The sequence below is a fragment of the Thermosynechococcus sp. M3746_W2019_013 genome (assembly GCF_015296045.1).
Classification (GTDB): Bacteria; Cyanobacteriota; Cyanobacteriia; order Thermosynechococcales; family Thermosynechococcaceae; genus Thermosynechococcus.
Genome location: NZ_DVDW01000048.1, coordinates 1 through 57,671, shown reverse-complemented (window position 1 = coordinate 57,671; position 57,671 = coordinate 1). Strand labels below are relative to the sequence as shown.

General features: G+C 53.7%; 53 protein-coding genes and 2 tRNA genes (1 of these 55 running past the window's edge). 32 read left to right on the top strand and 23 right to left on the bottom strand.

The features are described from left to right. On the bottom strand, positions 1-1,155 hold the 5' portion of the coding sequence (locus tag IGQ16_RS08890; protein ID WP_024124382.1) for an aspartate aminotransferase family protein. 84 nt of this gene lie to the left of the window's left edge; the window shows 1,155 of its 1,239 coding nt (coding positions 1-1,155); its start codon is at positions 1,153-1,155; its stop codon lies beyond the left edge, outside the window. A 155-nt stretch (positions 1,156-1,310) separates the two neighbouring features. Between IGQ16_RS08890 and nrdJ the strand changes: the two genes are divergently transcribed. Then, the gene (nrdJ, locus tag IGQ16_RS08885) at positions 1,311-3,584 is read left to right on the top strand and encodes a ribonucleoside-triphosphate reductase, adenosylcobalamin-dependent (protein ID WP_024124383.1); all 2,274 of its coding nucleotides are present in this window, start codon (positions 1,311-1,313) and stop codon (positions 3,582-3,584) included. A 24-nt stretch (positions 3,585-3,608) separates the two neighbouring features. Here nrdJ and IGQ16_RS08880 read toward each other — a convergent pair whose 3' ends face one another. Then, the gene (locus tag IGQ16_RS08880) at positions 3,609-5,183 is read right to left on the bottom strand and encodes a serine/threonine-protein kinase (RefSeq protein WP_297040872.1); all 1,575 of its coding nucleotides are present in this window, start codon (positions 5,181-5,183) and stop codon (positions 3,609-3,611) included. A gap of 360 nt (positions 5,184-5,543) precedes the next feature. On the opposite strand from IGQ16_RS08880, the gene yqeK reads away from it, so the two are divergent. Further along, a complete protein-coding gene (gene yqeK, locus IGQ16_RS08875; protein ID WP_297040873.1) occupies positions 5,544-6,194 on the top strand; it encodes a bis(5'-nucleosyl)-tetraphosphatase (symmetrical) YqeK in 651 nt (216 codons plus the stop codon). Between the two features lie 45 nt (positions 6,195-6,239). Next, entirely contained in the window at positions 6,240-7,085 is an 846-nt protein-coding gene (locus IGQ16_RS08870; protein ID WP_024124386.1) for an ABC transporter permease, read from the top strand. Here the strand turns inward: IGQ16_RS08870 and IGQ16_RS08865 are convergent. Both IGQ16_RS08865 and phoU read right to left on the bottom strand, forming a co-directional pair. Continuing rightward, entirely contained in the window at positions 7,082-8,959 is a 1,878-nt protein-coding gene (locus IGQ16_RS08865) for a caspase family protein (RefSeq protein WP_297061115.1), read from the bottom strand. The genes IGQ16_RS08870 and IGQ16_RS08865 overlap by 4 nt on opposite strands. A 132-nt stretch (positions 8,960-9,091) precedes the next feature. Next, on the bottom strand, positions 9,092-9,742 hold the full coding sequence (phoU, locus tag IGQ16_RS08860) for a phosphate signaling complex protein PhoU (protein WP_024124387.1): 651 nt from the start codon (positions 9,740-9,742) through the stop codon (positions 9,092-9,094). Between the two features lie 170 nt (positions 9,743-9,912). On the opposite strand from phoU, the gene IGQ16_RS08855 reads away from it, so the two are divergent. Together IGQ16_RS08855 and IGQ16_RS08850 are read left to right on the top strand one after the other, a co-directional pair. Continuing rightward, positions 9,913-11,163, top strand: a complete 1,251-nt coding sequence (locus tag IGQ16_RS08855) for a branched-chain amino acid ABC transporter permease (protein WP_297061113.1) — start codon at positions 9,913-9,915, stop codon at positions 11,161-11,163. Between the two features lie 40 nt (positions 11,164-11,203). Then, positions 11,204-11,965: an ABC transporter ATP-binding protein gene (locus tag IGQ16_RS08850; RefSeq protein ID WP_051372879.1), complete on the top strand. Its 762-nt coding sequence runs from the start codon at positions 11,204-11,206 to the stop codon at positions 11,963-11,965. Between the two features lie 133 nt (positions 11,966-12,098). Here the strand turns inward: IGQ16_RS08850 and dnaG are convergent, their stop codons facing one another. Further along, entirely contained in the window at positions 12,099-14,183 is a 2,085-nt protein-coding gene (dnaG, locus tag IGQ16_RS08845; RefSeq protein WP_297061112.1) for a DNA primase, read from the bottom strand. 192 nt (positions 14,184-14,375) lie between these two features. Here dnaG and IGQ16_RS08840 point away from each other — a divergent pair, with 192 nt between their 5' ends. Then, positions 14,376-15,485, top strand: coding sequence for an ATP-dependent 6-phosphofructokinase (locus IGQ16_RS08840; protein ID WP_024124391.1), 1,110 nt, complete (start codon positions 14,376-14,378; stop codon positions 15,483-15,485). Between the two features lie 11 nt (positions 15,486-15,496). On the opposite strand, the gene miaB is transcribed toward IGQ16_RS08840, so the two are convergent. Both miaB and grpE read right to left on the bottom strand, forming a co-directional pair. Beyond that, positions 15,497-16,849 carry a tRNA (N6-isopentenyl adenosine(37)-C2)-methylthiotransferase MiaB gene (miaB, locus tag IGQ16_RS08835; protein WP_024124392.1) on the bottom strand — a complete coding sequence of 451 codons (1,353 nt, stop codon included), beginning with the start codon at positions 16,847-16,849 and terminating at the stop codon, positions 15,497-15,499. Between the two features lie 15 nt (positions 16,850-16,864). Then, positions 16,865-17,602 (bottom strand): nucleotide exchange factor GrpE, encoded by a 738-nt coding sequence (gene grpE / locus IGQ16_RS08830; protein WP_041429036.1) that lies wholly within the window; start codon positions 17,600-17,602, stop codon positions 16,865-16,867. Between the two features lie 300 nt (positions 17,603-17,902). On the opposite strand from grpE, the gene IGQ16_RS08825 reads away from it, so the two are divergent. The 8 genes from IGQ16_RS08825 to cobJ all read left to right on the top strand — a co-directional run bounded on the left by IGQ16_RS08825 (position 17,903) and on the right by cobJ (position 25,129). Continuing rightward, positions 17,903-18,346 carry a hypothetical protein gene (locus IGQ16_RS08825; protein ID WP_024124394.1) on the top strand — a complete coding sequence of 148 codons (444 nt, stop codon included), beginning with the start codon at positions 17,903-17,905 and terminating at the stop codon, positions 18,344-18,346. Between the two features lie 147 nt (positions 18,347-18,493). Beyond that, entirely contained in the window at positions 18,494-19,189 is a 696-nt protein-coding gene (locus tag IGQ16_RS08820) for an aldehyde oxygenase (deformylating) (RefSeq protein WP_297061111.1), read from the top strand. Positions 19,190-19,233: 44 nt separating this feature from the next. Continuing rightward, positions 19,234-20,262: a long-chain acyl-[acyl-carrier-protein] reductase gene (locus tag IGQ16_RS08815; RefSeq protein WP_297061109.1), complete on the top strand. Its 1,029-nt coding sequence runs from the start codon at positions 19,234-19,236 to the stop codon at positions 20,260-20,262. A gap of 23 nt (positions 20,263-20,285) precedes the next feature. Further along, on the top strand, positions 20,286-21,260 hold the full coding sequence (locus IGQ16_RS08810; RefSeq protein WP_024124397.1) for an acetyl-CoA carboxylase carboxyltransferase subunit alpha: 975 nt from the start codon (positions 20,286-20,288) through the stop codon (positions 21,258-21,260). Beyond that, positions 21,257-21,964 (top strand): SDR family oxidoreductase, encoded by a 708-nt coding sequence (locus tag IGQ16_RS08805; protein WP_297041022.1) that lies wholly within the window; start codon positions 21,257-21,259, stop codon positions 21,962-21,964. The genes IGQ16_RS08810 and IGQ16_RS08805 overlap by 4 nt, the downstream gene beginning before the upstream one ends. Before the next feature lie 48 nt (positions 21,965-22,012). Next, the gene (folE, locus tag IGQ16_RS08800; RefSeq protein WP_297041021.1) at positions 22,013-22,687 is read left to right on the top strand and encodes a GTP cyclohydrolase I FolE; all 675 of its coding nucleotides are present in this window, start codon (positions 22,013-22,015) and stop codon (positions 22,685-22,687) included. Positions 22,688-22,792: 105 nt separating this feature from the next. Next, entirely contained in the window at positions 22,793-23,275 is a 483-nt protein-coding gene (locus IGQ16_RS08795; protein WP_024124400.1) for a TM2 domain-containing protein, read from the top strand. A 3-nt stretch (positions 23,276-23,278) separates the two neighbouring features. After that, entirely contained in the window at positions 23,279-25,129 is a 1,851-nt protein-coding gene (cobJ, locus tag IGQ16_RS08790) for a precorrin-3B C(17)-methyltransferase (protein WP_297061108.1), read from the top strand. On the opposite strand, the gene IGQ16_RS08785 is transcribed toward cobJ, so the two are convergent. Further along, positions 25,098-25,457, bottom strand: a complete 360-nt coding sequence (locus IGQ16_RS08785) for a phage holin family protein (RefSeq protein WP_024124402.1) — start codon at positions 25,455-25,457, stop codon at positions 25,098-25,100. The two genes, cobJ and IGQ16_RS08785, sit on opposite strands and share 32 nt — an antisense overlap. A gap of 42 nt (positions 25,458-25,499) precedes the next feature. After that, a complete protein-coding gene (locus IGQ16_RS08780) occupies positions 25,500-25,712 on the bottom strand; it encodes a hypothetical protein (RefSeq protein ID WP_024124403.1) in 213 nt (70 codons plus the stop codon). A 140-nt stretch (positions 25,713-25,852) separates the two neighbouring features. Here IGQ16_RS08780 and IGQ16_RS08775 point away from each other — a divergent pair, with 140 nt between their 5' ends. Beyond that, positions 25,853-27,100, top strand: coding sequence for a site-2 protease family protein (locus IGQ16_RS08775; RefSeq protein ID WP_297061106.1), 1,248 nt, complete (start codon positions 25,853-25,855; stop codon positions 27,098-27,100). A gap of 67 nt (positions 27,101-27,167) precedes the next feature. Here the strand turns inward: IGQ16_RS08775 and IGQ16_RS08770 are convergent. The 3 genes from IGQ16_RS08770 to IGQ16_RS08760 form a co-directional block, all read right to left on the bottom strand. Next, positions 27,168-27,240 (bottom strand) — tRNA-Trp (locus tag IGQ16_RS08770). A gap of 8 nt (positions 27,241-27,248) precedes the next feature. Further along, complete coding sequence (rplS, locus tag IGQ16_RS08765) at positions 27,249-27,611, bottom strand: 50S ribosomal protein L19 (protein WP_024124405.1); 363 nt, start codon at positions 27,609-27,611, stop codon at positions 27,249-27,251. 65 nt (positions 27,612-27,676) lie between these two features. Then, positions 27,677-28,273: a nucleoside triphosphate pyrophosphatase gene (locus tag IGQ16_RS08760; RefSeq protein ID WP_297061104.1), complete on the bottom strand. Its 597-nt coding sequence runs from the start codon at positions 28,271-28,273 to the stop codon at positions 27,677-27,679. 113 nt (positions 28,274-28,386) lie between these two features. Here IGQ16_RS08760 and IGQ16_RS08755 point away from each other — a divergent pair, with 113 nt between their 5' ends. The 5 genes from IGQ16_RS08755 (at position 28,387) to IGQ16_RS08735 (ending at position 33,963) form a co-directional block, all read left to right on the top strand. Then, the gene (locus IGQ16_RS08755) at positions 28,387-30,363 is read left to right on the top strand and encodes an AMP-binding protein (protein ID WP_024124407.1); all 1,977 of its coding nucleotides are present in this window, start codon (positions 28,387-28,389) and stop codon (positions 30,361-30,363) included. A gap of 5 nt (positions 30,364-30,368) precedes the next feature. After that, positions 30,369-30,815, top strand: coding sequence for a YlqD family protein (locus IGQ16_RS08750; protein WP_041429038.1), 447 nt, complete (start codon positions 30,369-30,371; stop codon positions 30,813-30,815). 73 nt (positions 30,816-30,888) lie between these two features. Continuing rightward, a complete protein-coding gene (locus IGQ16_RS08745; protein ID WP_297061100.1) occupies positions 30,889-32,139 on the top strand; it encodes a dihydrolipoamide acetyltransferase family protein in 1,251 nt (416 codons plus the stop codon). 3 nt (positions 32,140-32,142) lie between these two features. Further along, the gene (locus tag IGQ16_RS08740; RefSeq protein ID WP_024124410.1) at positions 32,143-32,790 is read left to right on the top strand and encodes an energy-coupling factor ABC transporter ATP-binding protein; all 648 of its coding nucleotides are present in this window, start codon (positions 32,143-32,145) and stop codon (positions 32,788-32,790) included. A gap of 3 nt (positions 32,791-32,793) precedes the next feature. Then, the gene (locus IGQ16_RS08735) at positions 32,794-33,963 is read left to right on the top strand and encodes a glycoside hydrolase family 10 protein (RefSeq protein ID WP_024124411.1); all 1,170 of its coding nucleotides are present in this window, start codon (positions 32,794-32,796) and stop codon (positions 33,961-33,963) included. Here IGQ16_RS08735 and ilvB read toward each other — a convergent pair. The 3 genes from ilvB to efp all read right to left on the bottom strand — a co-directional run bounded on the left by ilvB (position 33,960) and on the right by efp (position 37,011). After that, the gene (gene ilvB, locus IGQ16_RS08730) at positions 33,960-35,768 is read right to left on the bottom strand and encodes a biosynthetic-type acetolactate synthase large subunit (protein WP_024124412.1); all 1,809 of its coding nucleotides are present in this window, start codon (positions 35,766-35,768) and stop codon (positions 33,960-33,962) included. The genes IGQ16_RS08735 and ilvB overlap by 4 nt on opposite strands. Positions 35,769-35,962: 194 nt before the next feature. Beyond that, a complete protein-coding gene (gene accB / locus IGQ16_RS08725; protein WP_024124413.1) occupies positions 35,963-36,442 on the bottom strand; it encodes an acetyl-CoA carboxylase biotin carboxyl carrier protein in 480 nt (159 codons plus the stop codon). Positions 36,443-36,453: 11 nt separating this feature from the next. Continuing rightward, on the bottom strand, positions 36,454-37,011 hold the full coding sequence (gene efp / locus IGQ16_RS08720; protein WP_011057134.1) for an elongation factor P: 558 nt from the start codon (positions 37,009-37,011) through the stop codon (positions 36,454-36,456). Here efp and IGQ16_RS08715 point away from each other — a divergent pair. The 4 genes from IGQ16_RS08715 to IGQ16_RS08700 are packed head-to-tail and all read left to right on the top strand — an operon-like array spanning position 37,010 to position 39,199. Then, positions 37,010-37,156 carry a hypothetical protein gene (locus tag IGQ16_RS08715; protein WP_157869649.1) on the top strand — a complete coding sequence of 49 codons (147 nt, stop codon included), beginning with the start codon at positions 37,010-37,012 and terminating at the stop codon, positions 37,154-37,156. The two genes, efp and IGQ16_RS08715, sit on opposite strands and share 2 nt — an antisense overlap. A gap of 35 nt (positions 37,157-37,191) precedes the next feature. Further along, entirely contained in the window at positions 37,192-37,434 is a 243-nt protein-coding gene (locus IGQ16_RS08710; protein WP_024124414.1) for a NifU family protein, read from the top strand. 28 nt (positions 37,435-37,462) lie between these two features. Further along, entirely contained in the window at positions 37,463-37,939 is a 477-nt protein-coding gene (locus tag IGQ16_RS08705) for a CRR6 family NdhI maturation factor (RefSeq protein WP_024124415.1), read from the top strand. Between the two features lie 3 nt (positions 37,940-37,942). Next, a complete protein-coding gene (locus IGQ16_RS08700) occupies positions 37,943-39,199 on the top strand; it encodes an FGGY-family carbohydrate kinase (RefSeq protein ID WP_024124416.1) in 1,257 nt (418 codons plus the stop codon). On the opposite strand, the gene IGQ16_RS08695 is transcribed toward IGQ16_RS08700, so the two are convergent. From IGQ16_RS08695 to IGQ16_RS08675, 5 genes are all read right to left on the bottom strand, one after another. Further along, on the bottom strand, positions 39,175-40,563 hold the full coding sequence (locus tag IGQ16_RS08695; RefSeq protein ID WP_297061097.1) for a GTP-binding protein: 1,389 nt from the start codon (positions 40,561-40,563) through the stop codon (positions 39,175-39,177). The two genes, IGQ16_RS08700 and IGQ16_RS08695, sit on opposite strands and share 25 nt — an antisense overlap. 62 nt (positions 40,564-40,625) lie before the next feature. After that, positions 40,626-40,699 (bottom strand) — tRNA-Arg (locus IGQ16_RS08690). A 37-nt stretch (positions 40,700-40,736) separates the two neighbouring features. Beyond that, positions 40,737-41,327: a peroxiredoxin gene (locus IGQ16_RS08685; protein WP_297061094.1), complete on the bottom strand. Its 591-nt coding sequence runs from the start codon at positions 41,325-41,327 to the stop codon at positions 40,737-40,739. 29 nt (positions 41,328-41,356) lie between these two features. After that, positions 41,357-42,541, bottom strand: a complete 1,185-nt coding sequence (locus IGQ16_RS08680) for an NAD(P)H-quinone oxidoreductase subunit H (protein WP_024124419.1) — start codon at positions 42,539-42,541, stop codon at positions 41,357-41,359. A gap of 88 nt (positions 42,542-42,629) precedes the next feature. Further along, positions 42,630-43,919 carry a glucose-1-phosphate adenylyltransferase gene (locus IGQ16_RS08675; protein ID WP_024124420.1) on the bottom strand — a complete coding sequence of 430 codons (1,290 nt, stop codon included), beginning with the start codon at positions 43,917-43,919 and terminating at the stop codon, positions 42,630-42,632. Between the two features lie 143 nt (positions 43,920-44,062). On the opposite strand from IGQ16_RS08675, the gene IGQ16_RS08670 reads away from it, so the two are divergent. The 5 genes from IGQ16_RS08670 (at position 44,063) to IGQ16_RS08650 (ending at position 50,063) form a co-directional block, all read left to right on the top strand. Beyond that, positions 44,063-44,266, top strand: a complete 204-nt coding sequence (locus IGQ16_RS08670) for a hypothetical protein (protein WP_024124421.1) — start codon at positions 44,063-44,065, stop codon at positions 44,264-44,266. A gap of 21 nt (positions 44,267-44,287) precedes the next feature. After that, positions 44,288-44,779: a photosystem II cytochrome c-550 gene (psbV, locus tag IGQ16_RS08665; protein WP_024124422.1), complete on the top strand. Its 492-nt coding sequence runs from the start codon at positions 44,288-44,290 to the stop codon at positions 44,777-44,779. A 30-nt stretch (positions 44,780-44,809) separates the two neighbouring features. Further along, positions 44,810-45,337: a photosystem II cytochrome PsbV2 gene (gene psbV2 / locus IGQ16_RS08660; RefSeq protein ID WP_024124423.1), complete on the top strand. Its 528-nt coding sequence runs from the start codon at positions 44,810-44,812 to the stop codon at positions 45,335-45,337. A gap of 99 nt (positions 45,338-45,436) precedes the next feature. Then, a complete protein-coding gene (gene petJ, locus IGQ16_RS08655; protein WP_024124424.1) occupies positions 45,437-45,775 on the top strand; it encodes a cytochrome c6 PetJ in 339 nt (112 codons plus the stop codon). 226 nt (positions 45,776-46,001) lie between these two features. Beyond that, complete coding sequence (locus IGQ16_RS08650; protein ID WP_297061090.1) at positions 46,002-50,063, top strand: GAF domain-containing protein; 4,062 nt, start codon at positions 46,002-46,004, stop codon at positions 50,061-50,063. 8 nt (positions 50,064-50,071) lie between these two features. On the opposite strand, the gene IGQ16_RS08645 is transcribed toward IGQ16_RS08650, so the two are convergent. Genes IGQ16_RS08645 through rpsF form a run of 3 tightly spaced genes read right to left on the bottom strand, consistent with a single transcriptional unit; the run spans position 50,072 to position 52,987 of the window. Then, complete coding sequence (locus IGQ16_RS08645; protein ID WP_024124425.1) at positions 50,072-50,941, bottom strand: S-methyl-5'-thioadenosine phosphorylase; 870 nt, start codon at positions 50,939-50,941, stop codon at positions 50,072-50,074. 51 nt (positions 50,942-50,992) lie between these two features. After that, the gene (locus IGQ16_RS08640; RefSeq protein WP_297061087.1) at positions 50,993-52,603 is read right to left on the bottom strand and encodes an ABC transporter substrate-binding protein; all 1,611 of its coding nucleotides are present in this window, start codon (positions 52,601-52,603) and stop codon (positions 50,993-50,995) included. 39 nt (positions 52,604-52,642) lie between these two features. Next, positions 52,643-52,987 carry a 30S ribosomal protein S6 gene (rpsF, locus tag IGQ16_RS08635; protein ID WP_024124427.1) on the bottom strand — a complete coding sequence of 115 codons (345 nt, stop codon included), beginning with the start codon at positions 52,985-52,987 and terminating at the stop codon, positions 52,643-52,645. A gap of 115 nt (positions 52,988-53,102) precedes the next feature. On the opposite strand from rpsF, the gene IGQ16_RS08630 reads away from it, so the two are divergent. From IGQ16_RS08630 to glpX, 3 genes are all read left to right on the top strand, one after another. Further along, positions 53,103-53,912, top strand: a complete 810-nt coding sequence (locus IGQ16_RS08630) for a fumarylacetoacetate hydrolase family protein (protein ID WP_024124428.1) — start codon at positions 53,103-53,105, stop codon at positions 53,910-53,912. Positions 53,913-54,208: 296 nt separating this feature from the next. Beyond that, entirely contained in the window at positions 54,209-56,443 is a 2,235-nt protein-coding gene (locus tag IGQ16_RS08625) for a glycoside hydrolase (protein WP_297061083.1), read from the top strand. 173 nt (positions 56,444-56,616) lie between these two features. Next, positions 56,617-57,660 carry a class II fructose-bisphosphatase gene (gene glpX, locus IGQ16_RS08620; protein WP_126986280.1) on the top strand — a complete coding sequence of 348 codons (1,044 nt, stop codon included), beginning with the start codon at positions 56,617-56,619 and terminating at the stop codon, positions 57,658-57,660. Positions 57,661-57,671 lie beyond the last annotated feature (11 nt).

The following is a 57,671-nucleotide window of genomic DNA, read 5'->3' as shown; positions in this document are numbered from 1 at the left end:
AAAGCGTACCACCTTCGGCCCCGCCGGCACCAGCAATAGCCCCTCAGCAAGGGCAGCTTTGACGACTTCAGCAGCGGTGAGAGGGGTGTCGGGTTGGAGTTCAAGACCGTTGATCAGCCCCCAGCCGCGCACCTCGGCAATGAGTTGGGGATAGGTGGCCGCCAGGTCCTGTAGTCCTGTCCGCAGTTGCTGCCCGCGATCGCGCACATTTTCGAGGAGATTCTCTTTTTCCAGAGTTTCACAAACGGTGAGGGCTGCTGCCGTGGCCAAGGGGTTACCGCCAAAGGTACTGGCGTGATCCCCCGGCTGAAAGACGGCACAAAACTCCTTGGCAATCATGGCACCAATGGGAACGCCCCCGGCAAGGCCTTTGGCAGCGGTGAAAACATCCGGTTCGACACCGAGGGTTTCATAGCCCCACAGGGACCCCGTGCGACCCATGCCCACTTGCACTTCATCAAAAATCAGGAGAATGCCTTTTGCTGTGCAGAGTTGGCGTACCTGCTCAAAGTAGGCGCGATCGCCGGGGCGGACTCCCCCTTCCCCCTGCAAGGGCTCCAAAAGAATGGCTGCCACCTGCGGTTCCGGTTGATCCAAGGAGGCCACGAGGGCTTCTAGAGCACCTAAGTCGTTGTAGGGCACATAGGCAAAGCCGGGCACCAAGGGGTCAAAGTGTTTTTGGTATTTTGGTTGTCCCGTAGCGGTTATCGTCGCCAGGGTACGTCCGTGGAAGCTGGCCTGTGCTGTAATGATGATTGGGTTGGCAATGTGGCGAACGGTATGGGCATATTTACGGGCCAGTTTAATGGCCGCTTCGTTGGCTTCAGCACCAGAATTGCAGAAAAAGACGCGATCGCCACAGGAGTGAGCCACCAACCACTGCGCCAATGCCCCCTGTTGGGGAATGTAATACAGATTCGAAACGTGGTGCAGCGTTTGCATTTGGCGGCTGACCGCCTCCACTAAGGCTGGATGGGCATGGCCGAGGGTACAGGTGGCAATGCCCGCCACAAAGTCTAGATAGCTGCGGCCTTGATCATCCCAAACCCGACAGCCTTCACCGCCCACGAGCGCAATCGGAAAGCGGCTATAGGTGGTCATCACCACTTGGTCAAAGGCATCAGTACTGAAGGAGGTCGAGGGAGCAGCAACCATTGACTCTGGACCCAAAGCAAAAACTTCCTGCTATCTTAGCATCTCCCTATCGGTGTGGCAGGGCAGTTGGGGATCACCCTATAATTAGTGCTTATTGACCGCCAAGGATGGCTTCGGTACACTACACCTAGTATTAGCCATTGAATCCTAACCCTATGGTGCAAAATCCTCCCCGTCCCCAAACCAGCTTCCCCACTACAGCCCCCACAGCCTATCCCGTGTTTTACCGTACCTACAGCCGCCAAAATGAAGCGGGCGAGCGGGAGAGTTGGCCACAGGTGTGCGATCGCACCCTCAAAGGCCTACAGGAAGTGGGGCACCTCACCGAAGCGGAAGTGGCACTGCTGAGGGAAATGCAGCAGGAGCTGAAGGCCCTGCCCTCTGGCCGTTGGCTGTGGGTCGGCGGCACCGATTGGGTACGCCAGCCCGAGAACTTTTCCGGTGCCTACAACTGCACCAGCACCAATGTTGTGGATTGGGATTCCTTTGGCCTCATGATGGACTTGGCCATGCAAGGCTGTGGCACAGGGGCAATTCTGGAACCAAAATACATCTCTCAGTTACCTCCCATTTGCAATCGCCTAGAGGTCACCGTTATCGGCGCAATTGGTCAAACCCCCAGGGAAGCGCGTCAAGAGCACACCACCGTCACACTCACGGGGCAGACCTGCCAGATCAAAGTGGGGGATAGCCGCCAAGGCTGGGTGAAGTCTTACCAAACGCTTCTTGAACTAGCCAGCAACCCGCACCTCGGTGGTTCAGTTCAGGTCACGATTGACATCAGTGATGTGCGTCCGACAGGTGAGCGGCTCAAGGGGTTTGGCGGAGTGGCCAATCCAGTAAAGCTGCCAGACCTCTACCATCGCTGTGCTGTCCTGTTAAATGCCGCAGTGGGTCGGCAGTTGACCTCTGTGGAGTGCTGTCTGCTGATTGACGAGGCAGCCGTTGTCGTCGTTGCGGGTAATGTGAGGCGATCGGCGGGCATGCGTCAGGGCGCTAGTGACGATGAGGCCTTTGCCCAGGCCAAGCAAAACCTCTGGCAGCAGGATGAGCAGGGCAATTGGCGCATCGATCCCAAGCGGGATGCTCTGCGAATGGCCAACCATACCCGTGTCTTCCACAGGAAGCCGAGTCTTGAAGAATGTATCAATGCGGTGCGAAGTCAGTTCTATTCTGGGGAAGGCGCTATTCAATGGGCAGGGGAGGCGATCGCCCGCGCCAACGCCGATCTTCTAACCACACCCCATCTGAAGCAGGCTTTTCTCCGTGCCTATGAAAATCAACAGGGGGACGCCTTTTTGCAGAAGCTCTTGCCTGCCATGGATCAGCGGGAGCTTGCCCATCGCCTTGGTCGCTATGGCCTCAATCCCTGTGGGGAAATTATTGGTGCGGATTTTCACTGTAACCTTGCAGAAATTCACCTCAATCAGATTGATCCAGCGGATACAGCCACCCAAGAAAAAGCCTTCAAAGCGGGTGCCCTCTCCGTTGCTGCCCTGTTAAACCATCGGTTTGTTGTTGAGCGCTATCAATACTCCCGTGCCATTGATCCCATCGTTGGCGTCAGCTTTACGGGACTCTTCGATTTCTTTGTCCATGCCTTTGGTGTGCCTTGGCTGGAATGGTGGGCCGCCGGACGCCCCGATACACCCCAAGGGCGCCAATTCAAAGCCCAAGAAGCCGCTTTCCTCCAACGCTGGCGGTGGATTGTCCATGAGGCCGTTTGGGAGTATTGCGATCGACATGGCCTCAAGCGCCCCAATCGCTGTACCACTGTCCAACCCTCCGGTACTAAATCCCTGCTGACGGGTGCCTCTCCCGGTTGGCATCCCCCAAAGGCCCAACGCTTTATTCGGCGGATTACCTTCCGCAAGGGCGACGCAGTGGCGATGGCTTGCTATGACTATGGCTACAATGTCATCCCCTCCCAGTCCGATAAGGATGAGACGGGTAAGCTTCTGGATGATCCCTTTGATCCGCGGTGTACCGAGTGGCTAGTGGAAATTCCCGTTGCTGTCTCTTGGGCAGATCTAGCGGGGGCAGACACGATTGATGTTAGCCAGTTTTCCGCCTTAGCGCAGTTTGACTTCTATATGCAGGTGCAGCAACATTACACCACCCACAACACCAGTGCCACCATTGAGCTACGGGAAGCCGAAGTGGAACCCCTTGCCACAGCAATTTACACGGCGATTCAGCAGGATCAAGGGTATATTTCTGCGGCACTCTTGGCACGCTTTGATGCCCATGAAACATTTCCCCGTCTGCCCTTTGAACCCATTAGCAAAGAACGCTATGAGCAGGAAATTGCTGCAGTTGCTCAGCGCAAGCGGGTCAATGATTTCCATGAAGCCCTCTCCCGCTATACCCAACCCCTGGCGGAGGCAGGGCCAGCCGGCTGTGACTCCGATAAGTGTTTGATGTCCTAAGAGAAGGGGGGCAAACTTGCCCCTCTATTTAGGCAACTTTGTAAACCAGTTCTTCTTGGCGCGATCGAGCTGACCTTGAACAAACCCCGAGACCATACTAAAGTCTGCTCCAGAAATGTCGGCACCAGTAAAGTTGGCTCCTGAGATCGAGGCATCCAGTAGTTTTGCCCCCTTCAAATTTGCCCTCTCAAAGTTGGCTTGCACCAGATAGGCACCGCAGAGATTGGCATCATTCAGGTTAGCTCCCTGAAAATTGGCTTCCCGCAAGACAGCATTGGCAAGAATACAGCCTTTCAAATCTGCATTGGTAAAATTGGCATTGGCAAAGTTAGCCCCCGCCAGATCCGCATTGCGGAGAACAACGTTGGAGAGATCGACATCGATAAAATCTCGCTCTCCCCGTTTATAGGCTGTGAGCACCTGTGCCGCTGTCATCCGTGGTGTGACTTTGGCACGGAGGTGTTGACCGGGGCCAGTTCCGACAACCGGTGGGCCTCCCAATTGGGTCCCTGTCATCCGTGATTGGCGCACTCGCGCCGCTTGGGCATTTTGACTCACCGATGAGGCATAACTGGAGCGCTTAGGTGCTTCAGGCACAGGGGGGCGGCCTTGGGTCGGCGGGGTCGAAAGGGCATTGCTGAGGTCATCATCCTCTGCGGAAACAGTAGGAGCAGCGACACTAGCTGGTTGTTTGGACTCAAGTAGTTGCAGATCCGCAAGGACATCCATGGCGGTTTGGTAGCGATCTTTAACCGCATCCTGGAGCATTTTGTTAAGGAGAGCAGCAAACGCAGGGGAAATATTTTTGACGTAGCGCTGCCAATGCCATTCGCCCGTGCGCGGATCCCGTTCAATTTCCTTGGGGGATTTAGCAGTCAGTAAGTAGACACAGGTGACCCCGAGGGCATAAATGTCACTGGCATAGACCGGACGCATGGCCATTTGCTCTGGCGGCGCATACATGGGGGTTCCCACTGCGAAGTTGGTAAATGTGGATAGCTCCGGGGCATTTTCCACCATAGCCTGCGTAACTTTGTCTTTTACCGCCCCAAAGTCAATAAGCACCAACTTGTTATCAATATCACGGCGGATGAGATTAGCCGGCTTAATGTCGCGGTGAATGACACCATTGGTGTGTAGGTAATCAAGGATGGGGAGCACTTCCTGCAAAACCTGCTTTACCTCTTCTTCGCTTTTGGGGCCAAAGCGCTTGACCTCCTGTTGCAGGGTAAGGCCACCCACGTATTCTTGAATCAGGTAAAATTCATTTTCATTTTCAAAGTAGCCGAGCAGCCGAGGCAACTGTGGGTGATTGCCAACTTTACCCAAGGTGGTGGCTTCCCGCAAAAAAAGCTCCCGCGCCATCGCTATGATGTGGGGAGCTGTGGCTGCTGGTCGCAACTGTTTAATCACACAGGTGGGATTGCCAGGCAGTTGCGTATCAATGGCCAAAAAGGTAGCGCCGAACCCCCCTCGCCCTAGAACTTTAATTGCCTTGTATTGATTATTGAGTAAAAGTTTGCTGCCGCAGGCTTGGCAAACATCGACATTGTCAGGGTTGTCCGGTTTGGTACAGTTCGGATTTAGGCAGTAACTCATAAGCAGCCAAGAAGATGAACAGCACGTTCAACAAGGGGGGAAGGGAGATAGGGTGACCTGTTTTTTTTGAAGTCAAAGCTTACAGAAAGATGCCCCCACCGCTAGCATAACTCAGTAGTTTTCACAAAATGACGCTGTTCTTTTACGATACTCTTTTTTCTTTGCCTCACCCTATCCGTGAAATTACGGAAGTTTGACAGGAAGCCTGTAGCCCTTTTCTAAAGTATTGGGATGCATAAGGAGAAAGCTGATCCTTTCCGGCAGGGGCTTTGACTGTTTTGAAGCTCTTCCAAGCTTGTGAAAAGAGCCTTTGCTATACTACAAGGGTAGCACTTCATCCTCCCTGGTGTGGCTTTGGCTATGACCCCGCTTGTGACAGCTAGTCCGAAGGACTTCCTATGCGATCGCCAGCAGGTTTTGGCCTGGCTAACGGCAAATGTACCTGCGCCACGACTACAGCACATCCTGAGGGTGGAAACAATGGCGGCGGAGCTAGCTCTACACCATGGCTTGGATGTGGATCGCGCTGCTTGGGCTGGATTACTGCATGATTTGGCGAAGTACTTTCCTCCAGAGCGATTGTTAAGTATGGCACGGGAGGCGGGGCTACCCATTACAGAGGTAGACGAAGCAGATCCCCATTTGCTCCATGCCGACATCAGTGCTTTGGTGGCGCGGCAGCAATTTGGTGTGACTGATGAGCAGGTCTTAGCAGCCATCGCCAATCACACCTTGGGTCAAGCCGGAATGGATGCCTTGAGTTGTGTCGTGTTTCTTGCGGATAGCTTGGAGCCAGGGCGGGGCCAGACGGTGGAGCTCGAGGAATTGCGCAAGGTGGCTCACCAAAATTTACAGGAGGCGGTGTGGCGAGTGTGCGATCGCACGCTGTTGTGGCTGATTGATCAGCATCGCTTAATTCATCCACGCATGCTCCTCACCCGCAATTGGGCAATGCAGGTGGCACCAGCAAAGCCGAAAAAGAGCGAAAGGAAAGCTACCGCCAAGGTTTAGAGGCATTGTTAACCTAGAAAGTAGGTTTAATCTTGGAGTTGCCCTATGAGCACCGCTGCAGCAACGGCTGTTCCCAGTATTTTCTCAGGTGAATTTGTTCAGGAAACACTGGCTTTAACCCGTCGCCTGTTTATCCAACTGCAACGGCGCCCTTCCACACTGGTGGCGGGGGTGGTACAACCCTTGATTTGGCTGGTCCTCTTTGGTGCCCTCTTCCAAAATGTGCCGCAGGGCCTCTTTGGCGAGAGCACGAGTTATGGTCAGTTTCTTTGCGCTGGCATTATTGTCTTTACGGCCTTTAGTGGTGCCCTCAATGCGGGGTTGCCGGTGATGTTTGACCGTGAATTTGGGTTTTTGAATCGGCTGTTGGTGGCACCGTTGGCTTCGCGGTTTTCAATTGTTCTCGCCTCGGCGTTGTTTATTACCACCCTAAGTCTGATTCAGGTGGTGGCGATCGCCAGCTTGGGGGCACTCCTAGGAACGGGGCTACCGAATTTAGCGGGTATTGGGGTTGTCTTGGCAACGGTGCTGATTTTGGTTTTCGGCGTAACGGCCTTGAGCCTCGGTCTTACCTTTGCCTTGCCGGGGCACATCGAATTGTTGGCCGTTATTTTTGTCATCAACCTACCGTTACTCTTTGCCAGTACCGCCTTGGTGCCCCTGTCGTTTATGCCTCGCTGGTTGCAGTGGATTGCTAGCCTCAACCCCCTCAGTTTGGCCATTGAACCAATTCGCTATGTCTATCTGCACCCCGATTGGCGGTTGAGCGATGTGGTGATGGTGGCTCCTTGGGGGTCACTGAGCTTGGGAGCGGCACTGCTAATCCTTTTGACTGTCGCCCTAGGAATGAGCCTACTGATCCAACCGCTATTACGGCGCCGCTTGGCCTAGACCACCCGCAATGTGAAGCCTTGGGTACACCACTCCCGCACATCCAAGCAAAACTCATTCCCTTCCGGTTCACTGCTGAGATCCCCTAGCAGACCGAGAACCAAGGCAAGACTATCCTCACCAGAAATTAGGAATGGCTCTGAATGGTTGGGGTGGCTACTCAGTTGACTAAAACGGCTCAGAGGACGGGGGCTGCTGATGATAAAGACCTTCAGCCATTGGCAAGGGCGATTCAGCGTCCAAGTATAGAGGGGAATATTCAAGCCGGGGGCAACTGCCAACTGCCACGACTGCGTTTGCAGCGGCAGCAGGAGCATCCCCTGACTGCTATCCCAGGCAAGGGCGACAATGTTGAGGGGGCGATCGCCATAGTTGTAGAGGCTCCAGCGGCAAGTATCTCCCTTGGCCAAGGTGAGGGGGCTGTGTAAATTCATGGCTGGCAGCTTGGTGCTCAGGACATCTGGAAGGGGATTGGGACTGCGGGGGGGGGATTGGCGGCTCAAGAGTTTTGCCGTTGGCGATAGTTGTTCAAGAGTTGTACACACAGCCACCTGACTGGAGGTGGGATTGAGCGTTAGGGTCAGCCATTTCTGGGCCAGGAGGGCATTCAGTAGGGGGTTCAAGCGACGGATACCGGCTTTGGCGGCTTCATTGCTACCACTACAACTGTGTTCCAACAACGTCCCTACTGGCCACTCCAGCCCATAACTGCCCGCTGTCTCACTTTTGGTGAGAACCACATCCGGCAGGGAGTCACTGCTGTTGAGGACAGCAACTTTTTCTTCATTGGCCAGGGCATTGATGGCATCCACGCGCTCAATTTTGCTGAGGTTGGTGTCGAGGGCCACCTGCAGCTGGAGATTTTTCCCTAAACGCCGCTGTTGTTCATAGAGGCGATCGCCCACTTGCAGAGGCTGACTGCTGACTCCTTGGGCCAGCAGGCCATTAAAACTCGCCATGTCAACCACGGTGCCACCATCGGCAGTGCTCCAGCGACTGTGGGGATGACAGTAGGTCAACAGCCAAGGACTGAGGCCGCCACACCAGATTTGTAGGGAGCGATCGCGCCCTATTCCCTGCACTACACCATCAAATCCTGGGGATAGGGTGAGGTTCGCCGCTAACCCGTCGCTCACCAGACGCATTTCTGCCCCCGTTTGCCAGCGCAGTTCATCGGCTGTGTACATCAGGCTCGTTGCCAAGGGGCGATCGCCCCCCAAAGCCGCTAGATAATGGCTAAAACTAGCAGTAAAGAGTCCCATAGGAACACCATTCAGGTGTGTTTCTACCCCCAAATCAGCCCAGAGGAGATGATCTTTGGAAACTTCGCCTCTGCCACGGGTCTCTCCAGGGTGCAACGGGACAAATCGCCAACGCAACATCTCCCCCTCAATGGGGGGCGGGCTAAAGCGAGTATCGAGCCATACCTGTACTCCTTTGGTACGCAGTAATTCAGCAAGAGGTAAGATGCCCTCACCGGATCTTGTGGCATCCGCCAAAACCAGCGCTGGTTGTTGCTGCCAGAGGGTGCCATAGCCACTAAAGTAAACCAAAAGGGGCTGACCAGAGCGCTCCAGCACCCCTAGGGTTTCTTGGACAGCATCCAGGGTTGCCGCCTGTTCCGTCAGTAGTGTAATGTCACTGTCCGCCAGCCCCCACCCGTCTAACAACAGGTTTTTCACTAGCTGAACATCTGTCAGACAACCCGCTAAGGGGGGCACACCGGCCAACTGGGGATAGTGGTTAATGCCAATCAGGAGTACTTGCCACGGACGAAGGGAGTCTGCCCAGGAGCCGCCTGCCGTTTGCCAAACCCACGGCATCAGTGTCAGTGCCGCAGCACCATACAAAAAAGAACGACGGCTTAACCGCATGCCTTACCTCCCAACAGACCCATCCTCAGGTTAGAGCACGGGCACAACAACACTTATGAATTAGGACTAGTTCTATTCTCAAAGGTTGTGGACTCAATTAGGTCCACAGCGAGCATAAAACATCAATTTTTCCTAAAGGCCTTCCCCCCGCACAATGAAGCGGACACGCTGGCTAATAGTTGTCGCATGGTCACCAATGCGCTCCAAGTTGCGAATCAGCAGCAGTAGGATCAAGCGCAGTTCCACCGGCTCTTGGGGATTCAAAGGGGCGCAAAGTCGCCCATAAAGGCGTTGGTAGTCGGCATCGACGGCATCATCGCAGTTGGCTAGGGCTACTCCCGCCTCAGGATCAAAATTGGCAATGGCGGATAGGGCGGCCGATAGCAGCAGTTGTGCTCTCTCGAACATCAAGCGGACGTCTTCAAGGTAAGGTGGAGGTGGGTACCGTAGCAGCGTTTGAGCAGCACGGCCAATTTCAAGGGCATCATCGCCGATGAGCGCTAGATCGCGACAGAAGTGGGAAAGCATGACCAAAAATCGCAGATCCTCTGCCACAGCGGCTTGCAATGTCAGCAGGGCGATCGCCTGGCGATTGAGTTCTTGAGCACTGCGGTTAATGTCTTGTTCCCTTTGGATCAACTGCTCAACACTGAGGAGATTTCGCTCAATCAGAGCACCATAGGCCAGTTGACAGGCACTTTCCACCAGTGCCCCTAGGCGCAGCAAGTCACTGCGCAGACGTTGTAGTTGCCGTTCAAAATGGGTGGCCACAGTCTCAGGCACCCACCCTTGCTCAAATAACTGTGCTCCCTAGTGTGCCAAAAAATGGGGTGAGTTGTGCCTTGGGCACAGCCGGAATCAATTGATGTATAAAATATAGGCATTTTGATTCTTGCATCCACTGGCGCGATCGCAACAGCGCAGCTGTATTGGCCTTAACTTCCAGGACCTCAATGGTTGGTTATCTCATTTCCCTTGGTATTTTCACTGCCACCTTTGCCCTCTTTAGCTTGGGGCTGAATTTGCACTGGGGCTATACGGGGCTAATTAACTTTGGCCATGTCGGCTTTTTGGCCATTGGTTCCTACACCACGATTTTGTTGGGGATTGCTGGCGTGCCGATGTTCTTTGCCGTCCTGGCTGGGGTGGTGCTGGCCATGGGACTAGGCTTTTTAATGGGGATTGCTACGCTGCGACTGCGGGAAGATTACCTGGCAATTGTGACCATTGGCATGGCGGAAATTGTCCGCCTGATTGCCCTCAATGAGGATTGGCTAACCCGAGGGGGTCGGGGAGTGTATGGGTTTCCGCTGCCCCTTGCTCAGTTCAATCCCAATATACCGACTAAGCTGGGGATGATAGCTCTTTTTTGGGCTGTGGTGGGGGGGGCTGCATGGCAGTGGTGGCAATGGCTACAGCGGCAGTATGGGCGATCGCACCCCCGCTGGTTACTCCCGAGCTATGCAGCGTTATTGATTGCCAGTACCCTCAGCCTTTGGGCAACGTTACTGCCTTTGAGCTTGGGACGGGGAATTGCCATTTTGCCTCTTGTGTTGACACTGGTGACCTTTGGTGGCGCGATCGCTCTCCTGGGCTACTATTGCCGTCCAGAAAGACGAGCGGTGCTTCCCATTGCCCTGAATACCTTGGCTGCTGCCTTGGTTGGTCTTGTGGTCAAAGCCCTCACCCTTGGCCTATGGGAGTTTAGTTACCGGGCTGGGCTATTGTGGCTTTTGGTCTTGGTTTTGGCTTTGGTGGTGTGGCAGTTAGAGCGTTGGATTCATTCCCCCTGGGGACGGGTACTCAAAGCAATCCGGGAAGATGAGGAGGTGGCCAAAGCTCTGGGCAAGGATGTCTTTGCCTACAAAATGCAATCGCTGTTGTTGGGGGGAGCGATCGCCGCGGTGGCAGGGTCTTTTTATGCCTGGCAGCTCACATTTATTAACCCCGATGGCTTTTTATCTCTGATTACATTTCAGGCGTGGACAATCGTGGTTTTAGGGGGGGCAGGCAACAACATGGGACCTCTCCTCGGTGCCGCCCTTTTTTGGGCCTACACTGCACTGACCCGTTTTATTCCCCTGGATGGCGGTCGCTTAGAGGCGCTGCGGATGATGCTCATTGGCCTTGTCCTCATTGTCTTGATGATGTGGCGACCCCAGGGTATCTTGGGCAAAAAGGAGGAACTTAGCCTTGGTCGATGAGCCTTCTCTCGCGCCCGTCTCTAGCGGTGTCAGTCAAGTCTTGCCCTCAGACCTCCTAGTGGCCACAGGACTATGCAAAAGTTTTGGTGGCATTCGCGCCGTCGATCATGCGGAAATTCGGGTTGCCCGTGGCAGTATTACTGGTCTCATTGGTCCAAACGGTGCTGGCAAAACCACCCTATTCAACCTCTTGTGCAACTTCCTTACGCCCGATCAAGGCCGTGTGATTTTTGATGGTGTCCCCATTAGCCATCTGCCAACCCACCAAGTTGCCCTTCAGGGACTCCTGCGCACCTTCCAAGTGCCGCGGGTACTCTCACGCCTATCGGTTCTCGAAAATATGCTCTTGGCAGCGCCTCTGCAAACTGGGGAGAAGTTGTGGAATAGCTGGCTTCAGCCCCTGCGCATTCGCCAAGAGGAACAGGAACTGCAGCAACGGGCGTGGGCAATTTTAGAGTCTGTGGGGCTAGCAGCCAAGGCCAATGACTATGCGGGTGCATTGTCGGGAGGACAGCGAAAACTCCTTGAAATGGCGCGAGTCATGATGCACCGTCCCCGCATGGTCCTCCTCGATGAGCCAGCCGCCGGCGTCAATCCGACCTTGATCAACCAAATTTGTGGGCATATTGGGCGCTGGAATCAGGAGGGCGTGACGTTTCTGATTATTGAACACAATATGGACGTGGTCATGTCCCTGTGTCAGCACATCTGGGTCTTAGCGGCGGGGAAAAATCTTGCTGACGGTCCTCCGAGTGAGATTCAAAGCAATCCTGAGGTCTTGAGAGCTTACCTTGGACAATAAACCTTGAACAATAAGTCCTTTGGGGTGGGTCAGTGGTTCTCGCCTCTATCGCTTCTCACGTGACGTTGCTCATGTTTTTTTGGGGACAGCCCTCTTCGCAGCGATCGCCCACACTCAACACCCCGAAAGCCAATCAAGAATAGTCACGGATCACCCCCAAGGAAGGACAGCGCTGCTGATCCAACTGCTGAAGGTATTTGCGATCCCGATAGTAGTCACGGCGCAGTTGTTCAAGGAGTTGCAGCCCCTCTGGTACCACACTGGAAATATCGTCAATCTCAGTGTCGCTGTTGGTGAGTACTAGGTAGCGGCGTAGGTCTTCAGTGGCAGGAGATTCACTTAAAATCAAGGCAACAGTTTCCTGCCAAGACTGCAGGAGGTGGCGACAGCGCTTTTCAATGGCAATGCGCTCAAGGGCAGCGGCGGCGGCCTGGATGACTAGTTTGGGGCGATCGAGACTGCTGGCAGTAGTCTCATCTAAATGGAGTAGCGGCGTCAGCAGAGAAGCATCTTCTGCTTCATTGAGGCGATCAAAAAGATGACTGACCAAATCCAAGTCCGTCAGTGGTGTTCCGATCTCCGTGGGTGAATGCAGTGGCCATTCAGTGTTATAGGGATCATCGGGGGCCGGCCGGCCGGCACAGTGTTCTTCTTCAATGGCTAAGATCTGCCGCCACAGCCAACGGTGGTGGGAGAAGCTAAATTCAATATCCCGTGCTTGCAGCGTTTGTCGAATGAGGGGGCGATATTCGCCACAGTGGAGGTAGAGGCGCAGTAGCTGTTCTTCAGCTGCTTGACGCAAATTATAGTCCGCTGGACGTTGCCATTTTTGCGATCGCCCCTGCCAGCGGTGCCCCCGCACCTGTTGCCGCAGCGCCTCTTCAATACGGAGCGTCAAACGACTATCGTGGCGTCCCAATAGCTCAGCACAGTGGTGAATGTAGTGGCTGCGCAGGGTGGCGTTGGGAAGCTTCGCCAAAAGTTCACTGAGGGCTTGGCTGGCTTGCTGAAATTGATCCCCCTGCTCAAGATCGTACTGCTGCACAAGGGTCTGAATTTGCCAGTCCAGCCAAAGGGGGGCTTGATCCAACAGGCCTTGGTACGCTGCCTGCTGTGCCGCCAAGGTTGCCTCATCCCCTGTGAAAAAGTCCGCCGCATCCTTACCCGCTGGCAAGGTGAGAATCCGCAGTCGCAGATCCCCCCGATAGGCCAAATCCGCAGCCTCGCCAATGGCGCGATCGGCAGCCCGCTGTCCCGCCTGATCTGCATCAAAGTTGAGGATAATTTGCTTTGACTCGGTGTAGCGCAGTAGCAACTTAATTTGGGCTTGACTGAGGGCAGTCCCTAAACTGGCCACCGTCTGGGGAAATCCCGCCTGGTGCAGAACCATCACATCAAAGTAGCCCTCAACAACGATCGCCTGATCCCTTTGGGCAATCGCTTGCCGTGCCTTATCGAGGCCAAAGAGCAATTGCCCCTTTTTAAAGATCAGGGTCTCTGGGGAGTTGAGATACTTGGGCTCCTGGTTTCTGAGGGTGCGACCGCCAAAGCCTACTACCCGTCCCTGGGCATCCATAATTGGGATCATCAGGCGATCGCGAAAGCGGTCGTAGTAGCCATCCCCGTTGGACCGCGGCAGAATTAAGCCGGCCTGTTCCACAAGGGCAGGGGGATACCCCTTTTGCTCCACAAGATAAGTGTAAAGAACTTGCCACCCTGGGGGGGCATAGCCCAAGCGAAACTGCTGGATGGTTTCCTCCCTGAGCTGGCGCTGCCGCTGCAAATAGTCTTGGGCGTCTTGACCAACGGGTTGCCGCAGGGCGTGTTCATAGAAACGGGTGGCGATCGCCAGAATCTCGTAGAGTTGCTCTTGAAGGGACAGCCGCGCCTGTAGTGCTTGTTTTTGCTCACTATCGAGGGTGCGCACTGGAATCTGATGGCGTTGGGCAAGGTCGAGCACCACCTCAGCAAAGGAGCGCTTTTGCAGTTCCATCAGGAACTGAATTGCATTGCCGCCGGCACCACAGCCAAAACAGTAGTAAAAACCCTTTAGGGGGCTGACCGTAAAACTGGGGGTTTTCTCCTCATGAAACGGACAACAGCCAACATATTCTTGGCCGCGCTTGCGTAGGACAACGTGCTCGGCCACCAGATCAACAATGTTGACCGCTTGCCGCACAGCCTCAATTGTGTCGGGGTGTAGGGGAGGAATGTCCATAGACCATTAGTTTAGCCGATCCCCTAAATCAGAGATTCCCCTCCGGCAAATTCAACAATTCCTGAGCATGTTGCAAGCTCTTAACTCGAGCAGTCAAGGGCGATTCACCTTCGCTAGGATGTTGACGTTGCCCTTGTTGGGCGCAGAGGCAGGCTTTGAGGCCATAACCGTTGACATAGGGAGCCAATATTCATGAGTACCAGCCGCAAACGACTTGGTGTGTTCACCAGTGGCGGAGATTGCCCAGGTCTAAATACAGCTATCCGTGCCATTGTTGCCCATGCCACCTTAAGTTACGGTTGGGAGGTTCTTGGCATTCTCCACGCCACTCAGGGGCTAATTGAGCGGAAGGCGATCCCCCTCAATGCAGAAGGCCTCGGGGGCATGGATGTACTGCTCAACATGGGGGGAACCATTCTCGGGGCAATTAATAAGGGCGATACCCTTGGCCATGCCGATGAAGTGATTGCCGGGTACTATGAATTGGGCTTGGATGCCCTCATTGCCATTTGTGGCGATGGCAGCCTGAAAATTTTGCATCAACTGGCGCAAAAGGGAAACTGGAATTTTCTTGCAGTGCCGAAAACCATTGATAACGATGTCGCCTTGACCGATCGCGCCATTGGCTTTGATACCGCTGTCAACACTGTTGTCGAAGCTCTGAGTCGAATTACCTCCACCGCCGCTAGCCATGATCGTGTTTTTGTAGTGGAAGTGATGGGGCGCACCGCTGGTCACTTGGCTCTGTATTCGGGCATTGCCGGAGGCGCTGACATTATCCTGATTCCAGAAATTCCCTACTCCATTGAAGGCATTTGCCAACACCTCCAGAAGTTGCGCGATCGCTGGGGACGCAAGTTTGCCCTCATCGTCGTTGCTGAAGGCTCCAAGGAACTAGAGGAAGACGCCAACCATCCTCGTCATTGCAGTATTGGCCAGTATATTGCCGATAAAATTGCCCAGTACAGTCCCATCCCCATTGAGCTACGGGTTTCGGTGTTGGGGCACATTCAGCGGGGGGGCGCCCCGATGGCCATGGATCGACTGCTGGCAGCAGGCATGGGCAATACCGCTGTAGATTTGGCGGCTCAAGGGACGTTTGGCCGCATGGTGGCGTGGCAGGCGGGGCAAGTGGTGACGGTGCCCATTGCCGATGTTGTTGCTAAATCCCCGCGCCATGTGGATCCAAATAGCTTCTTGATTCGCACAGCTCAAGGATTGGGGATTTACGTTGGTGACAAGCCGATGCTGCCCTACGTAGATCCCACCCTCTGCCGTGATCAAGTGATTTGCGCGATCTAGAACCCCCTGAATCAGCAAACTAAGGAGTAGTCTGCAAGGGGCACGCCACTGAGGCTAAAAGCTCGCGCCGCGGTAATGCGGACACGCACCAGTTGTCCCCGTAGGGTCTCAATATCGCCAGGTAGGTACGTGAGGCGGTTACCATCGGTGCGGCCATAGACTTGCTGCGAATCCTTGGGATTCACCCCCTCCACCAGCACTACTTCTTCCCGTCCGAGATAGCGTTGGGAGCGATCGCCAGCAATCTTAGCCACTAAATGATTCAGCCGTTGGAGGCGATCCTCTTTAATTTCTTCTGGCACTTGATTCTGCCACGTGGCCGCTGGTGTATTGGGTCGCGGCGAATAGGCCGCCGTATTCAGTTGGTCAAACCCCACCACCGCCACCAGATCGAGGGTGCGCTGGAATTGTTCTTCTGTTTCACCGGGAAAACCAACAATGGCATCCGCACTAATGGCAGCATCCGGCATATAGCGGCGAATCGTTTCAATGATCTGTAAATAGCGCTCGCGAGTATAGCCCCGTGCCATTGCCTTGAGAATCTCGTTATCTCCCGACTGAAAGGGAATGTGGAAATGCTTACACACCTTGGGCAGCTCGGCACAAGCCCGAATCAATCGCTCCGTAAAATAACGGGGATGACTGGTGGCAAAGCGAATCCGTTCAATCCCAGGAACATCATGGATGTAATAAAGCAAATCGGTAAACGTGTGCTGTCGCCGGCCCTCTGGAGTAATTCCCGGCAAATCACGACCGTAGGCATCAATGTTTTGCCCAAGGAGTGTCACTTCTTTATAGCCTTGAGCTGCCAGCTCCTCAATTTCAGCGCGGATTGCCTCGGGGCGGCGGGATTGCTCTTGTCCCCGTACCCCCGGCACTACACAGTAGGTACAGCGTTCATTACAGCCATAAATCACGTTAACCCAAGCGGTAACCGTACTATCGCGCCGGGGTTTGGTAATGTCCTCAACAATCTGCAGCGGCTCTGTGGCCACCACTTGGCTGCCATTCCACACCTGCTCAAGCAGCTCACCCAGGCGATTGGCATACTGTGGCCCCATCACCAGATCCACTTCAGGAACTCGCCGCAGCAGTTGCTCCCCCTCCTGTTGAGCGACACAACCAGCGACAATCAGCGTTAGGTTGGGGTCTTGATGCTTGCGCTTAGCCTGCCGCCCTAGGTAGGAATAGAGCTTTTGCTCAGCGTTGTCCCGAATTGTGCAGGTGTTGTAGAGCAACACATCGGCCTCATCCGGTTCGGCGGCCAATTCTAGGCCCATCGCCTCCAAGACCCCGGCCATGCGCTCGGAGTCGGCTTTATTCATTTGGCAGCCAAAGGTGGTAATGTAGTAGCGGCGTGGCATTCCCTTGAGGCGCCCCTATACGTCGGTCACATCATTGGTGGGATTTGTGTTATCAGCACTACCCTCTTCAGGGGGAGCGGCCACTTTAACCATGGCATGGCGCAACACGCGATCGCCCAGCATATACCCCCGTTTGAGTTCTTCAATTACTGTGCCTTCGGGATGTTCATTGGTTGCCTCCCGCAGCACAGCCTCGTGGAGGTTGGGATCAAAGGGCTTGCCTTTGGCCTGCATCGCCGAAACGCCAATGCGCTTCAGGCACTCCACCAGTTGCTTGTAAACCCCCTGATAGCTGCGGTGAATTTTTTCTTCCGCCTCTGTTTCCGTTTGAATGTGGGTGCGGGCTAGCTCAAAGCTATCCACCACAGGCAGTAAATCAGCAATGACACTGCACTTAATCTGTAGCTCTAGCTCCTCTTTTTCCCGCTGCGTGCGTTTGCGGAAGTTCTCAAAGTCAGCGGCAAGGCGCATATATTGGCTATTGCGCTCCTCCACCATCTGCGAAAGACTAGCCTTGGCAGCTTCAAGGGCAGCAACTTTCTCTAGCAAGTCCGCTGCATCCGCAGAGGTTGCCTCAGATGCTTGACCCTCTTCGCCCGTGGTGGCTTCTGCGGGATTCTCAACATTCCCAACCGCATTCTCAACGGCGTCAGGGGTAATTTCCCCTTCTTGGGCTTCAGCAGCGGGGTTGGTTACGGTTTGATCACTCATAGCTTGACTCAGGTTATGCCCTCTAGACTGTGGATTGCGCACCGCAGTGCGTTTAACTCATGCAATCTTTTTAGCCTATCATCTTACCCATTGTATCAACAGGGGCGAGGCATCCGTCTATTAGGAGCTGCTCTACTACGGCTCTTTTCACAGGGCTGGCAGCCACCCCAACACCTAACCCAAAACCTAAGAGGTACTATGGGAGAAGGTCGCATCCATCTTTGATGCCTCCCCTATTTTAGGGCAAGGTCTTGACTGGTCTTGGCACTGAAAGATTCAGTTGCTCGTACCTTAAGGACTACGTTCTGGCCAAGTAAAGTTTAGGAGCAGGAGTTTTCGTTGATGTCCTTGCGCTCCATAAAATTCAGCCTAGGGCTAGCCTGCACATTGACAGTTGTAGCTCCAGTGCTAGCACAGACAGAGCCACCGCCACGGGAAAACTTCAATCCCTTTGGGGTGGATAATCCAGTCCTACAGCGAGCACGGAATTGGGCACGACAGGCGGCAGAGCGGGCAAATGGCGGGTTGAGTCGCTACCGCGCTGAAGCATCCATGTTTGGGCCTGCAAGTCAATCCCCCTACGTGGATAATGGTGATGGGACGTTTACCTTTCGTTTTCGAGGGGGGCCACCCGCGGAGCCACCAACCATTGAAAGTATTGTCACGGTCAACCCCGACCCAAGCAATCCAATGATTCGTATTGACTACAATGGCCCTATTCGGTCGGTGGCCCCTCCTCAACCGTTGCCAGAAATCCCATCCCCAAGCAATATGGGGAGCTTTTAGGGGTATCAGTGCATAGAGATTCGCCTATTCAGGAACTCGAAAATCTCTGGTACGCTACCCCTCGTCAGGAGATCGCTGCTGCGGTATGATAGGGGAAGGCTTCCTACCTCATCACCTCTAATAAATTTGTGTCTAGGAGAGTTCGCAATGACAACGGCTACCGCCACACCTGACTTGGACTACCATAGCGATCGCTACAAGGATGCCTACAGCCGCATCAACGCCATTGTCATTGAAGGCGAACAGAAAGCCTGCGATAACTATATTGATTTAGCCAAGCTGCTGCCCCAACACCAAGAGGAACTCACCCGCCTTGCCAAGATGGAAGCCCGCCACAAAAAGGGGTTTGAGGCCTGTGGTCGCAACCTGAATGTAACACCAGATATGGAATTTGCCAAAGCGTTCTTTGAAAAATTGCACGGTAACTTTCAAGCAGCCCTGGCGGAGGGAAAAATTGCCACTTGTCTTCTGATTCAAGCTTTGATCATTGAATGCTTTGCGATCGCCGCCTACAACATCTACATCCCAATGGCGGATCCCTTTGCCCGTAAAATTACTGAGAGTGTTGTTAAGGACGAATATAGCCACCTCAACTTTGGTGAAATCTGGCTCAAGGAAAACTTTGAAAGCGTCAAAGCGGAGCTCGAAGAAGCCAATCGCGCCAATCTACCCTTGGTCTGGAAAATGCTCAACCAGGTGGAAGCCGATGCCAAAGTGCTCGGCATGGAAAAAGATGCCCTTGTGGAAGACTTCATGATTCAGTACAGCGGCGCCCTAGAAAATATCGGCTTTACCACCCGCGAAATTATGAAGATGTCGGTTTATGGCCTAACTGCGGCATAATGGTGACTTAATATATCGTTACATTTCAGTCACCGCACGCTTGTATGTTTGGATTAATTGGTCATCTGACGAATCTGGAGCACGCCCAAGCCGTTGCCCAGCAGTTGGGTTACCCCGAATATGCCGATCAAGGCTTGGAGTTTTGGTGTATGGCACCGCCGCAGATCGTCGATGAGATTACGGTGACGAGCGTAACGGGCAAGACCATCTATGGCAAATACGTTGAGTCCTGCTTTTTACCAGAGATGCTGGCCAACCAGCGGGTGAAGGCAGCGACTCGCAAAATTATTAACGCCATGGCCCATGCCCAAAAGCACAACATTGACATTACGGCCTTGGGGGGCTTCTCCTCAATCATCTTTGAGAACTTTGATCTAGAGAAAATCTCCCACGTTCGCAACGTTGAGCTGGACTTTCGCCGCTTTACAACGGGGAATACCCACACCGCCTATATCATCTGCCAACAAATTGAGCAGGCGGCGCCCCAAGTGGGAATTGATTTGCGGCAGGCCACCGTGGCTGTTTGTGGAGCTACGGGGGATATTGGTAGTGCCGTCTGCCGTTGGTTGAATACCTGTTTGGATGTGCAAGATCTCTTACTGGTCGCACGGAATCGCGATCGCCTGCTGGAGCTACAGGCGGAATTGGGACGGGGGAAAATCCTTGACTTGATGGAGGCGCTGCCCCTTGCCGATATTGTGGTTTGGGTGGCCAGTATGCCCAAGGGAGTTGAGCTGAGCATTGAGCAGTTAAAGCGTCCCTCCCTGATGATTGATGGCGGTTACCCCAAAAATATGGCCACCAAAATTCAGCACCCCCAGATTCATGTTCTCAGTGGTGGCATTGTCGAGCACGCCCTAGACATTGACTGGAAAATTATGGAAATTGTGAATATGGATGTGCCCTCGCGGCAGATGTTTGCCTGTTTTGCAGAGGCTATGCTTTTAGAGTTCGAGGGCTGGCACACCAATTTCTCTTGGGGGCGCAATCAAATCACTGTGGAAAAGATGCAGCAAATTGGTGAAGTCTCCCGTAAACACGGATTTAAGCCACTCCTGTTGAACCCTCAGTAAAACCAAAAGGAACCCACTCGCCTATGGCAAACGAACGTCGCACGCTTCTGTTGGAGTTTGAAAAGCCCCTCGTGGAGCTAGAAGCCCAAATTCAGCAGGTGCGGGATAAGTCTTCGGAATTTGGTGTTGATGTCTCAGAGCAAATCCGTGAATTGGAGGAGCGCGCCAGGCAACTGCGCTATGAAATTTTTAGTAAGCTGACACCGGGACAAACCCTTCAGGTGGCTCGCCATCCGCGCCGTCCCAGCACGTTGGATTACATCCAAGCCATTAGTGAAGAGTGGATCGAACTTCATGGCGATCGCCGGGGCAGTGATGATCCCGCCATTGTCGGTGGTATCGGTCGGCTCAATGATCAACCGGTCGTGATGCTAGGGCAGCAAAAGGGTCGCGACACCAAAGATAATGTGGCTCGCAATTTTGGCATGGCCTCCCCCGGGGGCTATCGCAAAGCCCTGCGTCTGATGGAGCATGCCAACCGCTTTCAGATGCCCATCCTCACCTTCATTGATACACCGGCGGCTTGGGCGGGGGTGGAGGCGGAAAAGTTTGGCCAAGGGGAAGCCATTGCCTACAATCTACGGGAGATGTTCCGCTTTGAGGTGCCAATCATCTGTACTGTGATTGGCGAAGGCGGGTCTGGTGGTGCTTTGGCCATTGGGGTGGGCGATCGCCTGCTGATGTTTGAACACGCCGTCTATAGTGTGGCGCCGCCGGAGGCCTGTGCAGCAATTCTCTGGCGCGATGCCCAAAAGGCGCCCCAAGCAGCGGAAGCTCTGAAAATCACGGCTCGCGACCTGCTGAAGCTAGGGATTGTTGATGAAATTGTGCCCGAACCCGTTGGTGCTGCCCATAGCAACCCCGTAGAAGCAGCAGAAAATCTCAAGGCAGCTCTCCTGCGAAATTTGGCGGAAGTGCAAGCCCTCAGCAGTAGTGAACGGCGGGAGTTGCGCTATCAGAAGTTTCGGCGCATGGGTGTCTTTGCTGAAGCGGTATGACCCAACAAGTCCTAATCACCGGAGCCAGTAGTGGCATTGGGGCAGCCACGGCCATTGCCTTTGCCCAAGCGGGATTTAATGTGGTGCTCTTGGGGCGATCGCCCGCCAAACTGGCTGGTGTCCATGCCCAGGTGGTGGCCTATGGCGTTCAAGCCCACACATTTAGTGTGGATTTCAGTGATCCAGAACCCCTGCGATCGCGCCTTGATGAGATTCTCAGTAGTGTTGGCGATGTCCATGTACTGGTGAATAATGCAGGGATGGCAAGAACCGCTCCCCTCATTGATCAACCCTTGGCGGACTGGCAGCAAATCCTGAACGTCAACCTCACCAGTGCCCTCATCTGCTCCCAAGCGGTACTGCCGCAACTACGATCTCGCCAGTGCGGTACGATAGTCAATGTTGTTTCAATTGCTGGACGCCAAGTTTTTCCCGACTGGGGCGCCTACTGTGTCTCGAAGTTTGCCCTCATGGCCTTGACCAAAACGATGGCGGCTGAAGAACGCGCCCACGGTATCCGCGTGATTGCCATCTGTCCCGGCGCCGTTGACACCCCCATTTGGGAAGACGTAGCAGGAGACTTTGACCGCACGGGGATGCTCAGCCCCGAACACATTGCTAACACCATTTTGTACACGACTCAATTGCCGCAAACGGCTTTTGTGGAAGAGCTAGTGGTCATGCCCCTCGGCGGAACCCTCTAGACTCCACCTTGTCCTTTACTTGTCACCCTTTTTATGGCAACGTTCAATATGCCCGATTCGATCATTAACGGTAAAGCGGCCACACCGGCAATTCTGCCCGATCGCAACACCCACCAAGGCAAAGAAGCGATTCCCCACCCACCCCCCCCAGAGGTTGCCAAGGAAGAAATGATGGCGGCAGTACGCACAATTCTACTGAATGTGGGCGAGGATCCCGATCGCGAGGGGTTGCTGAAAACACCCAAGCGGGTCGCTGAAGCAATGCAATTTCTCACCAGTGGCTACAGCCAATCCCTTGAAACCCTTGTCAACGGCGCGATTTTTGATGAAGGCCACGATGAAATGGTCTTGGTGCGCGACATTAACTTCTTTAGCCTCTGTGAGCATCACATGTTGCCTTTCATTGGCAAAGCCCATGTGGCCTATATCCCCAACCAGCGAGTGATTGGCCTCAGTAAATTGGCCCGGGTTGTGGAAATGTATGCGCGGCGGCTGCAAGTTCAAGAACGCCTGACCCGTCAGGTGGCTGAAGCCATTGAAACCGTTCTCGATCCGAAGGGAGTGGCTGTGGTTATGGAAGCAACCCACATGTGCATGGTGATGCGCGGTGTCCAAAAACCCGGCTCTTGGACAGTGACCAGTTCGATGCTGGGGGTTTTCCGTGAAGATCAAAAGACCCGTGAGGAGTTTCTCAACTTGATTCGCCATCAGCCGAACTTTTAGGGAGCAGTCCTTGGGGGGCGATCGCCCCCTTTGGGGTTCTCAAGAACTTGGGCTAGGATGGATAATGAGTGAGATTCTCATGGGCGCATTGTGGAAAGATTTCACTTGTCTCAGTCTGAACATCGCCAACACCCCCAAACGCAACCCCCATCCCTGAGTGTGGCGAATGCCTACCTGCTGTGGTGTTTGAGCCTCGTCGGGGTCTGCGGCCTGCAACGCTTTTATGTCGGGCAGCCCCTAGTGGGTCTGTTGTACCTAGTCACCTTCGGCGTCTGTGGTGTCGGTCAATTCATTGATCTGTTTCTGATTCCAGGGCTGGTGGATCGCCACAAAACCTACCTGCGGGGACGCTATCTAACAGCAGAGAAGGACCCTGACCTCAGCCCTGCCTCTGGTAGATCGATACACCGTTTACTGCAAGTCGCAAAAGAACATGGGGGCGTTCTCTCAGCAGCCCAAGTAGCCCTCTATACCCATCTGGATCCCCAAACAGTCGAGGAATTGCTCTTTGAGGCTCAGCGACTCGGCTATGCCACAGTATTCAATGACCCCGAGACAGGGGCAGTGCGCTATCGCTTTGATGTCTAGTTCATGCTGCCCTTAGACCCGTTTCAACCCATGGGGGCGATCGCCACCACTTCCCAGGGACTGGCTCAACTCCAGCGCATTGTTGATGTAGGCATTCCCCTCAGCATTTGGGTCTCGCCCCAGTTAGGTGCCCACCGCCCCGTACAAACCTACGAGGGTCCTCTGGCAGCCCATTTACAGAAACACTGGTGCCACTATCGCGCTTGGATCTTTGCCTTGGCCTGCGGTGCTGTGGTGCGGTTAATCTCACCCCTGTTGACCCACAAAAGCCAGGATCCGGCGGTTTGCGTTCTTTCTGAGAATGGCCAATGGATCGTGAGTTTGCTGGGGGGGCATAGTGCGGGGGGCGATCGCCTCTGTCACATCCTCAGTGCTACCCTTGGCGCCACACCAATTCTCACAGGGGCAAGTTATAGCCAAGGCTACTTTGCCGTGGATACTTGGGGAACAGCCTTGGGGTGGCAACGGGGAGCAGGAGACTGGCATGCGATCGCCAGCCAACAGGCGCAGGGAAAGGCGCTGCAAGTGTATCAAACCTGCGGTAGCGCTTTGTGGCGCACAGGTCTCAGTTCAGACCAGCCCCTTGAGTTAGTCAGCACCCCACCCCTAGAAAATGCGGTGTGGATTACCGAAAAAGTGTTACCCTCCTCTGTGACCTCAGGGGTAGCTTGGCATCCACGGGTTCTGTGGCTAGGTATTGGCTGTGAACGGGGAACATCGGCAGCCCTGATCCAGCACGCCATTGATCAGACCCTTGCCCAAGCGGGACTCAGCCCCCTCGCGATCGCCGGCCTTGCCAGTATTGATCGCAAAGCCGATGAAGTGGGGTTATGTCAAGTGGCTAAGGCGCACGATTGGCCCAGCCGCTGGTTTTCCGCACAAGAATTGGCACCTGTTACAGTGCCTACCCCCTCAGCAATTGTGGCTGCAGAGATGGGAACCCCCAGTGTTGCCGAAGCCGCAGCAGTGTTGGCCAGCGAGGGAGGTCGTTTAATTGTTCCTAAGCAGATTTACCGTCAAGGGGGTGAGGGGGGGGCAGTGACGATCGCCATTGCCCAATCTGAACGGGAATTCATTCCCCGCCAAGGCTCCCTGAGCCTCATTGGCACTGGTCCGGGATCTTTGGATCAACTCACCCTCGGAGCCCGCTCTGCCCTTTTGGCCGCTGATATTCTTGTGGGCTATACCCTTTACCTCGAATTGATCGCTCCCCTACGGCAACCAGGACAGATGGTGGCGGCCTATGGCATTACCCAAGAGCGACAACGTGCCCAAGTGGCGATTGATCTGGCACAGTGGGGACTCAATGTCGCGGTGGTTTCTTCGGGCGACTGTGGCATCTATGGCATGGCGGGTCTGGTACTAGAGCTATTGGCAGAAGCGGACATCACCAATTTACCGGTAGCGGTGTTTCCAGGGGTGAGTGCTGTGAATGCTGCCGCGGCTCGCTTGGGGGCACCCCTGATGCACGATTTTTGCACCATTAGCCTCAGCGATCGATTGACCCCTTGGCCAGTCATTAAGAAACGCCTACAGGCGGCGGCAGAAGCGGATTTTGTTACCGCCCTTTATAATCCTCGTTCCCGCGATCGCCAGCAACAATTGGTGGACGCCAAAGCTATTTTCTTAGAATATCGTTCACCACAGACACCAGTGGCAATTGTTCGTGCCGCCTATCGCCCTGAGGAGCACATCACCCTTACCACCCTTGGGGCATTTGAACCAGCAGCAGTGGATATGTTCAGCTTGGTGTTGATTGGCAACGCCAGCACCCGCCGCTTTCAGAATTGGCTGATTACCCCTCGTGGCTATCTAGGGAACCCTAAAGCAAGCCTGTCTGACCGAGGAGATTAAAACAAGCCCAGTTGACGATACTGAGGGCGATCGAGCCAAAAAAGGCACTCCAAAAACCATTTCGGAGGGTAAATCCATCCACAAAAGCAGCAGCAAGGGCAAAAATGGCTGCATTAATGATCAGGGCAACTAAGCCAAACGTGAGAAAAATAAAGGGGAACGTTACAAACTTGAGCACTGCGCCAAGGGTGGCATTGAGCAGACCAAAGACAATCGCCGACCACAGAGCAGTTGAGAACTTGTCAATTTCTACCCCCAAAAATGAGAGGCGAGACACAATAAACAAGCTAATACTGGTCACAATCCAAGTAATGAGTAAACCCCACATAGGCAGCTCCTATGATTTATTTAGATAACTATTGAGATAACGCTAGATAACAATCAAGAAAAAGGGGAATACCGGTACACCAAAGGTCACACTGAACCAGTAGCTAACCAGACTGAGGAGAAGGCTCAAGAACAGCGAAAGACACAGTGACCACAGCAGATAGGAGGCAACCTCGTACATCCTTTGCCAAAAGGAATCAAAGGGCAGGTCTAGCACATATCCATTGGCAGACACCCGTACAGGGGCTTGAGACATCGCACGATCCTCTAGCAGCATTGCTTTTATTTTAGGCCAGGGATGAGAACGTAACATTTTGAGACACAAATTTTTGTAAATCATGTGTGTTCAGAATCTGGGGCGATAATAGAGATAGAGCGCGATGCACTGAGGTGGGCATGGGACAAGGTTGGCAAGTGGGCCGTGTCTTTGGCATTCCCCTGTATATTGATCGGTCGTGGTTTCTAGTGATTCTGCTATTTACTTTTCTCAATGGCAGTGACTGGCAGGACACGTACCCGCAGTGGGGAGCACTGGTATGGCTGATGGGATTTGGGGTTTCCCTACTGTTGTTTGCCTCAGTATTACTCCATGAATTGGGGCACAGTCTAGTGGCACGCTCCCAAGGAATTACAGTACGCTCAATTACCCTCTTTCTCTTTGGTGGTGTGGCAGCCATTGAACGGGAATCCAATACTCCTGGTCAAGCCTTTCAGGTGGCGATCGCCGGGCCCTTGGTGAGTTTTGCCCTTTTTGCCCTGTTGCAGGGGGTAGCTGTCCTACTGCCGGGAGGTCATCCCCTCCATGAACTGTTACTCTATCTGGCGCACATCAACTTTGTCTTAGGGGTCTTTAACCTCTTACCTGGACTTCCCCTCGATGGTGGCCAAGTCCTCAAAGCAGCGGTTTGGAAATTGACAGGCAATCGCTTTCAGGGGATGCGTTGGGCAGCGCGATCGGGACAAGTGTTGGGCTGGTTGGCCATTAGTTTTGGGCTATTTGTAACACTCCTTGGCAGTGGCAATGGCCTGTGGTTGGGTCTATTGGGGTGGTTTGCCCTGCAAAATGCCACGCTCTACGATCGCCTTAGCCGACTCCAGGAAGCATTGGTGACCCTGACGGCGGCTGATGCCATGACACGGGATTTTCGGGTGATTGAGGGAACGTTATCCCTGCGGGAGTTTGCCGATCGCTATCTCCTACTGGCCGATCGCCAGCCCACAGCCTACTTTGTCGCCACCGATGGCCGCTATTGTGGCTATTTAGATTCCCAAGCCCTGAACCATGTGGAGCGCAGCCGTTGGGAAGTAACGCCAGTCGCGGAATTAGCCGTACCCTTGCGGGCGATCGCCACCGTCAAAGAATCCGACTCTCTCGCCAAGACTGTTTGCACCCTAGAGGAGCAACAACAACGCTTTATTACTGTTTTAACCCCTGCAGATGCCGTAGCGGGCGTTATTGATCGCGGTGATGTTCTACTGGCTTTGGCCAAACGGTTGCACTGGCAACTGGGGAAACAGGACATTCAACGCCTCAAGCAAGAAAGGCACTATCCCCCAGAACTGCAATTATTGGAACTGGCAAAAACAGCCCTGCAATTTCAGGGGGAGGATGGCGGAATAGCGGTTGCTTCACAAATCCGCTAGTTTGTTTTAGCAGCCGACAATCAGGATGGAGAAAAATGGCAGCCTTGACTGTAGCTGTCTGCCCTAACGCGCCCTGGAGGACTCGAACCCCCGACATCCGGTTTTGGAGACCGACGTTCTACCAACTGAACTAAGGACGCAAGCCTGTTTACAGGGGGCGATCGAACCGTGGCTTGATTCGCGAAGCTTTACCCATGCGATCGCGCAGGTAGTAGAGCTTGGCCCGGCGCACTTTACCCCGCTGAATTACTTTTATACTATCAATTCGTGGCGAATGCAGCAAAAAGACTCGCTCAACGCCCACCCCTTGAAAGACACGGCGCACGGTAATGGTGCGGTTAATACCCGTGTTGCGCATAGCGATCACATCCCCTTCGTAGGGCTGGACGCGCTCCTTATCGCCTTCTTTAATTTTGACCCCAACCCGAACGCGATCGCCCACATGAATCACGGGCAAGTCAGTCTTCATTTGCTCCGCTTCAATCGAGCGAATAATCTCTTGGGCGTTCATGACAGTTCCTTAACTCGCAATCTCTTAGCGTACCCTAAGCGTTTAGACTTGTCTAGGCCAATTTTTTATTTTTTGCTTTGCACATCGCCAAGGGTGTATCCCAACTTCAGCAGCATCCGCCGCAGTAGGGGCAAGCTCAAGCCAATTACATTACTGGGAGTACCGACAATCTTCTCGACAAAGGCACCCCCTTGGCCATCGAGGGCAAAACAGCCAGCACAGGCAAGGGGTTCACCGGAGGCCACATAGGCAGCAATTTCGGCATCGCTAATATCGGCAAAGACAACTTGGGTAGACTCCACCTCAACACAGGTGCGACCCTGTGCCAAATCAATCAAAGCATGGCCTGTCAGCAGGTCTCCCGTTTGACCGCGCATTTTCTGCCAGCGGGCGATCGCCATCTCTGGCGAGGCCGGTTTACCGTAAATTTCTCCGCCAAGCACCAGCACAGAATCACAGCCCAAAATTAAGGCGGGGGCTGAATAACTCTGAGCGACAGTTTCTGCTTTGCACCGTGCCAGTAACCGCACCAGTTCTGTTGGCGTTGTTGCTTGAATAACCGACTCATCAAAGTGACTGGGCTGAATAATGGGATCAATGCCAATTTGTTGCAGCAATTGGCGGCGTGCCGGGGAGGCAGAGGCAAGAACAAAGGGCACCATAGGGCTGTGTTTGAGGCAACCAGTCTTTATGATCTCATATTGAAACTATCAAACCTGCATGAGGTGTCCTATTGAGGGTTTATTATCTAGGTGTTGCGTCTGGAGTCAGACAAATGACGAGTGCGGCCTACACCTACACTCCCCCCAGCGGACTACCCCAGGATGCACCATTACCCGATCACTTTTTGACCTACAAAAAACTCCAGTCGCTGCCGGAAATGTGGCCCCTATTGGCGCAACGTCATGGGGATGTGGTGGCTCTTGATGCTCCCTACGAAGATCCCCCGACCCGCATTACCTACAGTGAACTCTATCAACGCATTCAACGCTTTGCGGCTGGCCTACAGGCTCTGGGTGTCGCTGCCGGCGATCGCGTGGCCCTATTTGCTGACAATAGCCCCCGCTGGCTCATTGCCGATCAAGGCAGTATGATGGCTGGTGCCATCAATGTGGTGCGCAGTGGGACCGCCGCTGCTCAAGAACTGCTCTACATTTTGCGCGACAGTGGAGCCACCCTACTGCTCATCGAAAACCTAGCCACCCTCCGGAAGCTGGAAGGGTCTTTGGTGGATACAGCAGTCAAAACAGTGGTGCTCCTGAGTGGAGAATCCCCTGAATTGACAGGTTTTCCCCTGCGGCTTTTGAACTTTGGTCAAGTCTTTACGGAAGGACAATATGGCACAGTGCGGGCAGTGGCCATTACCCCCGCTGACCTAGCAACGCTAATGTACACCTCCGGTACCACGGGTCAACCCAAGGGGGTGATGGTTACCCATGGGGGGCTCCTGAGTCAAATTGTTAATCTCTGGACAATTGTGCAACCGCAGGTGGGCGATCGCATCCTCAGTATCTTGCCCATTTGGCATGCCTATGAACGGGTGGCCGAGTACTTTCTCTTTGCCTGTGGCTGCAGCCAAACCTATACCAATCTCCGCCACTTCAAGAATGACCTGAAACGGTGTAAACCCCACTACATGATTGCCGTCCCTCGCATCTGGGAAGGCTTTTACGAAGGGGTGCAAAAGCAACTGCGGGATAGTCCGGCTACAAAGCGGCGTCTTGCCCAGTTTTTCCTCAGTGTTGGCCAGCACTATATACTGCAACGGCGACTGCTCACGGGCCTGAGCCTGACCAACCCCCATCCCAGCGGCTGGCAGAAATTGGTGGCTCGCGTGCAAACCCTCCTCCTCAAGCCCCTCTACGAACTGGGGGAGAAGCGTGTTTATAGCAAAATTCGTGAAGCCACCGGCGGTGAGATTAAACAGATAATTAGTGGTGGCGGTGCCCTTGCTCCCCATTTGGACACCTTCTATGAAGTGATTAACCTAGAAGTCTTGGTGGGCTACGGTCTCACCGAAACGGCCGTAGTGCTAACCGCTCGCCGCCCTTGGGCAAACCTACGGGGATCCGCTGGCCGTCCAATTCCCGATACCGCCATTAAAATTGTTGACCCAGAAACTAAAGCCCCCCTTGAGTTTGGCCAAAAAGGACTGGTGATGGCCAAAGGGCCACAGGTGATGCGCGGCTACTACAACCAACCAGAGGCCACCGCTAAGGTGCTAGATGGGGAGGGATGGTTTGACACCGGCGACTTGGGCTACCTCACCCCCAATGGAGATCTGGTGCTGACGGGACGGCAGAAGGACACGATTGTTCTCAGCAACGGTGAAAATATTGAACCGCAGCCTATCGAGGATGCCTGTGTCCGCAGCCCCTATATTGACCAAATTATGCTGGTGGGTCAAGATCAAAAAGCTCTTGGTGCCCTCATTGTGCCCAATTTAGAGGCATTGGCGGAGTGGGTGGCTGCCAAGGGGTACCGACTGGAGTTGCCAAACCGACCGGCAGGAGCGGGCAGTGGTGAGGTGGTGACGCTGGAGAGCAAAGTCATTATTGATCTCTACCGTCAAGAACTGCTGCGGGAAGTGCAAAATCGCCCCGGCTATCGCCCAGATGATCGCATTGCCACGTTTCGCTTTGTCCTCGAACCCTTTACGATAGAGAATGGTCTTTTGACCCAAACCCTAAAAATTCGCCGTCATGTCGTGAGCGATCGCTACCGCGATATGATTAACGCCATGTTTGAGTAATCTTCATGACAGACCCTATGGATAGCAAACTGCTCCTGCGGCGCCAGATTATGGTGAAAGCCATTGTCACTCCCGAGTGGAAAGACGATGCCCAAAGGCAGCTTCAGGCACAACTCAATCAAGTGGATGCCCAAATTCAGCAGTTGGATCTGCAAGTGCAGCAAGTGATTGACGAACTGCGCAAAAGTAATGAAGCAGCGGATGTGGTCAATGCCCGTATTCAAGACGTTCAAGGGCAAGCCAACAACCAAAAAGCACAACTCTTACAGCAAAAAAATCTAATTCTTCAGCAATTGGATCAGGTGCAACGCCTACAAATGGGTCAGGAAGTGGATCAAGGTCAGGTGGATAATTTTTTCTATGTCACCAAAGGGGATAACCTGATTCAAAAGATGCAGGTGGAAATTCTCCTGCGCAATGGTGTCATCGAAGAAATTCGTGGCACGCTCTAGGTTTTACCCTTTATTTTTTAGGGAATTTGAGATTTGACTCCCTTTCAATTGCCAACTAAGGATAGCAGCCTCTATGATTCGTGAACTGTTCATGCCCGCCCTCAGCTCCACCATGACCGAAGGGAAAATTGTCTCTTGGCTGAAATCTCCCGGGGATAAGGTGGCTAAAGGGGAAACCGTGCTGATTGTGGAATCCGACAAGGCCGATATGGATGTGGAGTCCTTCTACGACGGCTATTTGGCAGTGATTACCGTACCTGCTGGCGAAGTAGCAGCCGTTGGCTCCACCATTGGCCTTGTGGCAGAAACAGAAGCAGAAATTGCGGAAGCAGAGGCAAAGGCCAAGTCCCTTGGGACGGCTACCAGTTCTGACCGGGCTCCAGCCACGAGTAATGGCTCAGGAACGGCTCCTGCCGCCAGTGCTGCCGCTGTACCGGCTGGGCGAGTGATTGCCTCCCCCCGTGCCCGCAAATTGGCCAAGGAACACAAAATTGATTTGAAGACGCTCAAGGGAACTGGCCCCAATGGTCGGATTACAGCCGCCGATGTGGAAGCTTTGATTGGTGCGCCTGCACCCCCCGTGACACCCGTGGCAACGTCCCCTGCCCCTCTCCCCACCGCCCCCCCTGCTACTGCTCCGGTGGTGGCTAAGGAGGATTTGGTGCCCCTGACAACGCTGCAAAATGCCGTTGTGCGCAATATGGTGGCCAGCCTGGGCATTCCCGATTTCCACGTCGCCTACACGATCACAACCGATGCCTTGGATCGGCTGTATCAGCAAATTAAGTCCAAAGGGGTGACAATGACGGTGCTCCTTGCCAAGGCGATCGCCCTGACATTGCAAAAACACCCAATTATGAATGCCTACTACACAGAGCAGGGGATTCAATACCGTCGTGATATTAACATTGCTGTTGCGGTGGCGATGCCGGGGGGTGGTCTGATTACACCGGTGCTAAAGAACGCCGATCAAATTGACATCTACAGCCTCTCGCGTACTTGGAAAGACTTGGTGGAACGGGCACGCGCCAAGCAACTGCAACCCGATGAGTACAGCACGGGCACCTTTAGCCTCTCGAACCTCGGCATGTTTGGAGTTGACTTCTTTGATGCCATTCTCACGCCCGGTCAAGGGGCGATTATGGCGGTGGGGGCGTCGCGTCCGACGGTGGTTGCCACAGAGGATGGCCTGCTGGGGGTAAAACGGCAGATGAAGGTGAATATTACCTGTGATCACCGGGTGATCTATGGTGCTGATGCAGCTGCCTTCCTTCAGGATTTGGCAAAACTGATTGAAACTAATCCCCAAGCATTGACGCTCTAAACAGTGACTGCCCTGCTGGAAATCAGGGATCTTCATTTTGGCTATGGAACAACCCCCTCACTGCTCCAAGGGATTGATCTGAGGGTGACGGGGGGCGATCGCTTTGGCATCATTGGTGACAATGGTTCTGGCAAAACCACACTCCTCCTTCTCTGTGCTGCTGTTCTCAAGCCACAGCGGGGAACGATTACCTGCTTGGGGCAGTCAGTGGTGGCTGGACAGTTTCAACCCGCAGTGGGCGTCGTGCTGCAGCACCCAGCGGATCAGTTAATTGGGACTACTGTGGCTGAGGATGTCGCCTTTGGCCCTGAGAATTTAGGTTGTTCAACCCTAGAAGTGCAGCAGCGAGTGTATCAAGCCTTGGCGATGACCGGAACTTTGCATTTGGCCAATCGCGTGCCCCATCAACTGTCGGGGGGAGAACAACGCATGGTGGCGATCGCCGGCATTTTGGCCATGCAGCCCAAGCTAATCCTCTACGATGAACCCACTGCCTTTTTAGACCAACGGAGTTGCCGCACCTTGATTGAGTTTCTGCAAACCAATGCCACTCCCGGTCTAGTTGTCAGCCATGACCTTGCGTTTTTACGCGCCGTCTGTACGCAGATTTTTCTCCTTGAGTCAGGACATCTGTGTCCCCTAGGGTTGTAGCCCATGCTGCGTCGTCGTGTTTGGTTGTTGTTCATTCTCTTCTGTTGGAGTTTGTGTTGGGCGATTGGGCCCGTACAAGCACAAAACCCAAGGTTCATTCGTGGGGTTTGGCTGACCAAGAATGATTTCCCAATCCTGCGCGATCGCCCGCGGTTGGTGGCAGCCCTCAATGATCTACAGCGACTAAACTTCAACACCCTTTACCCCGTTGTCTGGAATTCCGGCTATGTCAGTTTCCCCAGTACTACCGCCAAGAATTTGGGAATTCAGCCCTTTGTGCTGCGGGGAATCCAAGACTACGAGATTCTTGCCGAACTCACCCAGCAGGCGCACTGCCGTAATCTCTTAGTCATTCCCTGGTTTGAATTTGGCTTTATGGTGCCAGAAACCTCAGAACTCGCCCTTGCTCATCCGGACTGGCTCACCCAGGCTATCAATGGTCAGACCACTCGCTTAACAGCGGCCGGGGAAGTGGCTTGGATGAATCCCTTTCATCCACAAGTACAAGAATTTCTCACCAATATTGTCCTTGAGGTACTGCGGCAATACCCGGTGGATGGTGTGCAGTTTGATGATCACTTCAGCCTGCCCGTGGAGTTTGGCTACGATGACTACACCCGTGCCCTCTATCAGCAGGAAACCCAAAAGCCCGTTCCCGACAATCCCCGTGATCCGGACTGGATGCGCTGGCGTGCTGACAAACTCACTGCCTTTGTGCAAACGTTGCGGCAGCGAGTAAAGCAGGAATTTCCCAATGCCATTTTTTCCCTCTCACCGACCACATTGCCAACCGCCTACCAAACGTTTCTCCAAGATTGGCCGCGGTGGGTCGCCCTTGGACTCCTCGATGAAGTAATTGTGCAAGTGTATCGCTACCATCTCTCCAGCTTTGTGCAACAGTTGACGCAGCCGGAGATACGCCAGGCCCAAGCTAAAGTTCCCACTGCCGTTGGTGTCCTCACGGGGCTACGTACCAACCCTGTGCCGATGGCCCTAGTGGATGCCAAGGTAGAGGCTGCCCTGCGAGCCGGGTTAGGAGTGTCCTTTTTCTCCTTTGAAACCCTGTGGGAACGGGGTCCGGATCCCCGCGATCACCGCCAAAGTCGGCTCCTCTTTCATTTTCGCCAGCCCCTGCCACGGCGGCTCTTTAACCAAACTTGTCCAAGGACCTAGAGCTTGCTGCCACACTCTGGACAAAAGCGATGGGTTGAAATGGTCTTGGCTCCACAATTGGCACAGTAGACCAGTTCAGCAGCCTTTTCAAGAACCTTGGCTTCCGGCAGACCAAGCATTTGAGAGTTAGGCTTGCCGGGGGCAACCATCGGGTAGCAGTTTTCATCGCGGGTGACATGGGCATCCAGCAGCACTGGCCCATCGTAGGCCAAAACCTCTTGGACAATGGCATCCAAATGCTGGCGATCGCTCACCCGTAACCCCTTAACCCCATAGGCCTCCGCCAATTTCACAAAATCGGGCATCCCCTTGGCCATATTGGAATGGGAATAACGCTCCTCGTAAAAGGCCTGCTGCCATTGCCGCACCATTCCTTGCCAAAAGTTATTAATAATGACAGTCTTGACAGCAATACCGTACTGAGCCAAGGTGGCCAGCTCTTGGGAATTCATCTGGAAACTGGCATCGCCACTAATACAAATCACCTGTTGATCGGGCAAGGCCACTTTGACTCCCATAGCCGCAGGCATACCAAAACCCATTGTGCCCAAGCCAGCACTAGAGATCCAACGCCGAGGGCCATTTTTCAGGAATTGTGCTGCCCACATCTGGTGCTGACCCACATCAGTGGTGTAATAGGCATCGGGGGCGTGACGGCCAAAAGCCACAATTACCTCCTGCGGCGAGAGTTCACCACTGGGTTCGGGAACAATGAGGGGATAATCCTGTTTCCAGATATTGATACGCTCTAGCCAGGCTTGGGTCTGAGGTTCAACAGCTTGACCACTGTCTTCAATGTGCTTGAGAAGCTGCTGGAGCACTGGTTTGACGCTGCCAACAATCGGCACATCAGGTACACGGTTTTTGCCCACCTCAGCAGGATCAATGTCAATGTGAATGACCTTAGCGCGGGAGGCAAATTCATCCAGCTTACCGGTCACGCGATCGTCAAAGCGTGCCCCCACAGCAATTAGCAGATCACATTCACTGACGGCAAAGTTGGCATAGGCGGTGCCATGCATCCCCAACATACCCACAGAGAGGGGATGGGACTCAGGAAAGGCCCCCTTCCCCATGAGTGTTGTGGTCACCGGAATCTCGAAGAGCTCGGCTAACTTGAGTACCTCCTCGTGAGCACCCGCTGTAATTGCCCCGCCCCCCACATAAAGCAAAGGTCGCTTGGCCTCACGAATCAATTGGACCGCTTGGGCAATTTGACGGGCATTGCCGCGAATCGTGGGGCGATAGCCCCGCAGCTTGACCTGCCCCGGCTCGACCGGCTCATACTCACAGACCTCTAACCCCACGTCCTTGGGAATATCCACAAGCACAGGCCCAGGCCGACCAGTGGTGGCAATGTAAATGGCCTCAGCAATGATCCGTGCCATGTCCTTGGCTGCACGCACTACGTACGAGTGCTTAACAATGGGCAGCGTAATGCCAAAAATATCTGTTTCCTGAAAAGCATCCGTGCCAATGGCAGAGCGAGGTACCTGACCCGTGATCACCAGTAGCGGAATTGAATCCATGTGGGCTGTGGCAATGCCTGTCACTAAGTTGGTCGCCCCTGGTCCCGAAGTAGCAAAACACACCCCCACTTGACCTGTGGCACGAGCGTAGCCGTCAGCGGCATGGGCTGCCCCCTGTTCGTGGCGCACCAGAATGTGCTGAATGATGCCCTTGGACTCAGCACGGTAAAGTTCATCATAGATGGGTAAAATGGCTCCACCGGGATATCCAAAAATATGCTTAACACCGTGACGGCATAGGGTATCAATCAGAATGTATGCTCCAGTTGCTTGCACAGGCCGACCTCGTCAGGCAGTGGTGGTAGATATTTTTAAATTCTAATTTTTCAATGAGGGTCTCGGCAAGAGCGCAACGGCTTGAAAGCATTGAATTCTTGGCCTTCAACTCCTCAATGCTTAACATATCTTTGCAATTAGTCCCTGCCTTTTTTGGCGGCAAGAACAGCGTTTATTTAAGTATTTAAGTTCACTTAGCTAGGCAAAATGCGCATTAAAGTTTGGCCATACTCAATTGGTTCAGCATTTTGCACCAGAATTTCCACCACTTGGCCATTGACTTCGGCTTCAATTTCGTTCATCAGCTTCATGGCTTCAATGATGCAAACCACTTGGCCTTTTTTGACTGTGTCACCCACTTCAACAAAGGGGGGTTCATCGGGAGCAGGGGCACGATAAAAGGTTCCGACCATTGGCGCCACAATATCTATGGTTTTGCGATTGGCAGGGGGTGGCGTTGGTTCCGGATCGGGGGTAACGGCTGGAGGGGGCGCAGGTGTGGGTGTGAGGGTTGATGCCGGAGCTGGAGCCACAACCACAGGGGTGCTGCCACTGATCTGCTCACGCTTGCGGAGTTGAAGTTCTAGTTCGCCACTCTTGAGGTTGAGTTCGGTGACGCTGGTTTGGTCAAACATTAGTAGCAGTTCGCGTACTTGGTTGAGGTCAAGCTCCACACCCATTACTCCTATTCGCGGCCAAGATACGTATCTGAGCGAGTGTCAATGCGAATCCGTTCGCCTACGGAGATAAATAACGGTACCATGACTTGGGCACCGGTTTCGACAATGGCGGGTTTTGATCCACCGGTGGCGGTATCTCCTTTAACTCCCGGATCGGTTTGCACCACTTCTAAAACAACGGAGTTGGGTAGCTCCACCTCAAGGACTTGCTCACCCCATTTGACGATATTGACCTCCATGCCTTCCTTGAGATACTTGGCGCGATCGCCCACTTGTGCAGGGGTGAGGCGAGCTTCCTCATAGCTTTCCATGTCCATAAAGACATAGTCTTCGCCATCTTTGTAAGTATGCTGCATGGTGCGTTTTTCAAGGGTGGCTTGGGGAACAGTCTCGCCGGCGCGGAAGGTGCGCTCAATCACGTTGCCCGTTTGCACATTCTTTAACTTTGTCCGCACAAAGGCAGAACCCTTACCGGGTTTGACGTGCAAAAATTCGACGACTCGCCAGACAGCACCATCTAGCTCAATACTTACACCGGGGCGAAAATCATTACTGGAAATCATGTCCTACCGTGCAGTTCACCAAGCTATTATTGTATCCCTGAGCGCTGCCGTTCCTAACCCTGTTGAGCAGATTTCCCTAGAGCAGGATCCATTGGCACCCCTTGGAATTCCCAAAGGGCGATCGCTCCTGTCAATGCTACACTGAAAATCAATGTGAATGATACGCCAAGGACAGTAACAATGGCTGCAACCCTTGAATTGAGTCAAGAAAACGTCGAAAAAGTCCTTGATGAACTCCGCCCCTATTTGATGGCCGATGGCGGCAATGTCGAGCTGGTGGAAATTGAGGGGCCTGTGGTACGGCTGCGGTTGCAGGGTGCCTGTGGTTCCTGCCCCAGCTCAACCATGACGCTGCGCATGGGCATTGAGCGCAAGTTGAAGGAATCCATTCCAGAGATTGCTGAAGTCCAGCAGGTTCCCTAAGTTACTGGCTGCTGGGGAGAGATAGAAAATGGCGATCGCCATCGAGTTAACCCCAGAGCAGATTGATCGTCTGGACTTATCTCCCCTACAACAAGTACTTAACCCCCTGACTGCAGAGCAGCTTCTGGATTACCACCAAGCACTGCGTTTTACGATTGATTATCCGCGGCCAGTGGATGAGCCTGATCTGGAACTTTCGGAATTGGCGCCCGTGCGCCTTTGGTTCATTCGTGCCGATGTATCCTACCCGTGGCTGCCCTACTTACTGGATTGGTCAGCGGGTGAACTGGTGCGTTATGGGGCGATGCTGGTGCCCCACGAATTTCATCCGCAGCAGGGGATTATCTTCAACCCGCAAGCCCTTGATATTTTTGTGATGACCAAGGTGTTTACCCTTTGGCAATGGCTACGGGGCCAGGGCTATCCTGCCATTGAAAAAATTAAAGGCATGGCGGCGATGTTTGGCTATGAGCTGGATAGTGAGCTCTTTACGCTCCTCCAATAAGTCATGGGAAAAACGGTCACAGCCCTAGGCGTTGATTTTGGGACCTCGGGGGCACGGGCGATCGCCATCGATCCTGAGGGCAATGTTCTGGCTACTGCCCGTCGGCCGCTACACCAACCCGATCAACCCCAAGAATGGGCAGCAACATTGTGGGCGTTGATTTTAGATATTCCAAGCGCTATCCGTCAGCAAATTCAGCGGATTGCAATTGATGGAACCTCGAGCACTGTTTTCCTCTGTGATGCTCAGGGGCAGCCCTCCTCGCCCGTCCTTTTGTACAACGACGATCGCGCCCAAGATTATCTTCAAAGGTTGCGGCAGATTTTAGCCACAGATCACCTTGTCCTTAGTGCCACCAGTAGTCTGGTCAAGCTGTTGTGGCTCCAGACCCACTATGCCACTGCCAATGCCTTTTTCCTACACCAAGCTGACTGGCTAGCCTTCTTACTTCACGGTCAACTGGGGATTTCCGACTGGCACAATGCCCTGAAGTTGGGCTATGACCCCGCAAAGGAAGCCTACCCCGATTGGTTCAGCCACCCCATACTTGCACCCTTGCAGTCCCTGCTGCCTAAGGTCGTTCCTCCGGGGACCGTTCTGGGAAAGGTCACAGCCACTGATCTAGGCTTCTCTCCAGAGTGTCAGGTGTGTGCGGGTACTACCGATAGCATTGCCGCGTTCTTGGCTAGTGGTGCCTCTGAGGTGGGTGAAGCCGTGACCTCCTTGGGCTCAACCCTTGTGCTGAAGCTTTTGAGTGCCTCTAGGGTAGAGGATTTGACAGCAGGCATCTATAGTCATCGCTTGGGCGATCGCTGGCTCGTGGGGGGCGCCTCCAACTGCGGTGCAGCGATTTTAGCCCAGTTTTTTAGCCCAGAGGAACTCGAACACCTCAGTGTCCAAATAGATGTCAGTCAACCCACGGGTTTGGACTACTATCCCCTACTCAAGCGGGGTGAGCGCTTTCCCATCAATGATCCTCACCTAGCGCCTCGCCTAGAACCACGCCCCGATGACCCGCGCCTCTTTTTGCAGGGCCTCCTTGAAAGTCTCAGTCGCATTGAGGCCCAAGGCTATGCCCAATTGCAGCGTTTGGGTGCCTCACCTCTGAAACAGGTCTGGACAGCGGGAGGGGGTGCCCGTAATCCAGCATGGTTAGCGCTGCGCCAGCAATACCTAGGGGTTCCGGTGGCCATTTCACCCCACACTGAGGCCGCCTATGGAACAGCGCGTCTTGCTCAACTCGGGTACAACTGCTCCTGAATTTCTAACTTCAGCCGATTGAGGATATGGCGCTGATCCAGTTGACTGAGGATTTGCTGAACAACCGTTTTTGGCCCTGCCGCCCCCCAGCCTGCGCCGTTGGCAAAATAGGTTTTGGCCACCTGTCCCATCGTATAGGAGGAAAAGCCAGCTATCCCCGCCTGGGTCATAGCCACCGATAGATAAGGGCCAAGGGAAAGGCCACCGCTCATTGGCGTAGCCAATCCCAACAGTCCCTTGAGGGAACTCAGTCCCAAATTAACGGCAAATTCCCCTAAGCTAATGCTGCCCATGGCAAGGGCAATCGTTTGGAGCAGTTCCTTGGCCCCTGCTTCTGTGAGTTCAATGTCGTAGAGGCGCGAGAGCAGTTGAATCGTCGTCAAGTCAATGACCGCACTGCTGACCATATCGAGAACGGTGACCGGGTTGAGGGCGATCGCCAGCGCCTTAGCAACAGCCCCTTTCCAAATTAGGTGGTTGGCCTCCTGATCCCGCAGTTCCAGCTTGTAGCGGGCCAATTCCTCACTCACCCTATTGGCAAAGAGCATTGAATTGAGAGCAATCAGGGCCTTGCCTTCCCGCTCTAGGACCTCCAAGATTTTCCGTTTGAGGGGTTCCACTTGGGGGGCACCGACAGTCATTTTCACCTGTAGCCGTCCTTGGCTATCCCGCTGCACCTGGGGCACAAGGGGCGCTGCCGCCACCATCACAATTTCTGCGGGGGAGAGGAGTTCCTTGACGCGCTCATCGCGAATTTTGGCATAGATGACCTCGCGATCGGCCTCTGGATACTGATCCACTTTGTTAAAGACCAGAATCATTGGCTTGCCTGCTTGCCGCAACTCACTGAGGGCTTGGTATTCAAGACGAGTCAAGTCCCCAGCAATGACAAAGAGAATCAAATCCGCTTGGGCAGCCACCTCCCGTGCCAGTTGTTCCCGGGCGGCACCATTGACTTCATCTAACCCCGGTGTATCAATGAGGCGAATGGGATTGCCACGCTGGGCTGCAGAGATTTGCCAAAGGGCACTGGCTTCCTCTTGGGTGACACCATGAATGGGTCCAGTGGCAAAGTAGGGTTCTCCGAGCAGCGCATTGAGCAGGGAGGACTTTCCCCGCCCCACCATGCCAAAGACAGCAATTTGCACCACACCCTGGTGGAGTTTGTCGAGCATGGCTTCGAGGTCAGCGATCGCCCGGACGAGGGAAGCTTTTCCAGTGCCAGTTGCTTTGCACTCGCACAGTAATTTTTCAAGAGCACTCTTGGCCGCTGCATAGCTAAGGGCACTTTGGTAGTCTTCAAGGTCATCAATGGTCCCTTGAAGTTCCTTCAGGAGAGACTGCGCTGGCGATCGCTCTATCACAGATGCAACACTGAGGTTACAAAGACCTTACAGATATTTGCCTTTTATTGTAAGGCCAAGGACGGGACTGGTGCGATTTGAACGCACGGCCTAGCGCTTAGGAGGCGCTCGCTCTATCCGACTGAGCTACAGCCCCAAAGGGATACCTTCTATCCTAGCGAGTTTCGACGCTCCTAGGCTGCTGTCGCTACTGTTGCCCCCTGAGCTAAAGCATCAATCTCTTGAAACAAGCGCTCTAGGGGAGCATTGGGTTCTAAAAACGAGAAGAGATGTTTGTAGCGCAGCTTGCCTTCCGGATCAATGAGAAACTGGGCCGGCAGCGGTGCCCCCAGGGCTTGACCCGTGCGGTATTTGCGAAAGACTTGGCAACTGGGGTCATAGAGCAAGGGCATTTTTAGGGCCATATCCACCTTGACCTTTTCGCTTTGCTGGGCATCGGTACTGGTAACCACAAGAACGGCCACTCCCTTGCCTTGAAATGTTTCATAGTTTTCATTCAAGGTCTCGAGATAGGGGTAGCACAGTGGGCAGTATTGGTGCTCCGTGAAGATACGGGTAAACACTAGCAGCAGCGGCTGCTCTTTCCACACCTTTGAAAGGCGAACAGGGGCACTGAGCCCTACAGCGGGCAGCTCCACGTCTGGAACCAGCGCCCCCCGCTGCAGTTGATTTTGGGGCGGTACTGGCCACGCATTTTGCCAAAACCGCTCATTAAAGAGGCCACTAAAGTTGGTAGAGGTGAGGAACGGTAATTGAACAGCCATAGTTTCCTCGCGGGTGGCTCAGTAGTTGCCTAGCGATCGACGGATCCCATAATCACATCGATACTGCCCAGGATAGCCACAATATCGGCCACTTTCATCCCCTTCAGCAACTGGGGCAGCACTTGCAGGTTATTGAAATCCGGTGGACGAATCTTCCAGCGCCAAGGGAAGACGTTGTCATCTCCAATCAGGTAAATGCCCAGCTCCCCTTTGCCCGATTCAACCCGCACATAGTGCTCCCCCTTAGGAATTTTGAAGGTGGGAGACAGCTTCTTGCCAATGTACTGATAGTCAAAGCCGTTCCATTCTGATTTGGCACCCTCCAGCATCCGCTTGGCTTCTAGGTTTTCGTAGGGGCCACCGGGCAGGCCATCTAAGGCTTGACGAATGATCTTCACCGATTCGCGCATTTCCTGAATACGAACAATGTAGCGAGCAAGGCAGTCGCCTTCGGTGGCCACCGGTACATCCCAGTCAAAATCGTCATAGCACTCGTAGTGATCCACTTTGCGCAGATCCCACTTCACACCAGATGCACGCAACATCGGCCCCGATAGCCCCCAGTTAATGGCCTCCTCACGGCTAATTTTGCCCACCCCCTGTAGGCGACGCACAAAGATGGGGTTGTTGGTGATCAGGCGCTCGTACTCATCAACTTTGGGTAGGAAGTAGTCGCAAAAGTCACGGCATTTCGTTACCCAGCCATAGGTGAGGTCAGCGGCCACTCCCCCGATGCGGAAGTAGTTGTTGTTGATGAAGCGCATCCCTGTGGCGGCTTCAAAGAGATCGTAGATGTACTCCCGCTCGCGAAAGATATAGAAAAAGGGCGTCTGGGCACCGACGTCCGCCAAGAAGGGGCCTAACCACAGGAGGTGATTGGCAATGCGGTTCAACTCCAGCATGATCACGCGGATATAGCTGGCGCGTTTGGGCACGGGAATCCCCGCCAATTTTTCTGGCGCATTAACGGTGACCGCTTCGTTAAACATTCCTGCAGCGTAGTCCCAACGACTGACGTAGGGAATGAACATGATGTTGGTGCGGTTTTCAGCAATTTTTTCCATGCCGCGATGGAGGTAGCCAATCACCGGCTCGCAGTCAATGACATCTTCGCCATCAAGGGTCACCATTAATCGCAACACCCCGTGCATTGAGGGATGGTGTGGCCCCATGTTGATGACCATGGGTTCAGTGCGAGTCTCTATCGTGGGCATAGATGGCAGTTCCGCTAGAGGGTTGGAGGCTTACTGTTGATATGCTACACAGGTTTTCACCACTTGCCAATTCAAATTTGCTTATGGCTTAGATAATGGTGCCGTCGGGGATCACGGCATTTTTGATGATGACGACCACACCGCTGCGAATATAGAATCCCTGATCCTCTCGATTGGATTCTTCAACGTTGTCTTTGTTGATGATTTTGACATCGCGGCCAATGCAGGCATTTTTATCCACAATTGCCCGGCGAATGACACTGTTGGCCCCAATGCCGATGGGGATTTTATGTTGCAACCGTAGCTGGCTGCGGTGAGCTGAGTCTTGGTAGTAGTCTGCCCCCATCAGCAGGGAGTGATCAATGACACAGCCGGATTCCACGCGCGATCGCACCCCCAAGACCGAGCGGTGAACTTGGCATTCCTTGAGGATACAGCCCTCACTAATGATGGACTCCGTGATGGTGGCACTGAGAATCTTACTGGGGGGCAAATAGCGGGGACGAGTATAGATGGGGGCGTTTTCATCGTAGAAGCTAAAGGGCGGCTGGGGCTGTTGGGTGAGGGCAAGGTTGGCTTCGTAGAAGGAGCCAATGGTTCCAATATCTTCCCAATAGCCATTGAAGAGATAGGTTTGGACAAGGTGGGAACGGGCCGCAGCGGGGATGATTTCTTTGCCAAAGTCCGTGGCATCGGCCATTTGCTCCAACAGATCAATGAGGACTTGCCGCTTAAAGACATAAATCCCCATCGAGGCAATGTAGGGTTTGCGATGGGCTTCCTCGCTGGTCAGGCCATAGCGGGTGGTGTCCACTCGCATATCCCGGAGGGCATCCCCGCTGGGCTTCTCGCGAAAGTCAGTCACTCGCCCCGTACTATCTACCTTAAGGAGGCCAAAACTAGAGGCCGCCTTTTCCTCCACCGGCAGAACGGAAAGGGTAATATCGGCACCGGTGTCGCGGTGGCGTTGGACAAACAGGCGATAGTCCATGCGGTAGAGGTGATCTCCTGAAAGAATCAGGTATTCATCCACATCCCAGTCCGCCAACAGCCACAGGTATTGACGTACCGCATCAGCAGTGCCCTGAAACCAGTTGGGATTTTCGGGGGTTTGTTGGGCTGCCAGGACTTCGACAAAGCCGCCCGTCAGACCGGGAAAGGTGTAGGTACGGGCAATATGACGATTGAGGGAGGCCGAGTTAAATTGGGTAAGGACGTAAATATTATGGATTTCGGAGTTGATGCAATTGCTCACAGGAATATCAATGAGGCGATATTTTCCAGCAAGGGGAACCGCAGGCTTGGCGCGACGCTTGGTCAGGGGATACAGACGTGTTCCGGCACCGCCCCCAAGGATAATCGCCAGGACTCGTTTCATTGAAAACTCCATCTGAACGGCCACATCAACAGTGTACGCTGTGGCGGCACTTCTCTTTGCGAAGGGGAGGCCTTTTGGTAAAGAAGCTACGTAATGGCATGATAATGATACTTGGTCGTTGATCCCAAGCGGGGAGTGGCAGCATGGGATTTGTGGACATTGCGATCGCGGATCTGGCGGCGGACTACGGCGTATCGGTCGAAACGGTCTGTGCGTGGTGCGATCGCTTAGGTATCCGCTATACCAGCCCACAAACACGCTTGCCCCTGGAAGATGCCAAAGCAATTATTTTGGCGTTGACGACCCCGGCGCCCGCCAACGATCAACCAGACACACCGCAATCGTAAGACCTGCTTATTGGGAGAACTATGTTAAAAAAATGCGTTTGGCTTGCGGTCGCTCTCTGCCTCTGCCTCTGGCAACTCACCACGGGCACAGCACTGGCCGCCGAACTGACCCCTGAAGTCCTGACTGTCCCCCTCAACAGCGAGGGCAAAACAATTACGCTGACGGAAAAACAATACCTAGAGGGTAAGCGCCTCTTCCAGTATGCTTGTGCCTCCTGCCATGTGGGAGGGATCACCAAAACCAACCCCAGCTTGGATTTGCGCACGGAAACCCTGGCCCTAGCCACGCCGCCACGGGACAACATTGAAGGCCTGGTGGACTACATGAAGAACCCCACCACCTACGATGGTGAGCAAGAAATTGCTGAGGTGCACCCCAGTCTGCGCAGTGCCGACATTTTCCCGAAAATGCGCAACCTGACGGAGAAGGATTTGGTGGCGATCGCCGGCCATATTCTCGTCGAACCCAAAATCTTGGGTGATAAATGGGGCGGTGGCAAAGTTTATTACTAATGACTCGTAACCAGGATTTCCCCAACACCCATGTACCAACCTCACTTTTGGCAACGATCTATCGGCTGGCTTTGTAGTGGTCTTTTGATTCTGCTGCTGACCTGGGCAATGGCGCCGGCAACAGCACTGGCAATCGCCGGTGTAGATAACTATGTGATCCAATACCTCAAGGTAACGGATACCGTAGAACTACCCCTCAATGCTCGCGGTGAGACCAAAACGTTCACCGCAGTTGATTTGACCCGTGGCAAGCGGCTCTTTGAGGAAAACTGCAAAAACTGCCATGTCGGTGGCAGTACGTTACCCAATCCTTTGGTGTCACTCTCTCTGAAGGATCTCAAGGGGGCAACGCCGCCACGGGATACGATCGCCAGCCTCGTGGCTTTCCAGCGATCGCCGCGATCCTACGATGGCAGCCAAGAGAGTTATTCCTGTCGCCGCGTGAGTGAGGACTGGTTGACGACGGAACAGCTTGAGACCTTAGCTGCCTTTATTTTGCGAGCGGCAGCCGTAGCCCCCGGTTGGGGCGTAGAAAGCTTTCCGGACAGTGCCCCCTAGGTTGGGAACTTTGCTACACTGACCTTTGATGAATCTTGCACCCCTTGATTTTTGGGGCCTTATCCATACCCTGACGCATTCCATGGAAGGAGAACTCCATTGAAAAAGCTATTCATTAGTGTTTGCGCGATTGCAATGGTTCTATTTGTCGGCCTTACCCCTGTGGCCTTTGCGGCAGATTTGGCCAATGGTGCCAAAGTCTTTAGCGGTAACTGCGCAGCCTGTCACATGGGGGGCGGCAATGTGGTAATGGCGAACAAAACCCTGAAAAAAGAAGCCCTTGAGCAATTTGGCATGTACTCTGAGGATGCCATTATCTACCAAGTGCAGCACGGCAAAAATGCAATGCCCGCTTTTGCCGGTCGTCTCACCGATGAACAAATTCAAGATGTGGCCGCCTACGTGCTCGATCAAGCCGCTAAGGGTTGGGCAGGTTAGGATTGCCCCCTCTGAAAATAACGATAAATAACGATTGAGGAAGGGTGTAGGGCTTGCTTCTACATCCTTTTTTGTTCTGTCACTGCCCTCCAGGTCCTACAAAGAGAAGTAGGGTGTTCTGTACCGCCTAGGGGACCCTCTCTGGCGCCAGGGCAATCCCTATAATGATGAAAGACTTGCATAATGTGCAAGGTTTGCTCCTACAAGAAGGCGGTACATTTGGGCTATGCCTGCTGCTCCATTGCCAGCAAATGAATCGGAACGACAACGTGCCCTTGAGCAGTATCGAGTCTTAGATACGCCCCCGGAACCGATCTTTGACGAGATTACCAATCTGGCGGCAGCAATTTGCCAAACTCCCATTGCTCTCATTAGTCTGGTTGACCGCCAGCGGCAGTGGTTTAAGTCTAAGGTGGGCATTGATGCCTGTGAAACTCCAAGGGACGTTGCCTTCTGTGCCCATGTCATTCTGCAAGATGAGCTAATGGTTGTGCCAGATGCTCGCCTTGATCCGCGCTTTGCCGATAATCCCCTGGTTACAGGCCCCCCCTATATCCGCTTCTATGCCGGGATGCCCTTGGTGACGCCGCAAGGGTATGGGATTGGTACCCTTTGCGTCGTGGACTACCAGCCGCGGGAGCTCAAACCTCTTCAACAGCAAACTCTGCGCACCCTTGGCCGCCAAGTCATTAATGAGCTGGAAATCCGCCATCACTTGGAGCTTACCCGGCAACAACTGGCCCACATCGAGCAGATGAGCAGTCTCCAAGGGGCGATCCTCAATAGTAGTAACCACGCCATTATTGCCACCCGTACCGATGGCATCATTACCTTGATGAATCGAGCTGCCCAGGAATGGCTGGGATACCCTGCCTCAGAACTAGTGGGCAAAGCGACTCCCGAACGTTTTCATGATCCCCAAGAGGTGGAACGCTATGCTCAGATTCTCAGTGCACAATTGGGGGAATCCATTCCTGCGGGGTTTGAGACTCTGGTGGCCCGGGCACGGCGTGGCTTGGCGGATGAGCAGGAGTGGACATTTGTACGGCGCGATGGTTCTTGCTTCCCTGTGTCCCTGTCAATCACCCCAATTCATGATACCCAAGGCCAACTGATTGGCTTTTTGGAGTTGGCAGTTGATATTACTGACAAGAAAAAAATTGAGGCGGAGCTGCGACTGCGGGAGCGAGCCATTGTTGCCAGCACCAACGGCATTGTCATTACCGACTACCGCCAACCAGACAATCCAGTGATCTACGCCAATCCCGCCTTTGAGCGAATGACGGGGTACCGTGCTATGGAAGTGATTGGTAAGAATTGCCGCTTTCTGCAGGGGGGCGATCGCCAGCAGCCGGGGTTAGAAATGCTCCGCAATGCAATTAAAAAAGGTCAATCCTGCCGTGTAGTGCTGCGCAACTACCGCAAAAACGGCCAGCTTTTCTGGAATGAACTTGCCATCTCACCCATTTATAACGAGTTTGGCGAAATTACTCACTACATTGGCATCCAAAGTGATGTCACCGAACGGCAGCGGGCACAGCTGTTTTTACAGCAGCAGGTGAAGCGCACGCTCCTGCTCAATCGTATTACTGAGGAAATTCGCCAGCAAATCGAGCGGGAAAATATCTGCCGTACAGCAGTTCAGCAAGTAGGAGCAACCCTCAATGTCAGTCGTTGCCTTTTGTTTGTCTATCAGGAGAATGCCCCTTCGCCAATGCAACTGGTGGCAGAATACTGTGCGCCGGGAGTGCCCTCTGTCAATGAATGCGACCTTGATTTGACACAGATGCGTGCCCCGTTTCTGGTTTCGGTATTTGCCTCTGATGAGGTATTTAGCTGCGACGATGCGCAAAATGACGATCGCCTCATCCCCCTGCATGCCTACTGCGAAGCCTTGAGTGTGAAATCTGCGCTGATTGTGCGCACGGCCTATCGCAATCAAGCCAATGGTTTACTCATTTTGCACCAGTGCGATCGCCAACGGCGGTGGACAGATGCGATTAAAAGTCTCGTCAAGAGTGTGGCGGCCCAGGTGGGCATTGGCCTGGCCCAAGTACAGCTTCTTGAACAGGAAACCCGCCAACGTCAGCAACTGCAACAGCAAATGCAGCGGGCATTGCTCCTAAATCAAATTACCGAACAGATTCGCCAAAGCCTCGATACGGAAACGGTCTTTGAAACTACTGTGACCCAAATTGGGCAGGCCTTTGGTGTCAATCGCTGCTTGATTCATCGCTATGAACCCGGGCCGCCCCCCCGCATTCCAGATGTGGCTGAGTATCTGGAACCGGGCTACGCCTCCATGAGAGGCATCAGTATACCAGTGGAGAACAATCCCCATGCCTTGGCAGTTCTCAATGCGGATGCTGCTGTTGTCACCAATGATGTGACTCAGGATCCCCTTTTGGCCAATGCCATACACCTGTGCCATCAGTTCCAGATTCAGTCCATGCTGGCTATCCGTACCTCCTATAAGGGGGTGCCCAACGGCATCATTGGTCTGCATCAGTGCGATCGCCAGCGGCAGTGGACCCCCGAAGAAATTGAACTTTTGGAAGCCGTGGCCGCGCAAGTGGGGATTGCGATCGCCCAGGCGGAACTCCTACGCCACGAACAGCAGCAGCGACAATTACTCGCTCAGCAAAATCAAGAACTTGAACAAGCCCGCCTGCAAGCAGAACTGGCCAACCGTGCCAAGAGTGAATTTTTGGCCACCATGAGCCATGAAATCCGCACCCCCATGAATGCTGTTTTGGGCTTTACCAATTTGCTCTTGGATACCCCCCTCAATGAACAGCAACGGGACTTTTTACAAACCCTGCACCAGGCCGGTGAGGCACTGTTAACGATTATTAACGACATCCTTGACTTTTCGAAAATTGAATCCGGCAAATTGGTGCTCGAGCAGCAACTCTTCGATGTCCGCGAGTGTGTTGAGGACGTCCTCAGTCTGCTTGCCAGCAAGGCCGAGGAGAAACAACTAGAACTCCTCTATACCTGCACCCCCGAAACGCCAGCGCAAATCAAAGGGGACGTGACACGGCTGCGGCAGATTCTCGTGAACCTCGTGGGCAATGGCATTAAATTTACCCATGAAGGCCAAGTCGCTGTTCACCTAGGGGTGGTCAAGCGCGAGGGCAAGGATTTTCTCCAATTTCAAGTTCAGGATACAGGCATTGGTATTCCCAGCAATCGCCTCAATCGGCTCTTCAAGCCCTTTAGCCAAGTGGATGCCTCAACCACTCGCCAGTATGGCGGTACCGGCCTAGGGCTAGTCATCAGCAAACGCCTCTGTGAGTTGATGGGCGGCGATATGTCCGTTGAGAGTACCGAAGGCCAAGGCACGACGTTCACATTTACAATCCTCGCTGAGGGAGCAAAACCCTATGTGCCGCCAATGGTTCATCCGGCTTTGGAAGGCAAGCGGGTCTTAGTTATTGATGACAATGCCGCCAGCCGTGAGAATCTCTGCACACTGCTGCAAAACTGGGGCATGTTGCCCATTGGCTATGGCGATCCCCAACTGGTTTTGGAGGCTCTGCCCCAATGGGATTTGGCGGTGATTGATTTGAATATGCCCCAAATGACCGGGCTTGAGCTGGCGGAGCGGTTGCAATCTCAGCCGTCCTTTCAGCAACAACCGATCGTGTTGCTCACGCCCCTGAGTTGGCTGGAACCCCCGAGTCACAAACAACTGATTGCTGCTCACGTGCCTAAACCTATTCGCCCCTTGAGCCTGCGGCAAACCCTGATTAGGGTACTCAGTTGTGAACTGGGAACCCAGTCCGCACTGCCTAAAACAGGCATTGATCCTAACTTGGGCACTCGTTTCCCCCTGCGTATTCTGCTGGCCGAAGATAATGCGGTGAATCAGAAACTGGCCTTGCACCTTCTCAAGCGGATGGGCTACCGCGCCGATGTGGCTGCCAATGGGCTGGAGGTGCTTGAAGCTCTGCAGCAGCGTCCCTACGACGTGATCCTCATGGATGTGCAAATGCCAAAAATGGACGGACTAGAAACAACCGAACGCATCTGTGCTCAATGGCCTCCCAGTCAGCGCCCCTGGATTATTGCCATGACGGCAAATGCCCTAGCGGGCGATCGCGAGCGCTGCTTTGCTGCCGGCATGGATGACTACATCAGTAAACCCATTAAAATTGAAGCCCTTGCCGCTGCCCTCAACCGCTGCCGCTGTCTCAATCCCAAGACCACCTATCCGCAACTGTGTGATCAGACGCACTTTGATAGCGACCATGGTCATCACAGTGCTACCCAATCAATCAGTTAGAGATATTTCTAGAGATATTTGGCTAGGAGCAAGTGGAGTTTCTCCTTAGTGGCTGTGGGTACTTTATCAAGGGGAGTGAGGATAGCATTCTTCAAGGCACAGTGGGCCTTAGAGACCGGTGGATGGGCATGGACACGTTTGACGGTTTCACAGATAATCGCTTGGGCATTTTTGACGTTGCGCTGCAAGTGACCCATAATCATCTCCACCGTTACTGAATCATGCTCTGGGTGCCAGCAGTCGTAGTCGGTAACGAGCGCTAGGGTTGCATAGGCAATCTCCGCTTCACGAGCCAACTTTGCTTCAGGGAGATTGGTCATGCCAATGACAGTTCCCCCCCAAGAGCGATACAGATTGGACTCCGCCAAGGTTGAGAAGGCAGGGCCTTCCATACATACGTAGGTACCTTGGCGATGAAGGGTGACATCGGGTAGGTTCAGATCAGCAATGGCATCCGCCAGAACCCCAGCAAGGACAGGACAAACGGGGTCAGCAAAGCCAATGTGCGCCACAATACCATCCCCAAAGAAAGTAGAAATGCGGTTGCGCGTGCGGTCAATGAACTGATCCGGAACCACGATATCAAGGGGCTTGACTGCTTCCTGGAGCGAACCCACCGCCGAGGCAGACAGGAGGTACTCGACCCCAAGGGATTTGAAGCCATAGATGTTGGCACGAAAGGGAATCTCCGTCGGCAGTAGATGGTGATGGCGGCCATGGCGTGCCAAAAAGACAACGGGAACCCCAGCAATCTTGCCGCAAATAAAGGCATCGGAAGGATCACCAAAGGGCGTAGTCAGGCGTACCTCTTCGACATCGGTAAGAGCCTCCATCTTGTAGAGACCACTGCCGCCAATAATGCCAATTTTTGCAGTCATGGAGATTCCTAAAACACCAATCGGCAATAGCTTAGCACTAGTTGGACGGTTTTAGATGCCACTGAGGGGATTGAACTGGTAGTTGGAGCCCTTGGGGCCATTGGGCCCCGGTGCCGCTTGGACGAGAGGAACCCGATTAAAGGTACCACTGGCGGTTTGCCCCTGAATTTGCACTCCTTGGCGCAGGAGCTGCTGGGTGCTGGCGCGATCGCCCCCTTTGGCCATGGCTTGGGCTAGGGCTTGGGTGGCATCGTAGGCCGTCGTGGTGCGCCAGCTAATCTGACCCCGCCACGCTTGCGCCGCCTGCTGAGCAAAGGGATCATTGGGGTTGGTACTCCAGGGCACCGCCAAAATCATGCCATTGATGGCACTATCTCCCTTGATCAAGAGATCGGGACCGTAGAGTTGATCACTCCCAAAGAATTGTAGTGGCGGAGTCTGGGTTTGATTGGCGATCGCCAGGGCAACGGCCTCGTTGACTCGAGCGCGACTGAAGGCCAAAACCACCGCATTGGCCGCCGCTTGCCGGGCCGCGGTCATCGCCGTGTTGGCATTAAAGCCGGCGGCCACATCCCTCTGTTGCACCACCTGAGCACCAAACTGCGGTAGGACGGCTGTCAACTTGCTTTTCAGTTCATTGCTATAGGGACTATCGCTGTTGTAAAAAAGAGCCACCTTAGCATGGGGTACTTTTTTCGCTACAGCCTCAGCTAGGGTCTGAGCGGCATTGTCAAGGTAGGTGTTGAGGAGTTGTTTCCCTTTTTCATTGAGGGATAGCGTCTGTACCTGCACCCTACTGTTGCCTTGGGGGATGACATTTGTGGTCAGGGGAGAAAGAGCGGCAATCCCTGCTTGTTCGTAAACCTGTAGGGCTGCACGACTGTTGGCGTCGGTACCATGACCCAGTACCCCTTGAATTGAACTGTTGATTAAATCCTCGGCCAAGCTGGTCACACCGTTGGGGCTGTTTTCATTCACAATGACGACTTCGAGGGGACGATTAGGTGCACTGGCATTAAACTGTTCTTGGTATTGAGCCACACCCCGCAGCACTTCCTTGGCGGTATCGGGACTGGTGCCAATGGGAACAACGGCAGCCATTGTCATAGGGTTGCCAGCTTGGCGAGCACGGGCATTGTTGAGATAAATGCGTGACTCTGGATCATTGGGATCGAGGGCAACCAGTTCTTGATATTTGGCGATCGCCAGCGCCCAGTCTCCCCGATCAAAGGCAAGGGCGGCCTCCTGCTTGAGGGCTACTCGCTGGGGATTGGGCTCGCTGATGAGAATGCGTTCCCCTTGACTGATGTAGGCGGCGTTGCGGGCGGTGGTTTTGCTCACCAGTTGGCTGCCACTGGTTGATCGGCCCGACAGCGATGGCGGGTTATTCTCACGGTTGGTCAAGAACAGCCGATAACTGAGGAAGCCCATGCCGCCCATCAGGAGTAAAGCCACCCCAAGGGCCACAGCAACGAGGGGCAGGGGCGATTTTTTGCTGCTATTGGCCCTGCTCGCTGGCTCCATGGCCTCACGGGGGAGCCCACACACCGCACAGTCGGGGCCAAAATTTTCGTAGGGCGGATGGGCACCGCTGGCATTAGGGTAGGTTCTGCCGTTTTTAGGCACACCGTCGCAAATCCAAGAACTGGGAGATGGTGCCATGGTGCCCCCCTTCAAGGGAATGTGAGTCAGTGTACTGTTTTAGGCACGGGCAAGCACAGGATTTTCCTCTTCTGCGTCTTCGGTTTCAGTCTCTTCTTCGAGGACAATCGTCATGAAGCGCAGAATATTTTCATTGAGGCGCATGGCGCGTTCAAGGGGGGCGATCGCCGTCCCCGGAGCGGTATAGGTCATCAGAATATAGTAGCCCTCCCGCAGCTTCTTGATCGGATAGGCAAACCGACGCTTACCGCGATTTTGTACCTTGAGCTTTGTAGCGCCCTGTTCTTCTAAAAAAGCGCGAAATTGGCTAATGGTTTGCTCCAATTGCTCTTCGCCCACATCAGGACGAATAATATAAAGCGTTTCGTAGTTACGTGTGATCATTTAGGTCAACTCCCTTTGGACAAACGGCCTTTTGACGGATGCAAAAAGCAAGGCTTTATAATTCTAGCACCGCAGTTTGCCATTCTTGGCAAGGAGAAAAGGGGACTCATTCACTATGGTGGAACGATTTGTGCGGGTGCAGACCACGGGGGGACAAATTCATTACGGCACACTGCAACTCAATCGTGAAGTGATTATTTGGGATGCAGCACCGTGGCTCCACGGCCAACCCACCCACCAAGTCCTCAGTCCCGATCGCTACCAACTGCTGGCTCCCTGCTCCCCCTCGAAAATCGTTGCTGTGGGGCGCAACTATGTCAAACACGCTGCGGAAATGGGCGATAGTGTTCCCCCTGAGCCATTGATTTTTCTGAAACCACCGACAACGGTTCAAGCCCCCGGCTGTCCCATTTGGTATCCGCCCCAAGTGCAGCGCCTGGACTATGAGGGGGAATTGGCGGTAATCATTGGTCGCCGTACCCGTGCCTGCCCTGAAAATGAAGCCCTTGAGCATATTTGGGGCTACACGATCGCCAACGATGTCACCGCTCGGGATCTGCAACAGCGGGAGCAGCAATGGACACGAGCTAAGGGGTTTGACACATTTTGCCCCCTAGGTCCTTGGATTGTGCGAGAGGTTCCCAGTGATGCGCGGTTGCAAACGTTTATTAATGAGGCGGCACCACCGGTCCAATCAGCAACAATTGATCAGATGGTTTTCTCACCCGCAAAGTTGGTGAGTTTCATTAGTTACGTGATGACACTGCTGCCGGGAGATGTAGTATTGACGGGGACACCCGCAGGAATTGGTCCATTACAAGTGGGCGATCGCGTGCGCGTTGAGATAGAGGGCATTGGCAGCCTACTTTCAGTAGTCACAACACCTGAGACCCCTTGGACACCCTCCTTGGGTCGCGCCTACTAGGAATAACTTGCCCAACGCCACCAATTCAATGCAAGACATTCAACCGAATAGAAAACCGGTTAGACGGGGTTGCAGCTCTTCAGAGCTTTCTGTATTTCTGTAATGGTGAGGAGGGGCGGGCGAGCCATAGCCCATACCTTTGCAACGGCCGACATTAAGATATGACATTAAGATATTAAGGTTTTTGCTGCTTTTGACATTTTACGCAACAAAGTGGTGATAGAAGAAACTCCCCTGAAATACTTGAAATACTAAATACTAGAGGAAGAGTCCTAAATACGGGGGGCAAGTTTGTTGTGGCGTATCCTTTGCATATAGCCTTCATTTGGCACCAGCACCAACCCCTCTACAAAAGTTGTCGCACTGGTCAATACCTGCTCCCTTGGGTACGGCTCCATGGCACTAAGGATTACTTAGACCTGATCCTAATCCTCGCCAAATATCCCCGCCTCAAGCAAACCGTCAACCTTGTGCCCTCCCTGTTGCTCCAAATTCAGGACTATGTCAACGGGACGGCTCTGGATCCCTACCTGACAGCTACACTGACCCCGGTCGAGCAACTCACGGATCAACAGCGCTGGTTTATCATTGAGCATTTCTTTGATGCCCACCACCGCACCATGATTGATCCCCACCCCCGCTATCGTGAACTCTACGAGCAACGGCAAACTCGCGGGAAAACATGGTGTTGGCAAAATTGGCAGCCCCAGGATTATGGGGATTTGTTGGCCTGGCACAATTTAGCGTGGATTGATCCTCTGTATTGGGAGGAGCCAGAGATTGCCCAATGGTTCTCCCAAGGGCGGGATTTTAGCCTTAGCGATCGCCAGCGAATCATTGCCAAACAGCGGGAAATTCTTGGCCAAATCATCCCCCAGCATCGCGCCCTGCAACAGAGGGGTCAAATTGAAGTCACCACCACCCCCTACACCCACCCGATTTTGCCCCTCTTGGTGGATACCGATGCCGCAAAAGTGGCGGTTCCCAACATTGCCTTGCCCCAACAGCGGTTCCAATATCCCGAAGATGTTCCTCGGCATTTGCGGCGGGCCCGAGTTCTTTATGAACAATTCTTTGGGCGATCGCCCCGCGGACTGTGGCCGTCAGAGCAATCCGTAAGTCCAGCTATTCTTGAACCAATTGTCGAGCAAGGATTTGAGTGGATTTGTTCCGATGAAGCAATCTTGGGCTGGACAACGGGAACCTATTTTCACCGCAACGAAGCAGGGGTTGTCCAACAGGCTGATGTTCTTTACCAACCCTACCGCCTGACCACAGCCAAAGGGGATCTCAACATTGTCTTTCGTGATCACCGCCTCTCGGATTTGATTGGCTTTACCTACAGTGCCATGGCTCCCGAAGCAGCGGCAGCGGATTTACTCAAACAGCTTGAGGGCATTCGCCAGCAACTCATTGCCTATGAAAACAGCGGCCAGACCAGTTTACAACAGCCATGGCTAGTGACCATTGCCCTCGATGGTGAAAACTGCTGGGAATATTATCCCCGTGATGGCCTGCCCTTCTTAGAAAGGCTCTATCAAGGGCTGAGTGAGAGCGAGCACTTTGCCTGTGTTTCTGTGGCAGAGTATCTGCAACACTATCCCCCGCGGGCAGTGATTTCGGGCGCTACTCTCCACAGTGGCTCTTGGATTGATGGCAATTTCTGCACGTGGATTGGCGATCCGGTAAAAAACAAAGCTTGGGAGTATTTAGGGGCTGCCCGCCAAACCCTTGAACGTCACCCCGAAGCAACAGAAACAAACAATCCAGCGGCATGGCAAGCCCTTTTGGCGGCTGAAGGCTCTGACTGGTTCTGGTGGTTTGGTGAAGGCCACTCCTCGAACCACGATGCCATGTTTGATCAGCTTTTCCGTGAGCATTTGATGGCGCTCTACACAGCACTGGGGGAGCCGATTCCTGAGGTTCTCAAGGAGCCCTTAGAAGTTCACGAAGCCAAGGATACCTACCCGCCCCAAGGCTTTATTCACCCTGAGATTGATGGGGGCGGTGATGAGCAGGACTGGAACTTTGCCGGCCGGATTCAAATTGGTGGCAGCCGAGGGACGATGCACCGCCAAACCCTGATCAATCGCCTCTGGTATGGGGTGGATCACCTAAATATCTATCTACGTCTTGATGCCCCTACCCAGAAACAGCCCTTTGGCCATGAGATCAGTGCCATCCATTTTTGCTGGTACTACCCCAACAGGGTGACGTACAATAGCCCCCTCTCGGATCTGCGAGATTACCCCGATGAAGCACCCCTGAATTACCTGTACCACCATCAACTGGTCATTGACTTTGAAAACCAACAGATGACCTTCAAGGAGGCGATCGCCAACTATCAGTGGCAAGAGCGCCCCACCCATGCCCGCTATGCCTTGGGCATCTGCCTAGAAGTAGCGATTCCTTGGGCGGATCTGCACCTGCATCCCGATTGTGGTCTTCATCTACTGATTGTGTTGGCCCAGGATGGCTATTACTTGGATCATCTACCCCCAGAGCAACTGCTCTTTTTGACCACACCTTAGACCATAGGGGGCAACCTTTGCTCCACAGCAACAGGAGAGTGCTTAGGCTTCCCGATCAAGCGACCATGGAGGGAGAATAATTTGCAGCGAGAGATTATTTTCTGCGTGCCAAAGTTCTGTAAGCTCAGATAGGAAACCTCTGCGGGATCAACTTGTGCAGTTAGGAGGGTTGTGTGGATAACGTCATCGGCTTAGAGATTATTGAAGTTGTCGAGCAGGCGGCGATCGCCTCAGCGCGGTGGATGGGCAAAGGTGACAAAAACATGGCGGATCAGGCGGCCGTCGATGCCATGCGCAACCGCATGAATCAAATCCATATGCGTGGTCGCATTGTCATTGGTGAGGGGGAACGGGATGAAGCCCCAATGCTCTACATTGGCGAAGAAGTGGGCATTTGTACCCGTCCCGATGCTGCCCAATACTGTAACCCTGAAGAGCTCATTGAAATTGACATTGCCGTTGACCCCTGCGAAGGGACAAACCTTTGTGCCTATGGTCAACCAGGCTCGATGGCAGTGCTGGCCATTTCTGAAAAAGGGGGATTGTTTGCAGCTCCCGACTTTTATATGAAGAAATTGGCAGCGCCCCCTGCTGCTAAGGGCAAAGTGGATATTCGCAACTCCGCGACAGAAAACCTGAAAATTCTCTCTGAATGCCTTGACCGCGCCATCGATGAATTGGTGGTGGTGGTCATGAAGCGCGATCGCCACAATGACTTAATTCAAGAAATCCGCGATGCGGGTGCCCGCGTTCAACTGATCTCCGATGGGGATGTCTCCGCAGCTCTTGCCTGTGCTTTCTCTGGTACCAACATTCATGCCCTCATGGGGATTGGCGCTGCGCCCGAAGGGGTGATTTCTGCCGCTGCCATGCGCGCCTTAGGTGGGCACTTCCAAGGGCAACTGGTCTATGATCCCGCTGTGGTCATGACCAAGGAATGGGCCAATCGCACCCGCGAAGGCAACCTTGAAGAGCTGAAAAAAGCGGGCATCACCGATCCCGATAAAGTGTATGAAGCCGAAGAATTGGCCTCTGGGGAAACGGTGCTCTTTGCCGCCTGTGGCATTACCCCCGGCATGCTCATGAAAGGGGTGCGTTTCTTCAAGGGAGGTGCCCGTACCCAATCTCTGGTTATTTCCACCCAGTCGAAGACAGCACGCTTTGTGGATACGATCCACATGTTCGATAAGCAATTGAAGTCGCTCCAGTTGTACTAAGCACTGACTGC

Excerpts from the sequence above, each read along its gene's own strand:
- IGQ16_RS08820 (WP_297061111.1), top strand. The coding sequence starts at position 18,494 with ATGACAACGGCTACCGCCACACCTGACTTGGACTACCATAGCGATCGC.
- IGQ16_RS08760 (WP_297061104.1), bottom strand. The coding sequence starts at position 28,273 with ATGGTGCCCTTTGTTCTTGCCTCTGCCTCCCCGGCACGCCGCCAATTG.
- IGQ16_RS08815 (WP_297061109.1), top strand. The coding sequence starts at position 19,234 with ATGTTTGGATTAATTGGTCATCTGACGAATCTGGAGCACGCCCAAGCC.
- IGQ16_RS08810 (WP_024124397.1), top strand. The coding sequence starts at position 20,286 with ATGGCAAACGAACGTCGCACGCTTCTGTTGGAGTTTGAAAAGCCCCTC.
- folE (WP_297041021.1), top strand. The coding sequence starts at position 22,013 with ATGCCCGATTCGATCATTAACGGTAAAGCGGCCACACCGGCAATTCTG.
- IGQ16_RS08735 (WP_024124411.1), top strand. The coding sequence starts at position 32,794 with ATGCTGCGTCGTCGTGTTTGGTTGTTGTTCATTCTCTTCTGTTGGAGT.
- IGQ16_RS08705 (WP_024124415.1), top strand. The coding sequence starts at position 37,463 with ATGGCGATCGCCATCGAGTTAACCCCAGAGCAGATTGATCGTCTGGAC.
- IGQ16_RS08715 (WP_157869649.1), top strand. The coding sequence starts at position 37,010 with ATGTCCTACCGTGCAGTTCACCAAGCTATTATTGTATCCCTGAGCGCT.
- IGQ16_RS08870 (WP_024124386.1), top strand. The coding sequence starts at position 6,240 with ATGAGCACCGCTGCAGCAACGGCTGTTCCCAGTATTTTCTCAGGTGAA.
- rplS (WP_024124405.1), bottom strand. The coding sequence starts at position 27,611 with ATGAACGCCCAAGAGATTATTCGCTCGATTGAAGCGGAGCAAATGAAG.
- IGQ16_RS08855 (WP_297061113.1), top strand. The coding sequence starts at position 9,913 with ATGGTTGGTTATCTCATTTCCCTTGGTATTTTCACTGCCACCTTTGCC.
- IGQ16_RS08825 (WP_024124394.1), top strand. The coding sequence starts at position 17,903 with ATGTCCTTGCGCTCCATAAAATTCAGCCTAGGGCTAGCCTGCACATTG.
- psbV2 (WP_024124423.1), top strand. The coding sequence starts at position 44,810 with ATGTACCAACCTCACTTTTGGCAACGATCTATCGGCTGGCTTTGTAGT.
- IGQ16_RS08675 (WP_024124420.1), bottom strand. The coding sequence starts at position 43,919 with ATGAAACGAGTCCTGGCGATTATCCTTGGGGGCGGTGCCGGAACACGT.
- cobJ (WP_297061108.1), top strand. The coding sequence starts at position 23,279 with ATGCTGCCCTTAGACCCGTTTCAACCCATGGGGGCGATCGCCACCACT.
- nrdJ (WP_024124383.1), top strand. The coding sequence starts at position 1,311 with ATGGTGCAAAATCCTCCCCGTCCCCAAACCAGCTTCCCCACTACAGCC.
- IGQ16_RS08670 (WP_024124421.1), top strand. The coding sequence starts at position 44,063 with ATGGGATTTGTGGACATTGCGATCGCGGATCTGGCGGCGGACTACGGC.
- IGQ16_RS08805 (WP_297041022.1), top strand. The coding sequence starts at position 21,257 with ATGACCCAACAAGTCCTAATCACCGGAGCCAGTAGTGGCATTGGGGCA.
- dnaG (WP_297061112.1), bottom strand. The coding sequence starts at position 14,183 with ATGGACATTCCTCCCCTACACCCCGACACAATTGAGGCTGTGCGGCAA.
- IGQ16_RS08775 (WP_297061106.1), top strand. The coding sequence starts at position 25,853 with ATGGGACAAGGTTGGCAAGTGGGCCGTGTCTTTGGCATTCCCCTGTAT.
- IGQ16_RS08650 (WP_297061090.1), top strand. The coding sequence starts at position 46,002 with ATGCCTGCTGCTCCATTGCCAGCAAATGAATCGGAACGACAACGTGCC.
- IGQ16_RS08785 (WP_024124402.1), bottom strand. The coding sequence starts at position 25,457 with ATGTGGGGTTTACTCATTACTTGGATTGTGACCAGTATTAGCTTGTTT.
- IGQ16_RS08750 (WP_041429038.1), top strand. The coding sequence starts at position 30,369 with ATGACAGACCCTATGGATAGCAAACTGCTCCTGCGGCGCCAGATTATG.
- yqeK (WP_297040873.1), top strand. The coding sequence starts at position 5,544 with ATGACCCCGCTTGTGACAGCTAGTCCGAAGGACTTCCTATGCGATCGC.
- IGQ16_RS08840 (WP_024124391.1), top strand. The coding sequence starts at position 14,376 with ATGAGTACCAGCCGCAAACGACTTGGTGTGTTCACCAGTGGCGGAGAT.
- IGQ16_RS08780 (WP_024124403.1), bottom strand. The coding sequence starts at position 25,712 with ATGTCTCAAGCCCCTGTACGGGTGTCTGCCAATGGATATGTGCTAGAC.
- psbV (WP_024124422.1), top strand. The coding sequence starts at position 44,288 with ATGTTAAAAAAATGCGTTTGGCTTGCGGTCGCTCTCTGCCTCTGCCTC.
- IGQ16_RS08680 (WP_024124419.1), bottom strand. The coding sequence starts at position 42,541 with ATGCCCACGATAGAGACTCGCACTGAACCCATGGTCATCAACATGGGG.
- IGQ16_RS08640 (WP_297061087.1), bottom strand. The coding sequence starts at position 52,603 with ATGGCACCATCTCCCAGTTCTTGGATTTGCGACGGTGTGCCTAAAAAC.
- IGQ16_RS08630 (WP_024124428.1), top strand. The coding sequence starts at position 53,103 with ATGGTGGAACGATTTGTGCGGGTGCAGACCACGGGGGGACAAATTCAT.
- IGQ16_RS08700 (WP_024124416.1), top strand. The coding sequence starts at position 37,943 with ATGGGAAAAACGGTCACAGCCCTAGGCGTTGATTTTGGGACCTCGGGG.
- IGQ16_RS08685 (WP_297061094.1), bottom strand. The coding sequence starts at position 41,327 with ATGGCTGTTCAATTACCGTTCCTCACCTCTACCAACTTTAGTGGCCTC.
- IGQ16_RS08745 (WP_297061100.1), top strand. The coding sequence starts at position 30,889 with ATGATTCGTGAACTGTTCATGCCCGCCCTCAGCTCCACCATGACCGAA.
- IGQ16_RS08755 (WP_024124407.1), top strand. The coding sequence starts at position 28,387 with ATGACGAGTGCGGCCTACACCTACACTCCCCCCAGCGGACTACCCCAG.
- IGQ16_RS08710 (WP_024124414.1), top strand. The coding sequence starts at position 37,192 with ATGGCTGCAACCCTTGAATTGAGTCAAGAAAACGTCGAAAAAGTCCTT.
- rpsF (WP_024124427.1), bottom strand. The coding sequence starts at position 52,987 with ATGATCACACGTAACTACGAAACGCTTTATATTATTCGTCCTGATGTG.
- IGQ16_RS08865 (WP_297061115.1), bottom strand. The coding sequence starts at position 8,959 with ATGCGGTTAAGCCGTCGTTCTTTTTTGTATGGTGCTGCGGCACTGACA.
- IGQ16_RS08645 (WP_024124425.1), bottom strand. The coding sequence starts at position 50,941 with ATGACTGCAAAAATTGGCATTATTGGCGGCAGTGGTCTCTACAAGATG.
- efp (WP_011057134.1), bottom strand. The coding sequence starts at position 37,011 with ATGATTTCCAGTAATGATTTTCGCCCCGGTGTAAGTATTGAGCTAGAT.
- IGQ16_RS08880 (WP_297040872.1), bottom strand. The coding sequence starts at position 5,183 with ATGAGTTACTGCCTAAATCCGAACTGTACCAAACCGGACAACCCTGAC.
- miaB (WP_024124392.1), bottom strand. The coding sequence starts at position 16,849 with ATGCCACGCCGCTACTACATTACCACCTTTGGCTGCCAAATGAATAAA.